Here is a 55,264-nt window from a genome sequence, read left to right on the forward strand (position 1 = left end):
GCTCCCACAGGGAATGGAGCCAGGCTTTGGATCTGGCTCCATTGTGGTCAGCCTTCGAGCTTGCTTTTCAGCAGTTCGTTCACTTGCTGCGGGTTGGCCTTGCCTTTGGAGGCTTTCATGGCCTGGCCGACGAAGAAGCCGAACATCTTGCCGCGCTTGGCTTCGTCTGCCGCGCGGTATTGCTCGACCTGCTCGGCGTTGGCCGCGAGCATTTCGTCCAACACTGCCGAGATCGCGCCAGTGTCGGTAACCTGCTTCAGGCCGCGCTTCTCGATGATCTCGTCTGCGCTGCCTTCGCCGTTGGCCATCGCTTCGAACACCACCTTGGCGATCTTGCCGGAGATGGTGTTGTCCTTGATGCGCTGCAGCATGCCGCCCAGTTGCTCGGCCGAAACCGGCGAATCCTCGATGTCCAGGTTCTGCTTGTTGAGCAGGCTGCCCAACTCGACCATCACCCAGTTCGCCGCCAGTTTGGCGTCGCCGCCGATGGCTGCGACTTTCTCGAAGTAATCCGCCTGCTCACGGCTGGTAGCCAGCACGTTGGCGTCGTAGGCCGACAGACCGAAAGCACTCTGGAAGCGCTCGCGTTTTTGCGGTGGTAGTTCCGGCAGGGTGGCGCGCACGTCATTAAGGAAGGAGTCCTCGATGACCACCGGCAGCAGGTCCGGATCGGGGAAGTAACGGTAGTCGTTGGCTTCCTCTTTGCTGCGCATCGGACGGGTTTCGTCCTTGTTCGGATCGTACAGACGGGTCTGCTGGATCACTTTGCCGCCGTCTTCGATCAGGTCGATCTGACGCTGGATTTCGGAGTTGATCGCCTTCTCGATGAAACGGAACGAGTTGACGTTCTTGATCTCGCAGCGGGTGCCGAATTCAACCTGGCCTTTCGGACGGATCGACACGTTGCAGTCGCAACGCAGCGAGCCTTCGGCCATGTTGCCGTCGCAGATGCCCAGGTAACGTACCAGCGCGTGGATCGCCTTGACGTAAGCCACGGCTTCCTTGGCGCTGCGCATGTCAGGCTCGGAAACGATTTCCAGCAGCGGCGTGCCGGCACGGTTCAGGTCGATGCCGGTGGCACCGCTGAATTCCTCGTGCAGGCTCTTGCCGGCGTCTTCTTCCAGGTGCGCGCGGGTAATGCCGACGCGTTTGACCGTGCCGTCTTCCAGCGCGATGTCCAGGTGGCCCTTGCCGACGATCGGCAATTCCATCTGGCTGATCTGGTAGCCCTTCGGCAGATCCGGGTAGAAGTAGTTTTTACGCGCGAACACGTTGTGCTGACCGATCTCGGCGTCAATCGCCAGACCGAACATCACCGCCATGCGCACCGCTTCCTGGTTCAGCACCGGCAACACGCCGGGCATGCCCAGGTCGATCAGGCTGGCCTGGGTGTTCGGCTCGGAGCCGAACGTGGTGGAACTACCGGAAAAGATTTTCGACCGGGTGGTGAGCTGGGTGTGAATCTCCAGCCCGATCACGACTTCCCATTGCATGTGTGTCTCCTCAGAAGCCGGTTGGGGTGCGGGTGTGCCAGTCAGTGTGTAACTGATACTGGTGGGCAACGTTCAACAGGCGACCTTCCTGGAAATACGGAGCGAGCAGTTGCACGCCAACCGGCAGACCATCGACAAAACCGGCTGGCATCGACAGGCCCGGCAGGCCCGCGAGGTTGGCGGTGATGGTGTAGACGTCTTCCAGGTAGGCAGCGACCGGGTCGCTGTTCTTGGCGCCGAGTTTCCAGGCCGGGTTTGGCGTGGTCGGGCCGAGGATGATGTCGACTTCATTAAAGGCAGCCATGAAGTCGTTCTTCACCAGGCGACGGATCTTCTGCGCTTTCAGGTAGTAGGCGTCGTAGTAACCGGCGGACAGTGCGTAGGCACCGACCATGATCCGGCGCTGCACTTCGGCACCAAAGCCTTCGCCACGGGAGCGCTTGTACAGGTCTTCCAGGTTCTTCGGATCTTCGCAGCGGTGGCCGAAGCGCACGCCGTCAAAACGCGAGAGGTTGGAGGAGGCTTCTGCCGGGGCGATCACGTAGTACGCAGGAATCGCGTGCTGCATGTTCGGCAGGCTGATTTCCTTGATCACGGCACCGAGCTTCTGCAGCTCTTTGATGCTGTTCTGGATCAGGTCGGCGATGCGCGGGTCAAGACCGGCGCCGAAGTATTCCTTCGGCACGCCGATGCGCAGGCCTTGCAGCGAGCCATTCAGACCGGCGGCGTAGTCCGGCACCGGTTCATCGATGCTGGTGGAGTCGTTCGGATCGAAGCCGGCCATGCCTTGCAACAAAATCGCGCAGTCTTCGGCAGTGCGAGCCAGTGGGCCGCCCTGATCGAGGCTGGAGGCGTAAGCGATCATGCCCCAGCGCGACACGCGACCGTAGGTCGGTTTCAGGCCTGTGAGGTTGGTGAACGCGGCCGGCTGACGGATCGAACCACCGGTGTCGGTGGCCGTTGCGGCTGGTAACAGACGAGCGGCAACCGCCGCCGCCGAACCACCGGACGAACCGCCCGGTACGTGTTCCAGGTTCCACGGGTTTTTCACCGCGCCGTACCAGCTCGACTCGTTGGCCGAACCCATGGCGAATTCGTCCATGTTGGTCTTGCCCAGAGTCACGGTGCCGGCGGCGGCCAGCTTCGACACCACGGTGGCGTCGTACGGAGCCTTGAAGTTGTCGAGCATCTTCGAGCCGCAGCTGGTGCGAATGCCTTGGGTGCAGAACAGGTCTTTGTGGGCGATCGGCGCACCCAGCAGCGCGCCGCTCTCACCATTGGCCCGGCGCACGTCGGCGGCTTTCGCCTGCTCGAGGGCCAGCTCTTCGGTGAGGCTGATGAAACTGTTGAGCTGCGGATCGAGCTGGGTAATGCGCGCCAGCAGGACTTTGGTCAGCTCTTCGGAAGAAAACTTTTTATCGGCGAGACCGCGGGCGATCTCGGCCAGAGTCAATTGATGCATTGCAGGCTCTTTCCCTTTAGTCGATGACTTTCGGAACCAGGTACAGGCCGTTTTCGACCGCTGGTGCGATGGACTGATAAGCCTCGCGGTTATTGCTTTCGGTCACGACGTCGGCGCGCAGGCGCTGACTGGCTTCCAGCGGGTGGGCCAGCGGCTCGATACCGTCGGTATTGACCGCCTGCATTTCGTCGACCAGCCCGAGAATGCTGTTGAGGGCCGAAGTGATGTGTGGAAGATCGGCGTCATTCAGGCCAAGGCTGGCCAGATGAGCGATTTTTTCCACGTCGGAGCGTTCTAGCGCCATCGGGTTTCTCCAGTGGAAAACAGGACGGACGGCGTCCGTGTGTTAGATTGTCGGAACACTACCGCACTTCTACGGTCATAAGGCCGCGATTGTGGGGCTTGGTGCACAGAAAAGCGGCCAATTTAACATATTGGCGCCTTGCCCAAAATCCCTGTCGTTGTTAGAGTTTGCCGCACTTTTTTACCCACGCGTTGCCTAGGGTCCCTTTCCCATGTTCAAGAAACTGCGTGGCATGTTTTCCAGCGATCTTTCCATTGACCTGGGCACTGCCAACACCCTTATTTACGTGCGCGAGCGCGGTATCGTCCTGAATGAGCCATCGGTTGTGGCCATTCGGACACACGGTAACCAGAAAAGTGTCGTCGCTGTCGGCACCGAGGCCAAGCGCATGCTTGGCCGTACGCCGGGCAACATTGCTGCCATTCGTCCGATGAAGGACGGCGTGATCGCCGACTTCAGCGTCTGCGAAAAGATGCTGCAATACTTTATTAACAAGGTTCACGAAAACAGCTTTCTGCAGCCCAGCCCTCGTGTGCTGATCTGCGTTCCATGCAAATCCACCCAGGTTGAGCGTCGTGCCATCCGTGAATCGGCCCTTGGTGCCGGTGCCCGTGAAGTGTTCCTGATCGAAGAGCCGATGGCCGCTGCGATCGGTGCCGGCCTGCCGGTTGAAGAAGCACGCGGCTCGATGGTCGTGGATATCGGTGGTGGTACTACCGAAATCGCGCTGATCTCCCTGAACGGTGTGGTCTATGCCGAATCCGTACGCGTTGGCGGCGACCGCTTCGACGAAGCGATCATCACCTACGTGCGCCGCAACTACGGCAGCCTGATCGGCGAATCCACCGCCGAGCGCATCAAGCAGGAAATCGGTACGGCCTACCCGGGCGGCGAAGTTCGCGAAGTCGACGTTCGCGGTCGCAACCTGGCCGAAGGCGTTCCACGCGCATTCACCCTGAACTCCAACGAAGTGCTGGAAGCTCTGCAAGAGTCCCTGGCAACCATCGTTCAGGCCGTGAAAAGCGCCTTGGAGCAATCGCCGCCGGAACTGGCTTCCGACATCGCCGAGCGTGGACTGGTGCTGACCGGTGGTGGCGCGCTGCTGCGTGACCTCGACAAGCTGCTGGCCCAGGAAACCGGTCTGCCGGTGATCGTTGCCGAAGATCCGCTGACCTGCGTCGCTCGCGGCGGTGGCCGTGCATTGGAAATGATGGACAAGCACACCATGGACCTGCTCTCCAGCGAATAATCGCCGGGTGCAATACGTGGGTGAGCGCACAGGCAGCACTTTGCAGTGCTGCCTGTTGGCGTTTATCTTCTGTCAGTCTTCATCCAGGCCGGTTTGATGCCGTATGAATAAACAGAACATTTGCCTGGGAGGAGCGGCTTATTAAACCGCTTTTCGCCAAGGGCCCCTCACTGGGCGTGCGCTTGTTGGTGCTGGCCGTACTGTCGGTCGCGCTGATGGTCGTTGACGCGCGCTTCAGCCTGCTTAAACCCGTACGCAGCCAGGCCTCGCTGGTGCTGATGGACGCCTACTGGATCACTGACCTGCCCGGACGGTTGTGGGAAGGTATCGCCAGCCAGTTCGGCAGTCGCACCGAGCTCGTCGCCGAAAATGAAAAACTCAAGTCGGAGAACCTGCTGTTGCAGGGTCGCATGCAGAAGCTTGCCGCCCTCACCGAGCAGAACGTCCGTCTGCGCGAGTTGCTCAACTCCTCCGCGCTGGTCAACGAGAAGGTCGAAGTGGCCGAGCTGATCGGCATGGACCCCAACCCTTTCACCCATCGCATCATCATCAATAAAGGTGAGCGTGATGGCGTGGTGCTCGGTCAGCCGGTGCTCGATGCTCGCGGCCTGATGGGGCAGGTGGTCGAACTGATGCCGTACACCTCTCGTGTGTTGCTGCTGACCGACTCGACCCACAGCATTCCTGTGCAGGTGAACCGTAACGGTCTGCGGGCGATTGCCAGCGGCACCGGTAACCCCGAGCGTCTGGAACTGCGCCACGTGGCGGACACCGCCGACGTCAAGGAAGGCGATCTGCTGGTCAGCTCCGGACTCGGTCAGCGTTTCCCGGCTGGTTATCCGGTGGCGACGGTCAAGGAAGTGATCCACGATTCCGGCCAGCCATTCGCCATTGTTCGCGCCGTGCCGACCGCCGCACTGAACCGCAGCCGTTACCTGCTGCTGGTATTCAGTGACAACCGCACCGCCGAAGAACGTGCCAATGATGCCGCGCAGGCTCAGGAAAACCTTGATGCCTTTGGTGGTGGTCCGGTGATTCCGTCCACGGTACCGAAAATCGTTACCCCGCCTGCCGCAGCAGCAACTCCAGCCACGGCGACGCCGCCGGCTGCGCCTGCCGCCAGCACCACGCCGGCCAAACCCGCTGCAAGCAAACCGCCTGCAGCCACACCAGCGGCCAGCAAACCGCCGGCGAATCAGCCGGCGGCTCGACCAGCGGCCAAACCGCCAGTCACTGCGCCGGCGACCACCGGGAGGCAAGAATAATGGTCGGGGCTACCGCATCGCGTAATGGCTGGATTGTATGGCTGACGTTTATCGTCGGCATTCTGCTCAGTGTGTCGCCATTGCCCATTTTCATGGAAATCCTGCGCCCGCTGTGGCTGGCCTTGCTCCTGACTTTCTGGGCGTTGTATCTGCCGCACACCGTCGGCATGGTCACGGCCTTCTGCCTGGGGCTGGCCGAAGACGTGCTGCAGGGCGATCTGCTCGGTCAGAATGCCTTGATCCTGACACTGATCACGTTCCTGGTGCTGTCGTTGCAGCAACGGCTGCGAATGTTCCCGATGTGGCAGCAGAGCCTGGTCGTCCTGGTGATCTTCGGCCTCGCCCAGCTCGTACAGCTTTGGCTCAGTGCCTTGACCGGCAACCGTCAGCCGACCCTCGCGTTGGTACTGCCGGCACTGGTCAGTGCCTTGCTCTGGCCATGGGTCAGCTTCGCTTTGCGTGGATTGCGCCGGCGCTACAAAATCAACTGATTCGGTCAGGCATTTGCCCAAACCAGTGCCTTGCCTCGCAAATGAAGTTCTTTTTGGGCGAGTGGCTGTTGTTGCCAGACAAGGCGCCGTGACGAGTCATAGCGTGCTATGGCGAGGAACGGCAACGCAGTATGGCAACACCAGACGCCGACCAAAGGGAACAGCATTTGTGAGGCAGGGCACCAAACAGGGAGATGTCTTGATGGAAAAGCTTTACCTCGCCTCAGGGTCGCCGCGTCGGCGTGAGTTGCTCACGCAGATCGGCATTCCGTTTACCGCCATCAGCGCGGATATCGATGAAACCCCTCTCGCCAATGAATCCCCATCGGCCTACGTCGAGCGCCTGGCGCGCGGCAAGGCCGAGGCCGGGCGGCGCACCGTCGTTTGCGACGTAGCGTTTTGCGTACTGGGCGCCGATACCGCCGTGGTGCTGGACGGCAAAATTCTTGGCAAACCGGTGGACGAAGCCGACGCATGCGCCATGCTGATGATGTTGTCCGGCAAGGAGCATGAAGTGCTGACAGCAATTGCCGTGCTCGACGGCGAGCGCTGCGAGTCGCGGGTGGTGCGCAGTCTGGTGCGGTTCCGGTCGATCAGTCGCGAAGAAGCCGCCGCCTACTGGGCCAGCGGCGAACCCCGGGACAAGGCGGGTGGCTACGGCATTCAGGGGCTCGGCGCGGTGTTCGTCGCAGGCCTCAATGGCAGTTACTCGGCGGTCGTCGGCTTGCCGGTGTGCGAAAGCGCAGAACTGCTCGGCCATTTCGGCATACCCTGTTGGCAAACCCTGAACGCGCAATAAGCGTCGAACGGACAAGATGCGGCCATTATCGTGAACATGCCTGAACGAGACCCTGCCATGAGTGAAGAGATTCTGATCAACATCACGCCGATGGAATCGCGCGTGGCGGTGGTCGAAAACGGTGTGCTGCAAGAAGTGCACGTCGAGCGTACGCAAAAGCGAGGGATCGTCGGCAACATCTATAAAGGCAAGGTGGTGCGAGTCCTGCCGGGTATGCAGGCGGCATTCGTCGACATCGGTCTGGATCGCGCAGCCTTCATTCATGCTTCGGAAATCTCCCTGCGCGAAGGCCCGGCGGTAGAAAGCATCAGCGCTCTGGTGCACGAAGGCCAGAGCCTGGTGGTGCAGGTCACCAAGGATCCGATCGGTTCCAAAGGTGCGCGGCTGACCACGCAACTGTCGATCCCGTCGCGCTATCTGGTGTACATGCCACGCACCGCCCACGTCGGTATTTCCCTGAAGATCGAAGACGAAGCCGAGCGCGAACGCCTCAAGCAGGTGGTCAGCGATTGCGTGGCCAAAGAAGGCATCAAGGAGGCTGGCGGCTTCATTTTGCGTACCGCCGCCGAAGGTGCCGGGGCCGATGAGATCCTGATGGACATCCGCTACCTGCGCCGCCTGTGGGATCAGATCAACGAACAGATCAAAACCATCGGCGCACCGAGCGTGATCTACGAAGACCTCGGCCTGGCGCTGCGCACCCTGCGCGATCTGGTCAGCCCGAAGATCGAGAAGATCCGCATCGACTCCCGGGAAACCTTCCAGAAAACCACGCAGTTCGTCGCCGAACTGATGCCGGAAATCGCCGACCGTCTGGAACACTACCCGGGTGAACGACCGATTTTCGACCTGTACGGCGTCGAAGACGAAATCCAGAAAGCCCTGGAGCGCAAGGTGCCGCTGAAGTCCGGCGGCTATCTGGTGATCGATCCAGCGGAAGCCATGACCACCATCGATGTGAACACCGGTGCGTTCGTCGGTCATCGCAACCTCGAAGAAACCATCTTCAAGACCAACCTCGAAGCCGCGACCGCGATTGCCCGGCAGATGCGCCTGCGCAATCTGGGCGGGATCATCATCATCGACTTCATCGACATGGAAGACGAAGAGCACCAGCGTCAGGTGCTGCGTACCCTGGAGAAACAGCTGGAGCGCGATCACGCCAAGACCAACATCATCGGCATTACCGAGTTGGGCCTGGTGCAGATGACGCGCAAGCGCACCCGCGAAAGCCTCGAGCAGGTGCTGTGCGAACCGTGCAGCAGTTGTCAGGGCCGGGGCAAGCTGAAAACCCCGGAAACCATTTGCTACGAGATTTTCCGCGAGATCCTGCGTGAAGCCCGGGCCTATCAGGCCGAGGGTTATCGGGTGCTGGCGAACCAGAAAGTGGTGGATCGCCTGCTCGATGAAGAGTCCGGTAACGTGGCCGAACTTGAAGGTTTCATCGGGCGCACCATACGCTTCCAGGTAGAAACCATGTATTCCCAGGAACAATATGACGTGGTGCTGCTCTGAACCCCTGCGTCACCCTTTTCCTGAAACGGCTGGCCTCAGCTTTTTGCAGTATTTTTGCCATGGGAGCCAACTGACATGGAACGTCTGACACGCATTTTGGCCGCACTGACCCGCTGGGGTCTGGGCCTGTGCGCGTTGGTTCTGGTATTGATGGCGTTGTACGTCAGTCTCGGCCGGGAACTCACGCCACTGGTGGCCGAATACCGCACCGATATCGAAGACAAGGCCAGTGCCGCCTTGGGCATGCCGCTGCAGATCGGCGAGCTGGAAGGCAACTGGAGTGGATTCGCGCCGATCCTGCTGGCCCATGACGTGATGGTCGGCAGCGGCGCCAATGCCTTGCGCCTGGATCGGGTGCGTGCGGTGCCGGATCTGTGGGCCAGCCTGATGGCCCGCGAAGTGCGCATCGCCCACCTTGAACTCAACGGTCTGAAGATCAGCCTCAAGGAAGGCGAAGACGGAAAGTGGGCGCTGGAAGGCTTGCCGGTGCAGCAGGATCAGCCCATGGATCCCGAGCAACTGTTCAACCGCATGCAAATGATTCAGCAACTGTCGGTGCTCGACAGTCAGGTGACCTTGCAACCGCGGGAACAGGCACCGCTAACCCTCACGTATGTCGGCCTCAATCTCAAGACCGGCACCAGCCGTCAGCGCCTCGATGCACGACTGACACTGCCTGACGGCCAGCCCGTGGCGCTGAGCCTGCGCACGCGGATTCGTCCGAGTCAGTGGCAGGGCAGCGAAGTGGAAGGTTACGTCAGCCTGCCGCAGAGCGACTGGTCGAAATGGCTGCCCGAGCGCGTGACCCAGCAATGGAATTTCTCCGAGATCAAGGCCGGTGGCGAGCTGTGGGTCAACTGGCGCGAGGGGGCGTTGCAGAGTGCTGCGATTCGTCTCAACGCGCCGCAACTGACCGGTGCCTACGCCGAACGCAAGCCGATCCAGATCAACAATCTGGCGCTCAATGGCTACTTCCAGCGCGGTCCCGAGGGGGCCACTGTCACGCTTGATTCGCTGGCGATGAATTTCGGCGAAACCCGTTGGGAATCGCATGTGCAGATCAAACAGACTGCCGCCACCGACAAGAACGAAGAACTCTGGCATCTGCAGGCCGATCGGCTCGACCTGACGCCAATCACCCCTTTGCTCAATGCCCTCGGCCCGTTACCCCAAGGCTTCGCGACCGTGGTCGAGCGCCTGAAAGTGACCGGCGGGCTGCGTAACGTGCTGCTGGATTTCCGGCCGAACGCCACCGATGACAGCAAATTTGGCTTCGCCGCCAACCTTGACCAGGTCGGTTTCGACGCCTATCACGGCGCGCCGGCCGCGCGGAATGTCAGCGGCAGTCTCAGCGGCAACCTCGGCGGCGGCGAGCTGCGTATGGACAGCAAGGATTTCGTCCTGCACCTCGATCCGATTTTCGCCAAGCCGTGGCAATACATTCAGGCCAACGCGCGGTTGACCTGGAAGCTCGATAAAGAAGGTTTCACCCTGATCGCACCGTACCTGAAGGTGCTCGGCGAGGAAGGCAAGATTGCCGGCGACTTTCTGATCCGCCTGCATTTCGATCACAGCCAGGAAGACTACATGGACCTGCGGGTCGGCCTGGTGGACGGCGACGGTCGTTACACCGCCAAGTACCTGCCGGAAGTCCTGAGCCCGGCCCTCGACGAATGGCTGCGCACGGCGATTCTCAAGGGCGCGGTGGATCAAGGCTTCTTCCAGTATCAGGGCTCGCTGAACAAGAACGCCGGGGAAGCAGATCGCAGCATCAGTCTGTTCTTCAAGGTGCACGACGCCGAGCTGGCGTTCCAGCCGGGCTGGCCGCACGTGAGCAAGGTCAGCGGTGACGTGTTCATCGAAGACAGCGGCGTGCGGATTCTCGCCAGCAAGGGTCAGTTGCTCGACACGCAGGTCAGCGATGTCTTCGTCAATATTCCCCATGTGCCGAGCGGCGAGCACAGCCATATGTTCCTCGACGGCAGTTTTGCCGGCGGGCTGGGCGATGGCTTGAAGATTCTTCAGGAGGCGCCGATCGGTACCGCCGACACCTTCGCCGGCTGGGAAGGCGAGGGTGATCTGCAAGGCAAGCTCAAACTCGATGTGCCGTTGGCCAAGGGCGATCAGCCGAAAATCCTCGTCGACTTCAAAACTGCCAATGCGCGATTGAAGCTGGCGGAGCCGAAGCTCGAACTGAGCCAGCTCAAGGGCGATTTCCGCTTCGACAGCGCCAAGGGCCTGAGCGGGCAGAACATCAGTGCCCGGGCCTTCGACAAACCGGTCACTGCGCAGATCTTCGCCGACGGCGGCCCCGGCAAGCTCAAGACAAGAGTGGCAGCGTCGGGGCAGGTCGAAGTCAAGAAGCTCACCGACTGGCTGGGCGTGACCCAGCCGTTGCCGGTGTCCGGAACCATCCCTTATCAGCTGCAAGTGAATCTGGACGGCGCCGACAGCCAGTTGATGGTCAGCTCAAGCCTGAAGGGCGTGGCGGTGGATCTGCCGGCGCCGTTCGGCATGGCGGCCGATGTCGGGCGTGACACGGTGTTCCGCATGACCTTGCAGGGACAGGAGCGGCGTTACTGGGTCAATTACGATCAACTGGCCAACTTCACCTTCGCTGCGCCACCGGGCAATTTTGCCGATGGCCGGGGCGAGTTGTTCCTCGGCGCTGGCGAAGCCGTATTGCCGGGTAACAAAGGCCTGCGGATACGCGGCGTGTTGTCCGAGCTGGACGTCAAACCCTGGCAGGATCTGCTGGACAAGTATGCTGGTCAGGACCCGGGCGGCAACGCCAAGCAGTTGCTCAGCAGCGCGGACTTCAAGATCGGCAAGCTCACGGCCTTCGGCACCACGCTGGATCAGGCGGCAGTGCAGGTCAATCGCAAGCCCGGCGCCTGGGCTCTGGCCCTCGACAGTCAGCAGGCCAAAGGCACGGCCGGCATTCCCGACGCCAAGGGCGCGCCGATTGCGGTGAACCTGCAATACGTGCGGTTGCCGGCACCGGACCCGACGGTGCAGGCCGACGAGAACGCGCCGGATCCGCTGGCCTCGGTCGATCCGAGCAAAATTCCGGCGCTGGATATCACCATCAATCAATTGTTCCAGGGCCAGGATCTGGTCGGCGGCTGGTCGCTCAAGGTTCGGCCGACCGCCAAGGGCATCGCCCTGAACAACCTCGATCTGGGCCTCAAGGGCATCCTCCTGCAGGGCAGCGGCGGCTGGGAAGGCACACCCGGTGCCACGACCAGTTGGTACAAGGGGCGGATCGGCGGCAAGAACCTCGCCGATGTGCTCAAGGGCTGGGGTTTTGCACCGAGCGTCACCAGCGAAGAATTCCACATGGATGTCGACGGCCGCTGGCCGGGCTCGCCGGCGTGGCTGGCGACCAAGCGCTTCTCCGGCACCCTCGATGCGTCCCTCAACAAAGGCCAATTTGTTGAAGTGGAGGGCGGCGCTCAGGCATTGCGCGTGTTTGGTCTGCTCAACTTCAACTCGATTGGCCGGCGTTTGCGCCTCGACTTCTCCGACCTGTTCGGCAAGGGCCTCAGCTATGACCGGGTCAAGGGATTGCTGGAGGCGACCAACGGCGTTTATGTGACGAAAGAACCGATCAAGTTGACCGGTCCTTCGAGCAACCTGGAACTGGACGGCACGCTGGATCTGGTGGGCGACAAGGTGGATGCCAAATTGCTGGTGACTTTGCCGGTGACCAACAACCTGCCAATTGCCGCGCTGATTGTCGGCGCGCCGGCAGTCGGCGGTGCATTGTTCCTGATCGACAAGCTGATCGGCGATCGCGTGGCGCGGTTCGCCAGCGTCAAATACACCGTCAAAGGCCCATGGAAAGAGCCGAAAATCACCTTCGACAAGCCTTTTTGAACAGCCAGCCCCTGAACCGATGGAGTAGCATGGCCGCATACCTCTTGCGGAGTGCGCCATGTCTTTAGCGGTGATTCAAATGGTCAGCCAGAGCGATGTGCTGGCCAATCTGCGCGATGCCCGACGTTTGCTCGAACAAGCAGCCAGCGCCGGTGCGAAGCTGGCCGTGCTGCCGGAAAACTTCGCCGCCATGGGCCGTCGCGACATCGCCGATATCGGCCGCGCCGAAGCGCTCGGCGAAGGCCCGATCCTGCCGTGGTTGAAACAGACCGCCCGCGACCTCAGGTTATGGATTGTGGCCGGCACCTTGCCGTTACCGCCGGTGGGGCAGCCCGAGGCGAAGTCCCATGCCTGCTCGTTGCTGGTGAACGATCAGGGCGAAATCGTTGCACGCTATGACAAGTTGCACCTGTTCGATGTCGACGTAGCAGACAATCGCGGCCGTTACCGCGAATCCGATGACTATGCTTATGGCAGCGGCGTGGTGGTCGCAGACACGCCTGTGGGGCGATTGGGCCTGACAGTGTGTTACGACCTGCGCTTCCCGGAGCTGTACAGCGAATTGCGCGCAGCCGGGGCTGAACTGATTACCGCACCGTCGGCCTTCACCGCAGTGACGGGGGCGGCGCACTGGGATGTACTGATCCGCGCGCGGGCCATTGAAACCCAGTGTTACGTGCTGGCGGCAGCCCAGGGCGGGACGCATCCGGGGCCGCGTGAAACCTTTGGCCACGGGGCGATTGTCGACCCGTGGGGCCGCGTGCTGGCGCAGCAGGAACAAGGCGAAGCCGTGTTGCTGGCCGAACGCGACAGCAATGAACAAGCGTCCATCCGGGCGCGAATGCCGGTGACGGGTCATCGGCGGTTTTTTTCGCAGGGCGCACAGCGACCTGCTTCAGAACACGAATTTAAGGCGTAAAACCTATGAGCGAGTTGTTGTCCTCAGTCAGTGATCACCTGTTGGCGCCCGGCGGCGTGACGATCGAGAGCCTGCAGGGCGTGCTCGGTGATCTGGCGGGTCCAGGCATCGATGCGGCCGACCTGTATTTCCAGGGGCAGATTTCCGAGTCCTGGTCGCTGGAAGACGGCATCGTCAAGGAAGGCAGTTTCAACCTCGACCAGGGTGTCGGCGTGCGGGCGCAGTCCGGTGAGAAAACCGGTTTCGCCTACAGCAACGCGATCACCCTCGAAGCCCTCGGCGCAGCGGCCCGTGCGGCCCGTTCGATTTCCCGCGCCGGGCAGAACGGCACGGTGCAGGCGTTCAGTACCCAGGACGTTGCCCAGTTGTACGCGCCGGATAACCCGCTGGAAGTCCTGAGCCGCGCTGAAAAAGTCGAACTGCTCAAGCGCATCGACGTTGCGACCCGCGCCCTCGATCCGCGTATCCAACAGGTCAGCGTAAGCATGGCCGGGGTCTGGGAACGGATTCTGGTAGCTTCGACCGACGGTGGCCTGGCTGCCGATGTGCGTCCGCTGGTGCGCTTCAACGTCAGCGTAATCGTCGAGCAGAACGGCCGTCGCGAGCGTGGTGGCCATGGCGGCGGCGGGCGTACCGACTACCGTTATTTCCTCGCTGAAGACCGCGCCATGGGTTATGCCCGTGAAGCGCTGCGTCAGGCGCTGGTGAATCTGGAAGCGATTCCGGCACCGGCCGGCACCTTGCCGGTTGTTCTGGGTTCGGGCTGGTCCGGCGTGCTGCTGCACGAAGCGGTCGGCCACGGTCTGGAAGGCGATTTCAATCGCAAGGGCAGTTCCGCCTACAGCGGTCGCATGGGCGAAATGGTTGCATCCAAGCTTTGCACTATCGTCGATGACGGCACCCTGAGCGGTCGTCGCGGTTCCCTGAGCGTCGACGACGAAGGCACCCCGACCGAGTGCACTACGCTGATCGAAAACGGCGTGCTCAAGGGTTACATGCAGGACAAGCTCAATGCGCGGCTGATGGGCGTGGCCCGCACAGGCAACGGTCGTCGCGAATCCTACGCACACTTGCCGATGCCTCGGATGACCAACACTTACATGCTCGGCGGCCAGAGCGATCCGGCGGAAATCATCGCCTCGGTGAAAAAGGGCATCTACTGCGCCAACCTCGGCGGCGGTCAGGTCGACATCACCAGCGGCAAGTTCGTGTTCTCCACCAGCGAGGCTTATCTGATCGAAGACGGCAAGATCACTGCGCCGGTCAAAGGCGCAACGTTGATCGGCAACGGTCCGGAAGCGATGAGCCGGGTGTCGATGGTCGGTAACGACCTGGCGCTGGACAGCGGTGTGGGGACTTGCGGCAAGGACGGGCAGTCGGTGCCGGTGGGTGTCGGTCAGCCGACCCTGAAAATCGATGCGATCACCGTGGGTGGCACGGGCGCGTAAGAAGGGATGGAGCTTCGGGTGGCGCGCGGTGCGGCCACCCGGTGGCGAATATCAACGCAGACCGCGTTGAGTCTCGTCCAGCTCACGGATGTACTTGAAGATCTTGCGGCTTGAGGCAGGAGGTTTGTTTTGCGCAACCTCGTGCTGGGCCTGACGGATCAGGGAACGCAGTTGCTGGCGGTCGGCGTCCGGGTAATCGACGACGAATTTCTCCAGCACGGCATCGTCACCGGCGATCAGGCGGTCACGCCAGCGTTCGAGGTTGTGGAAACGCTCGTTGTACTGACGGGTAGAGGCATCGAGTTGATCGAGCAAGGTGAGAATCGCGTCAGTGTCCTGATCGCGCATCAGTTTGCCGATGAACTGCAAATGCCGTTTACGCGCGATGTTCGCGGTGTGCTTGGGCGCATCGGCCAGGGCCCGGCGCAAAGCGTCGGTCAATGGCAGTTTTGCCTGCAAGTCGGGCTTGAGCGTTGTAAGGCGCTCGCCAAGGTCAACCAGAGCATGTAGCTCGCGTTTGACCTGGGATTTGCTTTTTTCTCCCGTATCGAGGGAGTCGTCGTAAGAATCAACCATGGTGGCAGTCCGCAAAGAAACGCCGCCATGATAACCAGTCGGGGGCCGCTTGTCCGGCCCGGTCGCTCGAAGGCCCCAGCCGAAAGCAGAATTTGAGTGGAGATGAGCATGAGTGCAGTTGAAAGCGTCGGCCCACAGGCATTGCCGGCACTGCAGGAACAGGTCGAGCAGATCATCGCCGAAGCCAAGCGTCAGGGTGCCAGTGCCTGCGAAGTAGCGGTGTCGCTGGAGCAGGGCCTGTCGACGTCGGTGCGTCAACGTGAAGTCGAAACGGTCGAGTTCAACCGCGATCAAGGTTTTGGCATCACGTTGTACGTCGGCCAGCGCAAGGGTTCGGCCAGTACGTCCGCCACCGGGCCGGATGCGATTCGCGAAACCGTCGCTGCGGCGCTGGCGATTGCCAAGCACACCTCCGAAGACGAAGCCTCGGGGTTGGCCGATGCCGCGCTGATGGCCCGGGATATTCAGGATTTCGACCTGTTCCACCAATGGGACATCACTCCGGAACAGGCCATCGAGAAGGCACTCCTCTGCGAAGCCGCCGCGTTCGACGCCGATGCGCGCATCAAGAATGCCGATGGCACCACGTTGAGCACCCATCAGGGCTGCCGCGTGTACGGCAACAGCCACGGTTTCATCGGTGGTTACGCTTCGACCCGACACAGCCTGAGCTGCGTGATGATTGCAGAAGCCGATGGCCAGATGCAGCGCGATTACTGGTATGACGTGAACCGTCAGGGCAGCTTGCTGGCGGATCCGGTGAGCATTGGTCAGCGTGCGGCACAGCGGGCGGCGAGCCGTCTGGGTGCGCGTCCGGTGCCGACCTGCGAAGTGCCGGTTTTGTTTTCGGCGGAACTGGCGGGTGGGTTGTTCGGTAGTTTCCTGTCGGCGATTTCCGGCGGCAGTCTCTATCGCAAATCGTCGTTCCTCGAAGGCACCCTGGGGCAGAAGCTGTTCCCGGAATGGCTGACCATCGACGAGCGTCCGCACCTGATGCGTGCCATGGGCAGTGCTTCCTACGATGGTGACGGCTTGGCGACCTATGCCAAACCGTTCGTCGAGAAAGGCGAGTTGGTCTCTTACATCCTTGGCACTTATTCCGGTCGCAAACTCGGCATGCCGAGCACCGCTAACGCGGGCGGCGTGCATAACCTGTTCGTCACCCATGGCGATGAAGACCAGGCTGCCTTGCTGCGGCGTATGGGGCGTGGCCTGTTGGTCACCGAGTTGATGGGCCATGGCCTGAACATGGTGACCGGTGATTACTCGCGCGGTGCGGCGGGTTTCTGGGTCGAGAACGGTGAAATCCAGTTCGCGGTGCAGGAAGTGACCATCGCCGGCAACATGCGTGACATGTTCAAGCAGATCGTCGCGGTGGGTAACGATCTGGAGCTTCGCAGCAACATTCGCACCGGTTCGGTGTTGATCGAGAAGATGACTGTCGCGGGCAGCTAAGCCGCAGGCAGTTACAAAAAAGGCGCGCCACCCGATTGGGTGGCGCGCCTTTTTTTGTGTTCGCAAATTTTTCGGGTTGGTGAAGGCAGCAAAAAAGCCGCTCTTGTTTTGGTTCTCATTATCATCTAATAATAAATCTCATTATCGGATGAGCCCAGGATCATGAGTTCTGCCTTGCACGAGCAGCCGTATCTCGAAAGCTGGCGCTGGATGAGTCGCCAGATCCGTTGCGCGATGGATCCCGACGAACCGCGCCTGATCGAACACTACCTGGCCGAAGGTCGATACCTGGCCTGCTGCACGGCGACCTCGCCCTGGACGGTCGCCGAAACCTCTTTCCGTCTGCTGCTCGACACGGCCACCGACATCGCGTTGCCGTGGCACTGGCGCAGCCTCTGCCTCGATCAAGCCTGGCGCCCGCTGCGTGAAATGGAGCGCCTGTCACTGTGCAAATGCCGGCTCAAACGCTGGCAAAGCTACACCTGGCAGCTTGCCACCTGCGAGTTGCAACCCTCGATTCCTCTCATTGAATTAGTCCAAGGATTTACCGATGACCAAGACACGTATTGAGCGCGACAGCATGGGCGAACTGCAGGTGCCGGTGGACGCTCTCTACGGCGCGCAGACCCAGCGCGCAGTGGATAACTTCCCGATCAGCGGCAAACCGATGCCGACCCAGTTCATCCGCGCCCTGATTCTGGCGAAAGCGGCCGCCGCCCGCGCCAACGTCGAACTCAACCAGCTCAGCGCCGCGCAAGGCAAAGCCATCAGCGATGCCGCCCAAGGTCTGCTGGAAGGCGACTTCATGCAGCATTTTCCGGTGGATATATTCCAGACAGGCTCCGGCACCAGCTCCAACATGAACGCCAACGAAGTGATCGCCACCCTGGCCAGCCGTCTGCTCGAAGAGCCGGTGAACGCCAACGATCACGTCAACTGCGGGCAGAGCAGCAACGACATCATTCCGACCACCATCCACGTCAGCGCCGCGCTGGCCTTGCATGAACAACTGCTGCCAGCGCTGCTGCATCTGGTGCAAGTGATCGAACGCAAGTCCGAGCAAGTCCATCACCACGTCAAGACCGGCCGCACCCACTTGATGGACGCCATGCCGGTGCGCATGAGCCAGGTGCTCAACGGTTGGGCGCAGCAGCTCAAGGCCAATATCGGTCACCTGCAGGATTTGCTGCCAAGCCTGCAATCCCTGGCCCAGGGCGGTACGGCGGTCGGCACCGGGATCAACGCGCATCCGGAATTCGCTGCGCGTTTCAGCCGCCAGCTCAGCCAGTTGACCAACGTCCAGTTCACACCGGGCAAGGATCTGTTCGCTCTGATCGGCTCGCAAGACACTGCTGTAGCCGTGTCGGGGCAGCTCAAGGCCACTGCCGTTTCGCTGATGAAAATCGCCAACGACCTGCGCTGGATGAACTCCGGCCCGCTTGCCGGTCTCGGTGAAATCGAACTGGAAGGCCTGCAACCGGGCTCGTCGATCATGCCGGGCAAGGTCAATCCGGTGATTCCGGAAGCCACCGCCATGGTCGCCGCGCAAGTGATCGGCAACGATTCGGTGATCACCATCGCCGGTCAGTCGGGCAATTTCGAACTGAACGTGATGCTGCCGATCATCGCCCAGAACCTGTTGAGCAGCATCGAGTTGCTGGCCAACTCCAGCCGTCTTCTGGGTGACAAGGCGATTGCCAGCTTCAAGGTCAACGAGTCGCGCCTCAAGGAAGCGCTGTCGCGCAACCCGATTCTGGTCACTGCGCTCAACCCGATCATCGGTTACCAGAAAGCCGCCGAAATCGCCAAGCAGGCCTACAAACAGGGTCGCCCGGTGATCGACGTTGCGCTGGAACACACCGACCTGTCGCGCAGCCAGCTGGAAGAGTTGCTCAATCCCGAGAAGCTCACCGCCGGCGGCGTGTAAGCACCGCAACCGCTTTGGAGGTTCACCATGGAGCACTGGAAACGCACGATCGAACGGGCCAATCGCTGCTTCATGCTGGGCGAGCTGATCGATGCCCGCGAGGCCTACCTGCAAGCATTGGCCCTGGCACAGGTGTTGTTCGAGCGCTGGGCCGATGCCGACGAAGCGGTGGCGGCCTGCGTCATCTCCCACCACAACCTGGCGGATCTGCATCTGCGCCTGAATCAGCCGGAGGAGAGCGCCGAATACCTCTGCGCGATCCACCAGCGCCTGTTGCAGACCATGCAGGACGAGCGCCTGCGCCCGGCGCTGCGTGAAGCAGCCCTTCGCCAGAGCAGCAAAACCTACGTCGAGCTGCTCAATTTCATCAGCGAACACGGCGAATACCCGCGCACCCAGCGTTTGCTGCACCCGGATACCGGCAATGCGCGCCGCGCGCCTGCCCCACATCACCATGGAGTCCATTGAAATGGCTTTTACCCTGCCAGCCTTGCCTTACGCCTATGACGCACTGGAGCCGCACATTGATGCGCAAACCATGGAGATCCACTACACCAAGCATCACCAGACCTACATCAATAACCTGAACGCTGCGGTCGAGGGCACCGAGTTCGCGGAATGGCCGGTGGAGAAACTGGTTGCCAGTGTCCAGCAACTGCCGGAAAAACTCCGCGCGGCGGTGATCAATCAGGGCGGCGGTCACGCCAACCATTCGCTGTTCTGGGAAGTGATGGTGCCCGGCGGTGGCGGTAAGCCGGACGGCGCGCTGGCCAAGGCGATCGATGAGCAACTGGGTGGCCTCGACAGCTTCAAAGAGGCCTTCACCAAAGCCGCACTGACCCGCTTCGGCAGTGGCTGGGCCTGGCTCAGCGTCACCCCGGAAAAGAAACTGGTGGTGGAAAGCAGCGGTAACCAGGATAGCCCACTGATGAACGGCAACACGCCGATTCTCGGCCTCGACGTGTGGGAGCACGCCTACTATCTGCGCTATCAGAACCGTCGGCCGGAATACATCAGCGCGTTCTACAACGTGATCAACTGGCCAGAAGTCGCTGCGCGCTATCAGGCCGCGCTGGTTTAAGTCTCCTATAAAAACAATCCAAGGCTGACTATGGGCACTGAAACACTGGCGATCGGAAGTGGGCGTATGTTTCGTTACGCAATTGGATCGCTGCTGCTGTTGGCGGGCATGACCTTGCTGGTCGCCCACGGACTGGAATGGCTGAATCTGGAACCGAGGCTGTCGCGAGCGTTACAGGGCGGCGCGATCTGCGCCCTCGGCACCGCCCTCGGCGCGGTTCCGGTGCTGGTGATCCGCAACATGCCCCAGGCGCTGGGCGATACGCTGCTGGGTTTTGGCGCCGGCGTGATGCTGGCGGCAACCGCGTTTTCGCTGATCGTGCCGGGAATCGCCGCCGCCGAAAGTCTGGGTCTGAGCCCGTGGGGCGCCAGCGGCCTGATCTGTTTCGGCATCATGCTCGGGGCGTTCGGCCTGTATCTGGTTGATCGCCGGGTGTCGGGTGCCTCGCCGGAAATGCTCATCGGCACTGTCGAGCATCCGGTGATTCCGCCACGGATCTGGTTGTTCGTGTTCGCCATCATTGCCCATAACATCCCGGAAGGCATGGCGGTCGGCGTCTCGGCGGGTGGTGGGATGCCGGACGCAGACAGTCTGGCGATGGGCATTGCCTTGCAGGATGTGCCGGAAGGGCTGGTGATTGCACTGGTACTGGCCGGTGCCGGGATGTCGCGGGTCAAGGCGTTTTTGATTGGTGCCGCGTCAGGTCTGGTCGAGCCGGTGTTCGCGCTGCTATGCGCTTGGCTGGTCAGTCTTGCCGAGTTGTTGCTGCCTTTGGGATTGGCGTTGGCGGCAGGCGCTATGCTGCTGGTGGTGACTCACGAGGTCATTCCGGAGTCGCGACGCAATGGTCACGAGAAGCTGGCAAGCCTGGGATTGCTGATCGGCTTCTGTCTGATGATGGTGATGGATACCGCGTTGGGATGAACCGGGAGGAGGGAGCATGCTCCCTCGCTTCAAGCGTTTTCAACCACCTTCGTCGAAGTAGTTGTTGATCAGGGTCACCAGCGCGTCCATGGCTTCCTGTTCCTGGTGGCCATCGGTACTCAGGTGGATCTTGGTGCCCTTGCCGGCTGCGAGCATCATCATCGCCATGATGCTTTTACCGTCAACCGTGGTTTCCGGGGTGCGGCCCACTCTGATCGTGCAATCGGGAAACTGGCCCGCCACTCCGACGAATTTTGCCGATGCGCGGGCATGCAGGCCCAGCTTGTTGATGATTTCGATTTCACGAGCAGGCATCGCGGTGTGAATCCTTTAGCTGAGGTCGCGGTGGCGAACCTGGACGTTCTTCAGGGTCTTCTGCAGCGCCTGGCCAAGACGTTCGGTCAGGTAAACGGAACGGTGATGCCCGCCGGTGCAGCCGATGGCAATGGTGACGTAAGCGCGGTTGCTCGCCGCAAAGCGTGGCAACCATTTGTACAGATACGCGTAAATGTCCTGGTACATCTCCTCGACCTCCGGCTGCGCCGCCAGATATTCGGCGACCGGCTGATCGAGACCGGATTGCGCGCGCAGCTCCGGTTTCCAGTACGGGTTCGGCAGGCAGCGTACATCGAACACCAGATCCGCATCCACCGGCATGCCGCGTTTGAAACCGAACGACTCCACCAGAAACGCCGTGCCCGGCTCCGGCTGGTTCAACAGGCGCAGTTTGATGGTGTCGCGCAGCTGATAGAGATTGAGGTTGGTGGTGTTGATTTTCAGGTCGGCAAGATCGGCAATGGGGCCGAGCAGGGCGCTTTCATCCTGAATGGCCTCTGCCAGCGAACGATTGGCGTTGCTCAGTGGGTGGCGGCGACGAGTTTCAGAGAAACGCTTGAGCAGCGTTTCTTCGTCGGCATCCAGGTACAGGACATCGCATTGAATATGCTTGGCACGTGCGTCCTCAAGCAATTCCGGAAATCGGGTCAGATGGCTCGGCAGATTGCGTGCATCGATCGAGACCGCCACCAGTGGCTGCGCCAGCTCGGTGTGAATCAGGGCGCGTTCGGCCAGCTCCGGCAGTAGACCGGCCGGCAGGTTATCGATGCAGTAGTAACCGTTGTCCTCAAGGACATCCAGGGCGGTACTTTTACCCGAGCCGGAACGGCCACTGACAATGATCAAGCGCATGGTTACGGCCTGTTCTGTTCTTCCAGTACAACCTGGTACAACGCTTCGTTGCTTGGCGCGCTACGCAGTCTGTCGCGCACGTCCTTGCGGTCGAGCATGCTGGCGATCTGGCGTAACAGTTCCAGGTGCGCATCGGTGGCGGCTTCCGGCACCAGCAGGACGAACAGCAGGTCCACAGGCGCACCGTCGATAGCGTCGAAATCGATAGGAGCATCAAGGTGCATCAGCGCACTGATCGGCGCTTCACAGCCCTTGAGGCGGCAGTGAGGAATGGCGATGCCGTTGCCAAAACCGGTGGAACCCAGTTTTTCACGGGCAATCAATGCCTCGAAGACATCTTGCATCTCCAGATCCGGGACTTCCCGGGCGATCAGGTTGGCAATTTGTTCGAGGGCTTTCTTTTTACTGCCGCCCGGCACGTTCACCAGGGAACGGCCGGGGGTCAGGATACTTTCAAGTCGGATCATGGGGGTGGGGGTTATCGACCGGTAGCGCCCTGAAGCAGGCTCTGGGTCTTTTCCTTATGCTTTTTGAGTTGTTTATCAAGCTTGTCGGTCAGCGCGTCGATCGCAGCGTACATATCGGTATGTTCCGCGTTTGCGACGACCTCGTTGCCGGGAATATGCAGCGTGGCTTCGATTTTCTGCTTCAGCTTTTCGACGCACATCGTGACTTGCACGTTGGTGATCTTGTCGAAATGTCCCTCAAGCCTCTTGAGCTTTTGCTCAACGTACTCACGGAGAGGTTGGGTAACTTCCAGTTGGTGTCCACTGATGTTGACTTGCATACAGCTTCTCCTTCGTTGCCAGTGCATAAAGCGGCAGGCCGAAGAGCCTGCCACTGGAACGCTGTAACGTGGCTTACATCAACCGCTTGCGTTCGCTCGAAGGCGCGATCCCGAGGGATTCGCGGTACTTGGCGACGGTGCGGCGAGCCACCTGAATGCCTTGTGCCTCCAGTAAACCAGCGATCTTGCTGTCACTCAACGGCTTTTTCTGATTTTCCGCGGCAACCAGTTTCTTGATGATCGCGCGGATCGCCGTGGACGAGCATTCACCGCCTTCGGAGGTGCTCACATGGCTGGAGAAAAAGTATTTCAGTTCATATATGCCCCGTGGGGTATGCATGAATTTTTGCGTGGTCACGCGGGAAATCGTCGACTCGTGCATGCCCACGGCTTCAGCGATGTCATGCAGCACCAGCGGCTTCATGGCTTCGTCGCCGTACTCCAGAAAGCCGCGCTGGTGCTCGACGATCTGGGTGGCCACTTTCATCAGGGTTTCGTTGCGGCTCTGCAGGCTCTTGATGAACCAGCGGGCTTCCTGCAACTGATTGCGCATGAAGGTGTTATCGGCACTGGTGTCGGCGCGGCGCACGAAACCGGCGTACTGGGCGTTGACTCGCAGACGCGGCACCGACTCCTGATTCAGCTCGACCAGCCAGCGCTCGTTGTCCTTGCGCACGATGACGTCAGGCACCACGTACTCGGCTTCGGTGGATTCAATTTGCGAACCGGGGCGCGGGTTGAGGCTCTGCACCAGTTCGATGACCTGGCGCAGCTCGTCTTCCTTGAGCTTCATGCGGCGCATCAGCTGGCTGTAATCGCGGCTGCCGAGCAGGTCGATGTAATCGGTGACCAGGCGCTTGGCCTCGGCCAGCCAAGGGGTCTTGGCCGACAGCTGGCGCAATTGCAGCAGCAGGCATTCGCCCAGGTTGCGTGCGCCGATGCCGGCCGGTTCGAATTGCTGAATGCGGTGAAGGACGGCTTCGATCTCGTCCAGCTCGATGTCGAGCTCCGGATCAAAGGCGTCGAGGATTTCTTCGAGGGTTTCGTCGAGGTAGCCCTGATTGTTGATGCAATCGATCAGGGTGACGGCGATCAGGCGATCGGTGTCGGACATCGGTGCCAGGTTCAACTGCCACAGCAGGTGGCTTTGCAGGCTCTCGCCGGCGGAGGTGCGGGTGGTGAAGTCCCACTCGTCATCGTCGCTGCTGGGCAGGCTGCTGGCGCTGGTCTGGTAGACGTCTTCCCAGGCGGTGTCGACGGGCAGTTCGTTGGGGATTCGCTCGTTCCATTCGCCGTCTTCGAGGTTATCGACTGTCGGCGCGGTCTCCTGATAGGAGGGTTCCTGGATCTCGGTGTTGGGCTTCTGTTCGGCGTTGTCGGCCATGGGATCGGAGTTGTCGAAGTCGTCGCCGTCTTCCTGGCGTTCGAGCATCGGATTGGATTCCAGAGCCTCCTGGATTTCCTGTTGCAGATCCAGGGTCGACAATTGGAGCAGGCGGATGGCCTGTTGCAGCTGCGGTGTCATCGTCAGCTGCTGGCCCATTCTCAAGACTAGCGATGGTTTCATGGCAGGGGCTTAACACCTTATTCGCCGGCGCTATGCGCCATCCACTACAGGGCGCCGGAGCGCCAAACTTAAGCAAATTATATGCCTGAAACTGTCGTGTTTGCCTAGAGCGCTGTAACAATAAAAGCGTATAAAAAGGCGCTTCAACGTTACAGCACCCGGACGGCTGGTCGAATGCCGTCGTGCTTACAGGCGGAACTCGTGACCCAGATAGACTTCCTTCACCAGATCGTTGGCGAGGATGGTCGCGGAGTCGCCTTCGGCGATCAACTGGCCGTCGTTGACGATGTAGGCGGTTTCGCAGATATCCAGCGTCTCACGGACGTTGTGGTCGGTGATAAGAACGCCGATGCCCTTGGCCTTGAGGTGATGGATGATCTGCTTGATGTCGCCCACGGAGATCGGGTCGACACCGGCGAACGGTTCGTCGAGCAGGATGAACTTCGGTGCCGTGGCCAGTGCGCGGGCGATTTCCACGCGGCGGCGCTCACCACCGGACAGGCTCATGCCGAGGTTGTCGCGGATGTGGCTGATGTGGAATTCCTGCAGCAGGCTTTCCAGCTCCTTGCGACGGCCGGCCTTGTCGAGCTCCTGACGAGTCTCGAGGATGGCCATGATGTTGTCGGCCACCGACAGTTTGCGGAAGATCGACGCTTCTTGCGGCAGATAGCCGATACCGGCCTTGGCGCGACCGTGCATCGGCTGGTGGCTGACGTCCAGGTCGTCGATCAGTACGCGACCCTGATCGGCCTGGACCAGGCCAACGATCATGTAGAAGCAGGTGGTCTTGCCGGCGCCGTTCGGGCCGAGCAGGCCAACGATCTGACCGCTGTCGATCGACAGGCTGACGTCGCGCACGACCTGGCGGCTTTTATAGGCCTTGGCCAGGTGCTGAGCTTTCAGAGTTGCCATTACTGGGTTTTCTCGTCGGTTTTCTTCTTCGGCTGGATCACCATGTCGATGCGCGGACGCGCTTCGGTGACCTTGCTGCCAGTGGCTCGACCGGCGCTGGCCAGTTTCTTCACCGTGTCATAGACGATTTTCTCGCCCTGAGTGGTGTTGTTGTCCTTGTCGACGACTTTTGCCTTGTCGATCAATACAACGCGGTTTTGCGCCGCGTGATACTGAATGGTCACACCCCAGCCCTGAACGGGTTTGGTGTCGCCAGCAGTCTGCAACTGTTCGAAGTAGGCGAGGTTGCCCACCGAAGTCACGACGTCGATATCGCCGTTAGGCGCACGGGTCATGGTCACGGTGTTGCCTTTGACGATCATCGAACCCTGGGTGATGATCACGTCGCCTTTGTAGGTGGCAACGCCGTTCTTGTCGTCCAGCTGGGCATCGTCGGCCTGAATGCGGATTGGCTGCTCTTGATCGTTCGGCAGAGCCCAGGCGCTCACGCTTCCCAGTGCTGCGCCCAGACTGAGCAAAATAGGGAGGGTTTTAACGAGCCTCATACTGTCCTCTTACGTTCGATAGCAGGTGTATCCTGCTTTCCTTCAAATACGCTTTCATTCCTACGCCAGTCGATACACCGCCAGCGCCGTCGATTCTAACGGGTTGCTGGGTCTGCGCATATTGCTGCTGCGGGAACACCGTCATGCGAGTGGAGGTGATCAGGGTGTCGCGGTTCTTTTCGTCGGTGCGCTTGACGCGTACCGAGTCGATCAGCTCGACCTCGGTGCCACCGGAGTTCACTTCACCGCGCTCGCTGGTCACGTGCCATGGGAAATCGGTGCCACGGAACATGTTCAGATCGGGTTTGGTGACCAGTGTAATGTCGGTCGCCTTGACGTGCTCAGCCTTGTCGGACGTCATTTCGTATTGCACTTTGCCGTCTTCGAGGTACTGGATCGTGTGGGTATTGGTCGCATACCAGTCGATCGGGCTTTCCTCTGCCGAAACCGGCGGCTTGTCGAGGAAGCGTTCCGGGCTGATGTTCCAGTAGCCGACCGCACCGAAAATCGCTGCGATGCAACCGAACAGCAGGATGTTGCGAAACTTTTTGCTAAACATGGTTGGACTCACAGGTACGCGTTGTTGGCGGCGTCGAGGCTGCCTTGGGCGCGCAGGATCAGTTCGCAGAATTCGCGGGCGGCACCTTCGCCGCCACGGGCCAGGGTCACGCCGTGAGCGTGCTCGCGTACAAAAGCGGCGGCGTTGGCTACGGCCATGCCCAGCCCCACGCGACGGATCACCGGCAGATCCGGCAGGTCGTCGCCGAGATAGGCCACTTGTTCATAGCTTAGGCCCAGTTGCTCCAGAAGACCGTCGAGAACGACGAGTTTGTCTTCGCGACCCTGAAACAGGTGCGGGATGCCCAGGTTTTTTGCCCGACGCTCGACCACCGGGGTCTTGCGACCGCTGATGATGGCGGTCTGGACGCCGGCGTTCATCAGCATCTTGATGCCCTGACCGTCGAGTGTATTGAAAGTCTTGAACTCGCTGCCGTCTTCAAGTAAGTACAGGCGCCCGTCGGTGAGGACGCCGTCGACGTCGAAAACCGCCAGTTTGATGGCTTTGCCGCGTTGCAGCAGATCGTTGCTCATTTACATCACTCCTGCGCGCAGCAGGTCGGAGAGGTTGAAGGCGCCGACCGGGCGATCTTCTTCATCCACGACAACCAGTGCGTTGATTCGGTGGTCTTCCATGATTTTCAGGGCTTCGGCAGCGAGCATTTCGGCGCGGGCGGTCTTGCCGTGCACGGTCATCACCTGGTCGATGGTGGCGCTGTGGATATCGATGCTGCGATCCAGGGTGCGGCGCAGGTCGCCGTCAGTGAAGATTCCGGCCAGTTTGCCGTCCGCTTCAAGAATGACGGTCATGCCCAGACCCTTGCGGGTCATCTCCATCAACGCGTCCTTGAGCAGGGTGCCGCGCTGTACTTGCGGCAGTTCCTGGCCGGCGTGCATGACATTTTCCACTTTCAGCAGCAGGCGTCGGCCCAGTGCGCCGCCCGGGTGGGAAAAGGCGAAGTCTTCGGCGGTGAAACCGCGCGCTTCCAGCAGCGCCACGGCCAAGGCATCGCCCATGACCAGCGCGGCGGTGGTCGAAGAGGTCGGTGCCAGGTTCAGCGGGCAGGCTTCGTGCTCGACGTGAACGTTCAGGTTGACCTCGGCGGCCTTGGCCAGCGGCGATTGCGGGTTGCCGGTGACGCTGATCAGCTGGATGCCCAGGCGCTTGATCAGTGGCAGCAGGGTGACGATTTCGTTGGTGGAACCGGAGTTCGACAGGGCCAGAATCACGTCGTCACGGGTAATCATGCCCATGTCGCCGTGGCTGGCCTCGGCCGGATGCACGAAAAACGCCGGGGTGCCGGTGCTGGCCAGGGTCGCGGCAATCTTGTTGCCGATGTGCCCGGACTTGCCCATGCCGACTACGACAACACGGCCCTTGCTGGCCAGAATCATCTCGCAAGCGCGTACGAAATCGGCGTCGATATGGGGCAACAAGCCTTGTACGGCTTCCACTTCGAGGCGGATGGTGCGTTGTGCCGATTGAATCAGGTCGCTGGTTTGGCTCATGTCAGAAATCGTATAGCCCGATGAAAAGGCGGCGATTATAGCGGTTATGTTGAAAAGCCTCACGCAAGTTCGTCGTGCTTTGTCATTCCTCGTTACCAAAACTCTGTAAATAAGGCTTCAAGCCCTTCAGCTCGCCGAATGCGGACCGGTGCAGGCCTTGGGCGCTTGCCCTTTGCAGTGATATAGTTCGCCGCCAGTTCGGCCTGCCCGGGATGTAGGGGCTTTCTTCCAGGAAGCCAGGCGTCCGAGTGAGAGGCTGCATCGCAAGGAGTTTAGATGAGTGCCGATAACGCCTACGCGGTCGAGCTGAAGGGAGTCTCCTTCAAGCGCGGTGCGCGGAGCATTTTCAATAACGTCGATATCCGCATCCCGCGCGGCAAGGTCACCGGCATCATGGGGCCTTCCGGGTGTGGCAAGACCACGCTGTTGCGCCTGATGGGCGCCCAGTTGCGGCCATCCAAGGGCGAGGTCTGGGTCAACGGCCAGAACCTGCCGAAGCTGTCGCGCAGCGATCTGTTCGATGCGCGCAAGCACATGGGCGTACTGTTTCAGAGCGGTGCGCTGTTCACCGATCTCGATGTGTTCGAGAACGTCGCCTTTCCGCTGCGCGTTCATACCGACCTGCCGGACGAGATGATCCGCGACATCGTGCTGCTCAAATTGCAGGCGGTGGGGCTGCGCGGTGCGATCGAACTGATGCCTGACGAGCTGTCCGGCGGCATGAAACGCCGTGTCGCACTGGCCCGGGCCATTGCCCTCGATCCGCAGATCCTCATGTACGACGAACCGTTCGTCGGCCAGGATCCGATCGCCATGGGCGTTCTGGTTCGCCTGATCCGTCTGCTCAACGATGCCCTGGGGATTACCAGCATCGTGGTCTCCCACGACCTCGCCGAAACCGCGAGCATCGCCGACTACATCTATGTGGTCGGTGATGGCCAGGTATTGGGGCAGGGCACGCCGGACGAACTGATGAGCTCGGACGATCCGCGTATCCGCCAGTTCATGACCGGTGAACCCGACGGCCCGGTGCCGTATCACTTTCCAGCGCCGGATTACCGCGCCGATCTTCTGGGGAAGCGCCGCTGATGCGCAGAATTACATTAATGGAGCGTGTGCGTCGTTTCGGTCTCGCCGGAATCGACAGCGTCGCAGTGTTCGGGCGTTCGACCCTGTTCCTGTTTCATGCCTTGCTCGGGCGTGGTGGCATCGGCGGCGGTTTCGGCCTGCTGGTCAAGCAGCTGCATTCCGTCGGCGTGATGTCGCTGGTGATCATCGTGGTGTCCGGGATCTTCATCGGCATGGTGCTGGCGCTGCAGGGCTTCAACATCCTTTCGAGCTATGGCTCGGAGCAGGCTGTCGGCCAGATGGTGGCACTGACCCTGTTGCGTGAGCTGGGGCCGGTGGTGACTGCGCTGCTGTTCGCCGGGCGTGCAGGTTCGGCGCTGACGGCGGAAATCGGCAACATGAAATCCACCGAACAGTTGTCCAGCCTGGAAATGATCGGGGTCGACCCGCTCAAGTACATCATTGCCCCGCGTCTGTGGGCCGGCTTCATTTCCCTGCCAGTGCTGGCGATGATCTTCAGCGTGGTCGGCATCTGGGGCGGTTCGTGGGTCGCCGTCGACTGGCTGGGCGTCTACGAAGGTTCCTACTGGTCGAACATGCAGAACAGCGTGAGCTTCGGTGACGATGTGCTCAACGGCATCATCAAAAGTGCAGTATTCGCTTTTGTCGTCACCTGGATCGCCGTATTTCAAGGCTATGACTGCGAACCCACTTCCGAGGGGATCAGCCGTGCCACCACCAAGACCGTGGTTTACGCCTCGCTGGCAGTACTCGGCCTGGACTTTATTCTGACCGCTTTGATGTTTGGAGATTTCTGATGCAAAACCGCACCCTGGAAATCGGTGTCGGCCTGTTCCTGCTGGCAGGGATCCTGGCCTTGTTGCTGCTCGCCCTGCGGGTCAGTGGCCTGTCTCCGACTTCGACCACCGATACCTACAAGCTTTACGCCTATTTCGACAATATCGCCGGTTTGACGGTCAGAGCCAAAGTGACCATGGCGGGTGTGACCATCGGCAAGGTCACCGCGATTGATCTGGACCGCGACAGCTTCACCGGTCGGGTGACCCTGCAAGTGGATAAAAGCGTCGACAACCTGCCGACCGACTCCACAGCATCTATCCTGACAGCGGGTCTGCTGGGTGAGAAATACATCGGTATCAGCGTGGGCGGGGAAGACACCCGCCTGAAGGATGGTGGAACCATCCACGACACACAGTCGTCTCTGGTACTGGAAGACCTGATCGGTAAATTCCTGCTCAATACCGTTAGCAAAGACGCCAAATGAGGAGCTTTTGAATGATCTCTACCTTGCGACGTGGCCTGTTGGTGTTGCTTGCGGCACTGCCGCTGGTGGCTAACGCCGTGGCGGCACAATCGGCGCACGATCTGGTTCAGGACACCACAAACCGGATGCTCGCCGATCTGTCGGCCAACAAAGAGAAGTACAAGCAGGATCCGCAGGACTTCTACACGGCGCTGAACACCATCGTCGGGCCGGTTGTGGATGCCGAGGGCATTTCCAAGAGCATCATGACGGTCAAGTATTCGCGCAAGGCAACCCCGGCGCAGATGAAGACCTTCGAGGAAAACTTCAAGCGCGGCCTGTTCCAGTTCTACGGCAATGCGCTGCTCGAGTACAACAACCAGGGCATCACCGTTGATGCTCCCAAGGATGAGTCGGGCGACCGCACCAGCGTCGGCATGACCGTCAAGGGCAACAACGGCGCGATCTATCCGGTGTCGTACACCCTGGAGAAGATCAACGGCGAGTGGAAACTGCGTAACGTGATCATCAACGGCATCAACATCGGCAAACTGTTCCGTGACCAGTTCGCCGACGCCATGCAGCGCAATGGCAACGACCTGGACAAGACCATCAACGGCTGGGCCGGTGAAGTGGCCAAGGCCAAGCAGTCGGCCGAGCAGAACGAGAAGCCAGCCCAATGACCGAGTCGGCCATTCGTCTGGACGAAGCCAGTGAGCTGCAGCTCAGTGGCGTGCTGGATTACCGCACCGGCCCTGATCTGCGTGAGCAGGGCCGGGCGCTGATCAAGTCGTGCAATGCCCCGGCATTGGTGATCGATTGCTCGGCGGTGGAGAAGTCCAGCAGCGTCGGTCTGTCTCTGCTGCTGTGCTTCATTCGCGATGCAAAGGCTGCCGGCAAGGCGGTCAGTATTCGCGGGATGCCCGAAGACATGCGCGAAATTGCTCAGGTCAGCGAACTGACCGAGCTGTTGGCGCAACCCTGAACCCGCATCTATAGAGAAGCCCCCCGTCAGAGTCCTGCGCAGCGGGGTTCGCAGGCGCGGGGCTTTTTTGTATGATGTCCGACCCGTGCGCACAGGGCGCCGATTGAGGTTGAGCATGCAGGCCGTAGAAGTGAAGAGCTTCCTTGAAAGAAAGCTGCCAGGAACGCAGGTGGAAGTTGAAGGCGAAGGCTGCAACTTTCAGCTGAACGTGATTAGTGATGAACTGGCGGCGTTGAGCCCGGTCAAGCGTCAGCAAAGCATCTATGCCCATTTGAACCCTTGGATCGCCGATGGCAGCATCCACGCGGTCACTATGAAATTTTTCAGCAGCGCGGCCTGGGCCGAGCGCACCTGAGCCCTAGGGCGTCGAGATTCTTATGGATAAATTGATTATTACCGGTGGCGCTCGTCTTGATGGCGAGATCCGCATCTCCGGGGCGAAGAACTCCGCCCTGCCGATCCTGGCCGCCACCCTGCTGTGCGATGGCCCGGTTACCGTTGGCAACCTGCCGCACCTGCACGACATCACCACCATGATCGAGCTGTTCGGTCGCATGGGCATCGAGCCTGTGATCGACGAGAAGCTCAGCGTCGAAATCGACCCGCGCACCATCAAGACCCTGATCGCTCCGTACGAACTGGTGAAAACCATGCGTGCGTCGATCCTGGTGCTGGGCCCGATGGTCGCGCGTTTCGGTGAAGCCGAAGTCGCACTGCCTGGCGGTTGCGCCATCGGTTCGCGTCCGGTCGACCTGCACATCCGTGGCCTGGAAGCCATGGGCGCGGTCATCGACGTCGAAGGCGGCTACATCAAGGCCAAGGCGCCTGAAGGCGGCCTGCGCGGCGCGCACTTCTTCTTCGATACCGTCAGCGTGACCGGTACCGAGAACATCATGATGGCTGCCGCTCTGGCCAAGGGCCGCAGCGTGTTGCAGAACGCCGCCCGTGAACCTGAAGTGGTCGACCTGGCGAACTTCCTCAACGCCATGGGCGCCAAGGTGTCCGGTGCTGGCACCGACACCATCACCATCGATGGCGTCGAGCGTCTGGGTTCGGCTTTCTACAAAGTCATGCCTGACCGCATCGAAACCGGTACCTACCTGGTGGCCGCTGCGGTCACCGGTGGCCGCGTGAAGGTCAAGGACACCGATCCGACCATTCTCGAAGCCGTTCTGGAAAAACTCCGTGAAGCCGGCGCAGAAATCACCTGTGGTGAAGACTGGATCGAGCTGAACATGCACGGCAAGCGCCCGAAAGCGGTCAACGTGCGCACTGCGCCGTACCCGGCGTTCCCGACCGACATGCAGGCGCAGTTCATTTCGCTCAACGCCATTGCCGAAGGCACTGGCGCGGTCATCGAGACGATCTTCGAAAACCGCTTCATGCACGTGTACGAACTGCACCGCATGGGCGCGCACATCCAGGTCGAAGGCAACACCGCTATCGTGACCGGCATCGAAACACTCAAGGGCGCGCCAGTGATGGCAACCGACCTGCGTGCTTCGGCGAGCCTGGTGATTTCGGCGCTGGTGGCACAGGGCGATACCCTGATCGACCGCATCTACCACATCGACCGTGGTTACGAGTGCATCGAGGAAAAACTGCAGATGCTGGGCGCCAAGATCCGTCGCGTTCCGGGCTGATCGCTGCATCTGGACACAGGGAAGTGTCCGTTGAATTCGTTTTGATCGGGGGTGGCAACGCCCTCGATGTATGTCCGGCGCCGATTGCGACCGGACATGAGTACCTTGATAAGGACTGACGTTTCCCATGTTGACCATCGCACTGTCCAAGGGCCGCATCCTTGACGACACCCTGCCGCTTCTCGCCGAAGCGGGCATCGTGCCGACCGAGAATCCGGACAAGAGCCGCAAGCTGATCATCCCCACGACCCAGGAAGACGTTCGCCTGCTGATCGTGCGGGCCACCGACGTGCCGACCTATGTCGAGCATGGCGCGGCCGACCTCGGCGTTGCCGGTAAAGACGTGCTGATGGAATACACAGGGCAAGGCCTGTACGAGCCGCTGGATCTGCAGATTGCCCAGTGCAAGCTGATGACCGCCGGCAAGGTCGGCGCGGTCGAGCCCAAGGGCCGCCTGCGCGTCGCCACCAAATTCGTCAACGTCGCCAAGCGTTACTACGCCGAGCAGGGTCGTCAGGTCGACATCATCAAGCTGTACGGCTCGATGGAGCTGGCACCGCTGATCGGCCTGGCCGACAAGATCATCGACGTGGTCGACACCGGCAACACCCTGCGCGCCAACGGCCTGGAGCCTCAGGAACTGATCGCCACGATCAGCTCGCGTCTGGTGGTCAACAAGGCTTCGATGAAAATGCAACACGCCCGAATCCAGGCGTTGATCGACACCCTGCGCAAGGCAGTGGAGTCTCGACACCGCGGCTGATGTACCTGCGCGACGTTAAGTCGCGCCCGTCTATCCGCCTCATAGCCAGAATCTCAGGTGCCCAAGCGGAAACGACTGGTCGGGGAAGGTGCGCTGACGTTTAATAACGACCGCGCCTTACTCCAAAAGGCAACCTAACAGCAGCAGAAAAATTTCTCAGAAGTATAAATCGCGTAGTGGCCAGCCTTTTGAAGCAAGGCCCTACGGGTTGGCACTGTGCCCGCACCATGCTGCGTTGCGGGACTCGGTAAGGAAACAACCCTTACCTTCGTCCCGCGCCTTGCCTGGTACGACCACAGCACCAACGCGATCATTATTAAACGTCAGCGCACCTTCGGGCGCCTGAGTTTTTGCCATTCCTATGAGGCTCTCGCTATGACCGCACCGACTGCAATTCGCCGACTCAACGCTGCTGACCCGGATTTCGCGCATCATCTGGATCATCTGCTGAGCTGGGAAAGTGTGTCTGACGACTCGGTCAATCAGCGGGTGCTGGACATCATCAAGGCTGTGCGCGAGCGCGGTGACGCGGCACTGGTCGAGTTCACCCAGAAGTTCGACGGCCTCGAAGTCGCTTCGATGGCGGACCTGATCCTGCCGCGCGAGCGTCTGGAGCTGGCCCTGACCCGCATCAGTGTCCCACAACGCGAAGCGCTGGAAAAAGCCGCCGCCCGCGTGCGCAGCTATCACGAGAAACAGAAGCAGGACTCCTGGAGCTACACCGAAGCCGACGGCACGGTGCTGGGCCAGAAAGTCACGCCACTGGATCGCGCCGGTCTGTACGTGCCGGGCGGCAAGGCGTCGTACCCGTCATCGGTGTTGATGAACGCGATTCCGGCCAAGGTCGCCGGCGTGACCGAAGTGGTCATGGTGGTGCCGACCCCGCGCGGTGAAGTCAACGAGCTGGTGCTGGCGGCGGCGTGCATCGCCGGCGTCGACCGCGTTTTCACCATCGGTGGTGCGCAAGCCGTTGCCGCATTGGCCTATGGCACCGAAAGCGTGCCGCAGGTGGACAAGGTCGTCGGCCCGGGCAACATCTATGTCGCCACTGCCAAACGTCACGTATTCGGTCAGGTCGGCATCGACATGATCGCCGGCCCGTCGGAAATCCTCGTGGTGTGCGACGGCCAGACCGATCCGGACTGGATCGCCATGGACCTGTTCTCCCAGGCCGAACACGACGAAGACGCCCAGGCGATTCTGGTCAGCCCGGACGCCGAGTTCCTCGACAAGGTCGCCGCCAGCATCGACAAACTGCTGCCGACCATGGATCGCGCGACCATCATCGAAACCTCGATTAATGGCCGTGGTGCACTGATCCACGTGCGCGACATGGCCCAGGCCATCGAAGTCGCCAACCGCATCGCCCCGGAGCACCTTGAGCTGTCGGTCGCCGACCCGCAGGCCTGGCTGCCGCAGATCCGCCACGCCGGCGCGATCTTCATGGGTCGCCACACCTCCGAAGCGCTGGGTGACTACTGCGCCGGTCCGAACCACGTGTTGCCGACCTCCGGCACCGCGCGTTTCTCCTCGCCGCTGGGCGTGTATGACTTCCAGAAACGTTCGTCGATCATCTTCTGCTCCGAAGCCGGTGCGTCCGAGCTGGGCAAGACGGCATCGATCCTGGCCCGTGGCGAATCGCTGAGCGCCCACGCTCGCAGCGCCGAATACCGCATCAAAGACGAAGTGAAGGGGAACTGAACATGAGTAAATTCTGGAGCCCGTTCGTCAAGGATCTGGTGCCGTATGTGCCGGGCGAGCAGCCGAAGCTGACCCGTCTGGTCAAACTCAATACCAACGAAAACCCGTACGGCCCGTCGCCGAAAGCTTTGGCGGCGATGCAGACCGAACTCAATGACAACCTGCGCCTGTACCCGGATCCGAACAGTGACCTGCTGAAGAATGCCGTCGCCAACTACTACGGCGTACAAAGCAATGAGGTGTTCCTCGGCAACGGTTCGGACGAAGTGCTGGCGCACATCTTCCACGGCCTGCTACAACACGATCAGCCGATCCTGTTCCCGGACATCAGCTACAGCTTTTATCCGGTCTACTGTGGCCTCTACGGCATCGATTTCGATGCGGTGCCGCTGGATGCGCAGTTCCAGATCAACCCGGCGGACTACGCCAAGCCGAACGGCGGGATCATCTTCCCCAACCCGAACGCACCGACCGGTTGCCTGCTGGCACTGGAAGCGGTCGAGCAGATCCTCAAGGCCAGCCCGGATTCGGTGGTGGTGGTCGACGAGGCCTACATCGACTTCGGCGGCGAGACCGCGATCAGCCTGGTGGACCGTTATCCGAACCTGCTGGTCACCCAGACTCTGTCCAAGTCCCGTTCGCTGGCGGGCCTGCGGGTCGGTCTGGCGGTCGGCCACCCGGACCTGGTCGAGGCGCTGGAGCGGATCAAGAACAGCTTCAACTCCTACCCGATCGATCGCATGGCGAATGTCGGCGCGGCGGCGGCGTTCGAAGATCGCGAGTACTTCGACAAGACCTGCGCACTGGTGATCGAGAGTCGCGAATGGGTGGTTGCGCAGTTGCAGGCCAAGGGCTTTGAAGTGCTGCCGTCGGCCGCGAACTTCATTTTCGCCCGGCATCCGCAACACGATGCGGCAGGGCTGGCAGCCAAACTGCGTGAACAGGGCGTGATCGTGCGCCACTTCAAGCAGGAGCGGATTGCCCAGTTCCTGCGGATCTCGATCGGCACGCCGGAGCAGAATCAGGCGTTGATCGACGGTCTGGGCGAACTCTGAAACGACACTGATCCCTGTGGGTTTCGTCCCGCAGGGATCAGCGTTGGTTTATTCGTGATGCGGTTCGCCCAGGAACGTCAACGAACTGAACAACCCTCTGCTGCTCACTTCTGAACTGTCCTTCACCGGCACTTCCACCTGCGCCGCAATCACATTCAATCCCTCATTACGCACCAGCACCTGCGCGCGGCCTTCCTTGTCGGTTTCAGTGCTCAAGGTATTCGGCGCGCTGCGGTAGTCACCGATCAACTTCACGCCCGCTGCCGGTTTGCCATCCAGCAACACCCGCACCGGCAATGATTTCCCCGGCCCGACGGTCAGCGGATCGACCTCCGGCAGAATCAGCAATTTGATCTGATCCAGTTTGGGCAGCTTCGCTCCCGGCTGATAAATCGCCAGGCTGTACTTGAGGGTCTCGGTCGACTCGATGGCGCCCGGGACTTTGCTGCGCCCCTCGTTGATCCATTTCTTGTCGGCGGTTTGCGACCACATGCCGTTGTTCAGGGCCACGGCCAACACCGCCGGCGGTTTCAACGGTTGCAGGCGGGCGTGATCTGCCAGGCGCTGCACACTGACGGGAATCATCTTGCCGCTCGCGTCAAAGGCCCACGCCCCGCTGACTTTCTGCGGTTTGAACGCATTGTCCTCGGCACCGTGGCCGTAGACGACTTCGATATTGCCGCGTCGTTGTTCGGTCCACAAACCGTGGGCCGAGGCGTGAGTGGCGAACAGCGCGGCGATGAGCAGCAGGGATTTGCCGTATTGCATGGTGACGTCCTTTTACAGGTTGAGTGTCAGGCTGACCGTGAAATTGCGCGGCTCGCCGGGGTTGACCCAGTAGTTGCTGTACGAGCGCTCGTAATATTTTTCGTCGAACAGGTTGTTCAGGTTCAGGCCGAGAGTGACGGTGTCGCTGGCCTTGTAATGGGCCAGCAGGTCGACGGTGTGATAGGCCGGCAGCTCGAAATCGCTGCCGGACTCACCTGAGCGGTCACCGACGTAGGTGAGCGCCGCGCCGATATCCGAGCCGCGCAACCGGCCGTCCTGAAACTCGTAGACACCCAGCAGGCTGCCGCTGCGTTTGGCCACCCCGAGGATGCGGCTACCGGCAGGAATCGCGGCATCACCCTTGGTGACTTCGGCGTCGATCCAGGCGAATGCGCCGATCACCCTGACGGCGTCGGTGACTTGCCCGGTGACTTGCAGATCGAAACCCCGGCTGCGGGCCTTGCCCATGGCGCGGCTGGTGTCGGTGCCCGGGTCGAGGGCGAGGACGTTTTCCTTGTCGATATGGAAGAAGGCGAGGGTGCTGCTTAACCGTTCGTCGAACAGCTCGTTCTTGATGCCGATTTCGTAACCCATGCCTTCTTCCGGATCGAAGGATTTGCCAGCCGCATCGAGGCCGTTGTTCGGTTTGAATGAGGTCGAGGCGTTGGCGAACAGGCCGGTGTCCGGTGTCAGTTGATAGAGCAGGCCGGCACGTTGGGTGAGCGCATCGTGGGTTTGGCGGCTGGTGGTGTTGCGGCTGTGGTCATCGATGTTTTGGTCGAAATGCTCGAAGCGCGCACCGATCATCCCGCGCAGTTTTTCGCTGAAGACGATTTGATCCTGCAGGTTCAGCGCATGGCTTTCGACGTGTTCGAAGAAGTCTGTGCCGGAGCGTGCACCGTTGGGCTTGGGCTGGCCGTACACCGGGTTATAGATATCGATGGCGTAAGGTCCGCCGGCGATGGTGGTGACGCGCTCGTTCTTGCGGAAGTTCTCGTACTCGCTGCCGATAAGCAGTTCGTGCTGCCAGGTACCGAGGTCGAACAGGCCGCGCAGTTCCAGCTGGGTGATGCTGTCGTGCCAGTTGGTATCGCGCTCGCGATAGCGGCGGTTGATTGTGTGGCCATCGGCATTCAAAGGACGGTTTTCGGAGGCGAATCCCCACAGTTTGCCTTCCTTGTAATGGCTGGCCAGGCGCAGTTTCCAGGCATCGTTGAGGTGGTGCTCAAGCGTGGCTTGCAGTCTGTTGTTGTGGTTGTCGATGTTGCCGTCGTTCGGCTCACCCAGGAATGTCGAGCGCGAGACGCCGCTCCATTTATTGTTTGGCGCAACGATGCCGCGGTCGAAGGTCGAGCTATGACGCACGAATTCGCTCTCCACCAGCAGGCTGGTGTCCGGGTTCAACTGCCAACTGAAAGAGGGGGCGACGAAGACGCGTTTGCTGTCGACGTGATCGCGAAAGCTGTTGTTGTCCTCGACCGCGAGGTTGATTCGCGACAGCACATCACCCTGATCATCCAGCGGCGTGTTGACGTCCAGCGCGGTGCGATAACGATCCCAACTGCCGGCACTGGTCTGCAGGGTAGTGAACGCTTCGGGCTGCGGTTTCTTGGTGACGATGTTGACCGTGCCACCCGGATCGCCTCGGCCGTACAGGCTGGCGGCCGGTCCTTTGAGCACTTCGATGCGCTCGATGTTGGCGGCGTCGGGTGTGCTCGGGTAACCACGGTTGGCGCTGAAGCCGTCCTGGTAAAACTCGGAGGTGGTGAAGCCGCGCACGCTGTATTCGTAAAGCGTCAGGCCGCCGAAGTTGTTTTGCTTCGACACGCCACCGGCGAAATCCAGCGCACGTTCGACGCTGGTGCTGCCCAGATCCTTCAGTACGCTGGCGGGCACCACGCTGATGGCCTGCGGAATATCGCGGATTGCGGTGTCGGTTTTGGTGGCGCTGGACGAGCGCGTGGCGCGGTAGCCATTGACCGGACCGGTAGGGGATTCGTAATCGGAGGTGACGCTGATGGCGTCGAGTTCGAGCGTTTGCGGTTCATCGGCAAATGCGGGATCGCCAAGCAGGCCAAGGGTCAGGCCGAGGAGGGAGGCCTTTTTTCGAGACGACATGTTATGTTGTTCCAATGTGCTAATTGAAACAATATAACATGCCCGTTGAGAATGTCTGTTATTCGCGCCATTGGCGCGAACAAAGTCTTACTCTTCTTTTTCTTTCACCGGCGCCGGCGGCGGACGCAGACCGATTTCAGCGGTCAGCTTCAACTCCTTGCCATTGCGCATCACCTGAATCGTGACCTTGTCGGTCGGCTTGATCCGCGCCACCTGGTTCATCGATTTGCGGCCATCACCGGCCGGTTCGCCGTCAATGCTCAGGATCACGTCACCCAGTTGCAGGCCGGCCTTCTGGGCCGGGCCGTCGCGGAAAATCCCCGCCACCACGATTCCCGGACGTCCGGACAGGCCAAACGATTCGGCCAGTTCCTGAGTCAGCGGTTGCACTTCAATGCCCAGCCAGCCGCGAATGACCTGACCGTGCTCGATGATCGACTTCATCACTTCCATCGCCAGTTTCACCGGAATCGCGAAGCCGATGCCTTGCGAGCCGCCGGACTTGGAGAAAATCGCGGTGTTGATGCCGGTGAGGTTGCCGTTGGCGTCGACCAGCGCACCGCCGGAGTTGCCCGGGTTGATCGCCGCGTCGGTCTGGATGAAGTCTTCGTAGTTGTTCAGCCCCAGTTGGTTGCGGCCGGTGGCGCTGATGATGCCCATGGTCACGGTCTGGCCGACGCCGAACGGGTTGCCGATGGCCAGTGCGACGTCGCCGATGCGGATGTTGTCGGAACGGCCGACGGTGATCGAAGGCAGGGTTTTCAGGTCGATCTTCAGGACTGCGAGGTCGGTTTCCGGGTCGCTGCCGATCACTCGGGCCAGGGTTTCGCGACCGTCCTTGAGCGCCACGACGATCTGGTCGGCGCCGCTGGTGACGTGGTTGTTGGTCAGGATGTAGCCTTCCGGGCTCATGATCACGCCGGAGCCGAGGCTCGATTCCATGCGCTTCTGCTTCGGCGAGTTGTCACCGAAGAAGCGGCGGAACTGCGGGTCTTCGAACAGCGGATGGCTTGGTTTATTGATGACTTTGGTGGTGTAGAGGTTCACCACCGACGGCGCGGCGATGCTCACCGCGTCGGCATAGGACACCGGCCCCTGCTGCACGCTGGTGGTCTGCGGGGCCTGTTGCAGGTTGACGTCGAGGCTCGGAAGCCCGACCCACTGCGGGTAACGCTGAATAATCAACAGAGCGATAAGCACGCCGGCCAACAGCGGCCAGCCGAAAAAACGCAGCGCCTTGAGCATTAAGCACGTCCTGGAAAAGTTGCAGGCGGGGTCAGACCGCCCATAATGTCGCGCATTATACGAGGCCGCGCGTGCCTCTGAACGGGATATTTAGGAGTCTTTCATGGCCGTCGCCCTGAGCACCCTGGTCGAAGAAGCCGACCGTTACCTCGGCAGTGCGAAAATTGCCGATTATTGCCCCAACGGCCTGCAGGTCGAAGGCCGTCCGCAGGTGATGCGCATCGTCAGCGGCGTCACCGCCAGCCAGGCGCTGCTCGATGCCGCTGTCGAGGCCGAAGCCGATCTGGTGCTGGTGCATCACGGTTATTTCTGGAAGGGCGAGAACCCGTGCATCACCGGCATGAAGCAGCGCCGTCTGAAGACGCTGCTCAAGCACGATATCAGTCTGCTCGGTTATCACCTGCCGCTGGATCTGCACCCGGACGTCGGCAACAACGTGCAACTGGCCCGTCAGCTGGAAATCACCGTCGAAGGGCCGCTGGATCCGGACAATCTTAAGATTGTCGGTCTGGTCGGTTCGCTGAGCGAGCCGATGACCCCGCGTGACTTCGCCCGCAAAGTGCAGGAAGTCATGGGCCGCGAGCCACTGCTGGTCGAAGGCAGCGCGATGATCCGCCGGGTCGGCTGGTGCACCGGTGGCGGTCAGGGTTACATCGACAACGCCATCGCCGCCGGCGTCGATCTGTTCCTCAGCGGCGAAGCCTCCGAGCAGACGTTCCACAGCGCCCGTGAAAACGACATCAGCTTCATCGCCGCCGGCCACCACGCCACCGAACGCTATGGCGTACAGGCGCTGGGCGACTATCTGGCGAAGCGTTTTGCCCTTGAGCACATCTTCATCGACTGCCCGAATCCGATCTGACTTTTGCCTGAAAGCACCCGAACGGGCGGGCATATTCATATACCCTTTCGATCTAGTTGGCGTCCTGATTAGAAGAGGTCGCTGTGCTAGGATTCCTCGCTCGAACACGGCCCGCTGGCCGTTCATAAGAAAGCTTTCGTGAGTAGCCATGGTCGACAAACTGACGCATCTGAAACAGCTGGAGGCGGAAAGCATCCACATCATCCGCGAGGTGGCCGCCGAGTTCGACAACCCGGTGATGCTGTACTCCATCGGTAAAGACTCCGCCGTGATGCTGCATCTGGCACGCAAGGCGTTCTTCCCGGGCAAACTGCCGTTTCCGGTGATGCACGTCGACACCCGCTGGAAATTCCAGGAGATGTACAAGTTCCGCGACAAGATGGTCGAAGAACTGGGCCTGGACCTGATCACCCACGTCAACCCGGATGGCGTTGCGCAGGGCATCAACCCGTTCACCCACGGCAGCGCCAAGCACACCGACATCATGAAAACCGAGGGCCTGAAGCAGGCGCTCGACAAGCATGGTTTCGACGCCGCTTTCGGCGGTGCCCGTCGCGATGAAGAGAAGTCCCGCGCCAAGGAGCGCGTCTACTCGTTCCGTGACAGCAAACACCGCTGGGACCCGAAGAACCAGCGTCCGGAGCTGTGGAACGTCTACAACGGCAAGGTCAACAAGGGCGAATCCATTCGTGTGTTCCCGTTGTCGAACTGGACCGAGCTGGACATCTGGCAGTACATCTACCTCGAAGGCATCCCGATCGTACCGCTGTACTTCGCGGCTGAACGCGAAGTGATCGAGAAGAACGGCACGCTGATCATGATCGATGACGAGCGCATCCTCGAGCACCTGTCCGACGAGGACAAGGCGCGCATCGTCAAAAAGAAAGTGCGTTTCCGTACCCTTGGCTGCTACCCGTTGACGGGCGCGGTGGAGTCCGAGGCCGAAAGCCTGACGGACATCATTCAGGAAATGCTCCTGACGCGAACTTCCGAGCGCCAGGGCCGGGTCATCGACCACGATGGCGCAGGCTCGATGGAAGACAAGAAACGTCAGGGTTATTTCTAAGGGGTTGTCATGTCGCACGCATCTGATTTGATCAGCGAGGACATCCTCGCCTACCTGGGCCAGCACGAACGTAAAGAGCTGCTGCGCTTTTTGACCTGCGGTAACGTCGATGACGGCAAGAGCACCCTGATCGGGCGCCTGCTGCACGACTCGAAGATGATCTACGAAGATCACCTCGAAGCCATCACCCGCGATTCGAAGAAAGTCGGCACCACCGGTGACGACATCGACCTGGCATTGCTGGTCGACGGCCTGCAGGCCGAGCGCGAGCAGGGCATCACCATCGATGTCGCCTACCGCTATTTCTCCACCGCCAAGCGCAAATTCATCATCGCCGACACCCCCGGCCATGAGCAGTACACCCGCAACATGGCCACCGGTGCGTCCACCTGTGACCTGGCGATCATCCTGGTCGACGCCCGTTACGGCGTGCAGACCCAGACCCGCCGCCACAGCTTTATCGCATCCCTGCTGGGCATCAAGCACATCGTTGTCGCCATCAACAAGATGGACCTCAAAGGCTTCGATCAGGGCGTGTTCGAGTCGATCAAGGCCGACTACCTGAAGTTCGCCGAAGGCTTGAAGATGAAGCCGACGAGCATGCACTTCGTGCCGATGTCCGCTCTGAAGGGCGACAACGTGGTGAACAAGTCCGAGCGCTCGCCGTGGTACACCGGCCAGTCGCTGATGGAAATTCTCGAGACCGTGGAAGTGGCGGGCGATCGCAACTTCACCGATCTGCGTTTCCCGGTGCAGTACGTCAACCGTCCGAACCTGAATTTCCGCGGTTTCGCCGGCACCCTGGCCAGCGGCATCGTCAAGAAGGGCGACGAAGTCGTGGTCCTGCCGTCGGGCAAGAGCAGCCGCGTGAAATCCATCGTCACTTTCGAAGGTGAGCTGGAACACGCAGGCCCGGGTCAGGCGGTAACGCTGACCATGGAAGACGAAATCGACATCTCCCGTGGCGACCTGCTGGTCCATGCCGACAACGTTCCGCCAGTGACCGACAGCTTCGAAGCGATGCTGGTGTGGATGGCTGAAGAGCCGATGCTGCCGGGCAAGAAATACGACATCAAGCGCGCCACCAGTTACGTGCCGGGCTCGATTGCCAGCATCGTCAACAAGGTCGACGTCAACACCCTCGAAGAAGGCCCGGCGAGCGCGTTGCAGCTCAACGAAATCGGCAAGGTGAAGATCGCGCTCGACGCGCCGATCGCCCTCGACGGTTACGACAGCAACCGCACCACTGGCGCGTTCATCGTCATTGACCGTTTGACCAACGGCACCGTCGGCGCCGGCATGATCGTCGCTCAGCCGGTGACCCACGGTACGGCTACGCATCACGGCAAACTGGCCCATGTAGCGACCGAAGAGCGCGCTCAGCGTTTCGGTCAGCAACCGGCTACCGTGCTGTTCAGCGGTCTGTCGGGCGCAGGCAAGAGCACCTTAGCGTATGCAGTCGAGCGCAAGCTGTTCGATCTGGGTCGTGCGGTGTTTGTGCTGGATGGTCAGAATCTGCGTCATGACCTCAACAAGGGTCTGCCGCAGGACCGCGCGGGTCGCACCGAGAACTGGCGTCGTGCCGCGCATGTGGCGCGTCAGTTCAACGAGGCGGGTCTGCTGACGCTTGCGGCGTTTGTGGCGCCGAGTGCTGAAGGTCGTGAGCAGGCGAAGGATTTGATTGGCAAGGAGCGTTTGCTGACGGTTTATGTTCAGGCTTCGCCGACTGTTTGCGCCGAGCGTGATCCGCAAGGGTTGTATGCTGCGGGTGGCGATAACATTCCGGGTGAGTCGTTCCCGTATGACGTGCCGCTGGATGCTGATCTTGTGATCGACACTCAATCATTGTCGCTGGATGAAAGTGTGAAGCAGGTGTTGGATCTGTTGCGTAAGCGTGGCGCGATTTAAGCGTTAGCTGCGAATGAAAAAGCCCGCCGATGAGTGATTATCGGCGGGTTTTTTTTTGAGTTGTTTGGGGTGAATATCCGTTTCTGCGGGTGTTGCCGCTGGCGGTTCCGCTCTTACAACGGGTCACTTTTTCAAACGCCAAAAAGTAACCAAAAGGCTGGGCCCCGGCGTTCGGCCCCTCGCTTGGGCTCGGGGTTCCTTCGCTCCGGGATTCATCCGGGGGCATCGCCTACGGTTTGCTTCGCTGCACCTCCTCTCGATGCATGCGGCTTCGCCGCACGGTCGCTGCGCTCCCACCCCCGGATGAATCCCTCCACTCAGCCGGCCGAAGGGGCCGGCACGTCAAGAGCGGTACTCGAGCTAACGCTCATTGTGTTGAGTGGTGAAGAGCAGGTGCGGGAAGGGGGGCTTTGCTCTTCCGGGGGAGCACCTGACAGCCAACCACCGTCAGGCGCTCCCACACGGAAGATCAGCGTCGGTTGGGATATTCGCGGTGCATCTGCTCGAGCAGCGCATCCTTGTCTTGCCACAGCTGGTTGATCCAGCCCTGGAATTGCAGGCGGTATTCGCCGTCCTGGTCGTAGTTTTTGCCGATGAACTGCGGTGGGATTTTCAGTTTTTCGAAGTGCACCACTACGTCTCGGACGTTGCCGCACAGCAGGTCCCAGAAGCCAGGGCGGCCGCCCGGGTAGTGGATGGTGACGTTGACGATCGATTCCAGTTGTTCGCCCATCGCATCCAGTACGAACGCGATGCCGCCGGCCTTGGGCTTGAGCAGGTATTTGAACGGTGATTGCTGCTGCGCGTGTTTGCCTTCGGTGAAGCGTGTGCCTTCGACGAAGTTGAAGATGCCTACCGGGTTGTCGCGGAATTTCGCGCAGGTCTTGCGGGTGGTTTCGAGGTCTTTGCCTTTCTTTTCCGGGTGTTTTTCCAGATAGGCTTTTGAATAGCGTTTCATGAACGGGAAGCCCAGGGTCCACCACGCCAGGCCGATGATTGGCACCCAGATCAGTTCCTGTTTGAGGAAGAACTTCAGCGGCTGAATGCGTCGGTTGAGTACGTATTGCAGTACCAGGATGTCGACCCAGCTTTGGTGGTTGCTGGTGATCAGGTACGAGTGTTGATAGTCCAGGCCTTGCAGGCCGCTGAGGTGCCAGCGGGTGCGGCGGACCAGGTTCATCCAGCCTTTGTTGTTGCTGATCCAGGCTTCGTGGGTGTGGCTCATCAGCCAGCGCGAGGCGCGGCGTGCGAGGTCGAACGGCAGCACTTTGATCAGTGCCACGAGAAACAGGAACGAGCACAGCAGGATCGTGTTCAGCGCCAGCAGCAGCGCGGCGATTACGCCGCGCAGGGTGGCAGGGAGAAAAGCCAGCATCGGGTCAGATATCCAGAGGTCGGTTGGCAGCCTGAATCGCGGTCAGGGCGATGGTGTAGACGATGTCGTCGACCTGCGCGCCGCGCGGCAGATCGTTCACCGGTTTGCGCAGGCCTTGCAGCATCGGGCCGAGGCTGACGCAATCGGCGCTGCGCTGCACGGCTTTGTGCGTGGTGTTGCCGGTGTTGAGGTCGGGGAATACGAACACCGTGGCGCGACCGGCCACCTGGCTGTTCGGCGCCAGTTGCCGGGCGACGGTTTCGTTGGCGGCGGCGTCGTATTGCAGCGGGCCGTCGATCAGCAGTGAGTGCTGTTGTTCGTGGGCGAGCAGGGTGGCTTCGCGGACTTTTTCGACTTCCTCGCCGGTGGCCGATTCGCCGCTGGAGTAGCTGATCATCGCCACGCGTGGGGTGATGCCGAATGCGGCGGCCGAGTCGGCGCTTTGCAGGGCGATCTCCGCCAGTTCGCTGGCGCTCGGGTGTGGGTTCATCACGCAGTCGCCGTAGACCAGCACTTCCTCGGGAAACAGCATGAAGAACACCGATGACACCAGCGTGCAGCCTGGCGCCGTCTTGATCAGCTGAAGCGCAGGGCGGATGGTGTTGGCGGTGGTGTTGATGATGCCGGAGACCAGGCCGTCGACTTCATCCAGCGCCAGCATCATGGTGCCGATCACCACAGTGTCTTCCAGTTGCTGCTCGGCCATCGGCGCGTTGAGGCTTTTGCTCTTGCGCAGGGCGACCATCGGCTCGACGTAGCGCTCGCGGATCAGATCCGGGTCGAGAATTTCCAGCCCCGGTGGCAAGACGATGCCCTGGGCTCGGGCGACGGCTTCGACGTCTGCCGGTTTGGCCAGCAGCACGCAACGGGCAATCCCGCGTTCCTGACAGATCGCCGCCGCTTGCACGGTGAACGGCTCGCTGCCTTCGGGCAGGACGATGCGTTTGTTGGCAGCCTGGGCGCGTTGAATCAATTGATAACGGAACACCGCCGGCGACAGGCGCATTTCCCGTGGCGTACCGCAGCGCTGATGCAGCCAGTTGGCATCCAGATGACTGGCGACGAAATCGGTGATGATCTCCGCGCGCTCGCGGTCGTCGACGGGAATTTCCTTGTTCAGGCCGTTGAGCAGGTTGGCGGTGTCGTAGGAGCCGGTGCTCACCGACAGCACCGGCAAGCCAGCCTGCAACGCGCCACGGCACAGATCCATGATGCGCGGATCGGGCAGGGTGTCGCTGGTCAGTAGCAGGCCGGCCAGCGGTACGCCGTTGATGGCGGCTAGGCTGACGGCGAGGATGATGTCGTCGCGATCGCCGGGGGTCACCACCAGCACGCCGGGCTTGAGCAGGTCCACGGTGTTGCGCATGGTGCGCGCGCAAATGATGGTCTTGGTCATGCGCCGGGTTTCGTAGTCGCCGGCGTTGAGCACCTGGGCGCCCATCAGGTCGGCGACGTCGCGGGTGCGCGGAGCGTTGAGTTCGGGCTGGAACGGAATGCAGCCGAGCAGACGGAAATCACCGGTGCGCAGCAAGGGCGAATGTTCTTTCAGGCGCGCGGCGAAGGCGTCCATGCTTTCGTCGGTCTTGACCTTGTTGAGGATCACGCCGAGGACTTTCGGGTCTTTCGGTCCGCCGAACAGTTGCGCCTGCAACTCGACGCGGCCGGACAGTTCAGTCAGCACTTCGTTTTCCGGGGCCGAGACCAGAATCACCTCGGCATCCAGGCTCTTGGCCAGGTGCAGATTGACCCGCGCGGCGTAGCTGGCGCTGCGGGTCGGCACCATGCCTTCGACGACCAGCACGTCTTTGCCGATGGCGGCCTGCTGGTAGAGGGTGATGATTTCTTCGAGCAACTCGTCGAGCTGACCATCGCCGAGCATCCGCTCGACGTGGGCCAGGCCCAAGGGTTGCGGCGGTTTCAGGCCGTGGGTGCGGGCCACCAGTTCGGTTGAACGCTCAGGGCCGGTGTCGCCCGGATGCGGCTGGGCAATCGGTTTGAAGAAGCCGACTTTCAGCCCGGCCCGCTCCAGCGTACGCACCAGCCCGAGGCTGATGGAGGTCAGACCCACACCAAAGTCGGTGGGCGCGATAAAAAAAGTTTGCATGCGGATTCTCTAAGGGTGCATGGCAATGGCGATCGTCTCTGTGTGCCGATCTGCCGAATTTCAGTCGTCAAGGTTATCGCTAACCGAGCCTTGAGCGCACCAACCGCAAGCAAAGGGTTGGCCTATTTTTTCAATACGTTGCGCAGCGTCCAGGACCCAGGCCCGGGACTGCCAGGGCGGGAGGTGGCGCAGGTGCTGGGTGTGGCCGCAGGACAGCTCGGCGACCCAGTGGCCGTCCTCGTCCTGATGGAATCCGGTGACGGTCACGGGAGCCAATCGATCCCGTCTGTCCGGGTTCTGTTCGCTTTCGGGCAAATCCTTGTTTAGACTTGTCCGTTCTTCATTCTTATGCAAAAGGTCTCGCCCCATGCTGATCGCCGCCAATAAGGCTGTCTCCATCGACTATACCCTGACCAACGACGCTGGTGAGGTCATCGACAGCTCCGCCGGCGGCGCTCCGCTGGTCTACCTGCATGGCGCAGGCAACATCATCCCGGGCCTGGAAAAAGCCCTGGAAGGTAAAGAAGTCGGCAACGAGCTGGACGTTTCCGTCGAGCCGGAAGATGCCTACGGCGAATACGCCGCTGAACTGGTCAGCACCCTGAGCCGCAGCATGTTCGAAGGCGTTGACGAGCTGGAAGTCGGCATGCAGTTCCACGCTTCGGCGCCGGATGGCCAGATGCAGATCGTCACCATCCGTGACCTGGACGGCGACGACGTCACTGTCGACGGCAACCACCCGCTGGCCGGTCAGCGCCTGAACTTCAAAGTGAAGGTCGTTGCCATCCGTGACGCCAGCCAGGAAGAAATCGCTCATGGTCACGTCCATGGCGAAGGTGGCCATCACCACTGATTTTCTGCGCTAAGCTTCGAGTACTGGAGAGGCGCCCGAGGGCGCCTTTTTAGTCCGCGGCTGTCCTTGGTGGCCTCGCCAAGTGGCTGTTTCGAGTAGAAAACGGGAATCTGGAGTTCGTCATGAGTGCTTTTCACGACCTTAAGTTGACAGCCCTGGATGGTCAGGAGCTACCGCTGGCACCCTTCAAGGGCCAAGTCGTGCTGGTGGTCAACGTCGCCTCCAAATGCGGCTTGACCCCACAGTACGCGGCGCTGGAAAACCTTTATCAGCAATACAAAGGCAAAGGCTTCAGTGTGCTGGGCCTGCCGTGCAACCAGTTTGCCGGTCAGGAACCGGGCAGTGAGCAGGAGATCCAGGAATTCTGCAGCCTCAACTATGGCGTGAGTTTTCCGTTGTCGAAAAAGCTCGAAGTCAACGGTCACGACCGTCATCAGCTCTACCGTCTGCTGGCGGGAGAGGGTGCGGAGTTTCCCGGTGACATCACCTGGAATTTCGAGAAATTCCTGCTCGGCAAGGACGGTCGGGTACTGGCCCGATTCTCGCCGCGCACGGCGCCGGATGATCCTTCGGTGATTACGGCGATTGAAAAAGCCCTGAGCTGAAACACAAAAATCGCAGCCCTCGAGCTGCGATTTTTTTCGCCTGCCTTTTGACCCTTAATCATTCAGATCAATAGTGCTATCGCACGGTTGGAACTCCGCATATTATCGCCGTCATATGAATCGCATGCCCGTCGATCAATTTTTCGTGGAGCCTCCCATGCCCGTGCAAGCCCTGTTCAAACCGTTCCAGCTCGGTGCCCTCGAACTGCCGACCCGCGTGGTCATGGCGCCGATGACCCGTTCGTTTTCCCCGGGCGGCGTACCCAATTCCAAAGTGATCGAGTACTACCGTCGTCGTGCAGCGGCCGGTGTCGGCCTGATCATCACCGAGGGCACCACCGTCGGCCACCAGGCTTCCAACGGTTATCCGAACGTGCCGCACTTCTACGGTGAAGCTGCGCTGGCTGGCTGGAAGAAAGTCGTGGACGCGGTGCACGCCGAAGGCGGCAAGATCGTTCCGCAACTGTGGCACGTCGGCAATGTGCGCCGTTTGGGTACCGAACCGGACGCGAGCGTGCCGGGTTACGGTCCGTCGGAAAAACTCAAGGACGGTCAGGTCGTCGTACACGGCATGACCAAACAGGACATCCAGGACGTGATCGCTGCGTTTGCCCAAGCCGCCAAAGATGCCCAGAGCATCGGCATGGACGGCGTGGAAATCCACGGCGCCCACGGTTACCTGATCGACCAGTTCTTCTGGGAAGGCAGCAACCAGCGCACCGACGAATACGGTGGCAGCCTGGCCAACCGTTCGCGTTTCGCTATCGAGCTGATTCAGGCCGTCCGCGCAGCTGTTGGCGAAGGCTTCCCGATCATCTTCCGTTTCTCGCAGTGGAAACAGCAGGACTACACCGCGCGTCTGGTGCAAACCGCCGAAGCGCTGGGCGAATTTCTCAAGCCGTTGTCCGACGCTGGCGTGGACATTTTCCACTGCTCGACGCGCCGTTTCTGGGAGCCGGAATTCGACGGTTCCGACCTGAACCTGGCCGGCTGGACACGCAAACTGACCGGCAAACCGACCATCACCGTCGGCAGCGTCGGCCTCGATGGCGAGTTCCTGCAATTCATGGTCAACACCGACAAGGTCGCGCAACCGGCCAGTCTGGAAAAACTGCTGGAGCGTCTGAACAACGACGAGTTCGATCTGGTGGCGGTGGGTCGTGCGCTGCTGGTCGATCCGGACTGGGCGCAGAAAGTGCGCGAAGGCCGCGAGCAGGACATTCTGCCCTTCAGCCGTGAGGCGTTGATGACGCTGGTTTGATCGCCGTGGGTGGCTTGTCGCGCAGGTCGCGGCAAGCTCCCAACAAATGGTTTTCAAACTGTTCGACGATAGCCGCCCAACCCTGGCGGCTGGCGTGTTGGCGTGCGTTCAGGCGAACGCAGCGCAACCTTTCGTCTTCTTCCAGCAGCCATGCCGCTGCCTCGCAGAACGCCTCTTCATCCCCGGGCATCGCCAGCACGCCGTTGTAGCCATGGCGAATATGCTGGGCCGCTGCGGCCTGATCGTAAGCCACCACCCCAAGGCCTGAGGCCAGCGCTTCGAGCACGACGTTGCCGAAGGTTTCAGTCAGACTCGGAAACAGAAACACATCCCCCGACGCATAGTGCGCCGCCAGTGCTTCGCCCCGTTGCGAGCCGCAGAAAATCGCCTCGGGCAGTTCCTTTTCCAGTGCCATTCGTTGCGGCCCGTCGCCGACCACGATCAACTTCAGGTTGCGCTGTGGATAAGTGCCGGCGAGCTTTTCGAAACTGCGCTTGAGCAGGCCGAGGTTTTTCTCTGGCGCCAGGCGTCCTACGTGAATGACCGCAATGTCCCGCTCGCCAAGACCCCATTGTTCACGCAAGGCATTCAGGCGTTTGGCCGGGTGAAACAACTGACTGTCGACACCCCGCGACAGCAGCGCCAGGCGTTCGAAGTGCCGACGCTCCAGCTCCAGGCGCTGGCTGACACTCGGCACCAGGGTCAGGGCCGAACGATTGTGAAACCAGCGCAGATAATGGGTGAGCAAACGGGTCAGCAAACCCAGTCCGTACTGGTGGGTGTATTGCTGAAAGTTGGTGTGAAAGCCGCTGACCACGGCAATCCCCAGACGACGCGCCGCGCGCAATGCCGACAACCCTAGCGGACCTTCGGTGGCGATGTAGAGCACGTCCGGGCGCTGACGCGTCCAGCGCCTCAGCAACTTGTGCATCGACGACTGACCCCATTGCAGCCCCGGATAACCCGGCAACGGCCAGCCCCGGCACAGCAGCAACGAGTCGTCTTCAGTGCGCTGCGGATCGTCAGCCTGACGCGGTCGCACCAGTTCAACCCGATGCCCGCGTGCGCGCAAGCCGTCGCACAAGCGGCCAAGGGTATTGGCCACGCCGTTGATTTCCGGTGGGAAGGTTTCGCTGATGAGGGTGATATGTAGAGCTGTCGTCATGACCTCAGTGTCGGCTGAGGCCATGTCGTGGTTGTGACGTTCGGATGATGGATTTGTGACGCGGCCTCAGTGTTGGGTCACCAGATTCTCGGCCCCGCGCTCACGCACCCAGAACAGCGTCGCGCCAGCCACGGCGGCCGGCATCATCAGGATGTTGACCACCGGAATCAGCAACACCAGATAAACGATCCCGCCAAAGCTCATGCTCTGCCAGCGCTTCTGGCGCAGCCAGGCGAGCATCTCGTTCCAGCCCAGCTTGTGGTTGTCCGCCGGGTAGTCGATGTACTGGATCGCCATCATCCACACCCCGAACAGCAGCCACAGCGGCGCGGCGACGATGTTCACCACCGGGATGAACGAGAGAATGAACAGGCCGATCGCCCGGGGCAGGAAATAACCGAGCTTGCGCATTTCCCGGGCCAGGGTGCGCGGGATCATGGCGATCAGTTCGCCCCAGCTGAAGGCCGGAAAGTCGTCGGTGCCGCGCACCACCACTTCAACCTTTTCCGCGAGGAAACCGTTGAACGGCGCGGCGATCACGTTGGCCAGCATGGTGAAGGTGAAGAACACCATCAACGCCACCAGCACCACGAACAGCGGCCACAGGACGTAGCTGAGAAAACTCAGCCATTCGGGCAGCGACGGCATCAGCGTGTCGACCCACAGGCTGAACTGGTGGCCGGCCAGATAGATCAATCCGACGAACAGCACCAGGTTGATGGCCAGCGGCAGCAGCACGAACAGGCGCAGGCCAGGGCTCAAGACCAATTTGAGGCCTTCGCGCAGGTATTGCGGGCCGGACAGAACAGGGGCGGGCATAAGGTGCTCCGAGCAAGGGAAAACGCGCCGACCTTACCGACTTTGCAGAACCTGTGAAAGCGCGGCAGCGGGATCGACATTCACTGTAACAAAGACGTCCATCTCGTCAGTGTGTCGGCATAGAGACCACCTATGAGCTGGATTGTTAAACCGTATTTCCTTAATCTTGCCCCCCTCGATACGCTGCACCCAACTTTTTACAGGACTGTCGAGCTCACGCCTTCCCCAAGGTTATCCACAGTCCTTTTTTATTCCCGCCGGCAGTCCGGCGTCCGGCCAGGTGTCTTGGCCGGTCAACAGGAGCAGGTTCATGTCTGAAGTCCGTCATTCGCGAGTGATCATCCTCGGTTCCGGCCCTGCCGGTTACAGCGCTGCCGTCTACGCTGCCCGTGCCAACCTCAAGCCGCTGCTGATCACCGGCATGCAGGCCGGCGGTCAACTGACCACCACCACCGAAGTCGACAACTGGCCGGGCGACGTCCACGGTCTGACCGGCCCGGTGCTGATGGAGCGCATGCGCGAGCACGCCGAGCGTTTTGAAACCGAGATCGTGTTCGATCACATCAACGCTGTGGACTTCGCTTCCAAGCCATACAGCCTGACCGGCGACAGCGGCACCTACACCTGCGACGCGCTGATCATCGCCACCGGCGCCAGCGCTCGTTACCTGGGCCTGCCGTCGGAAGAAGCGTTCATGGGCAAAGGCGTTTCGGCCTGCGCGACCTGTGACGGTTTCTTCTATCGCAACAAGCCGGTGGCTGTGGTCGGTGGCGGCAACACCGCTGTCGAAGAAGCGCTGTACCTGGCCAACATCGCCAGCAAGGTCACCCTGATCCACCGTCGCGAAACCTTCCGCGCCGAGAAGATCCTGATCGACAAGCTCAACGCCCGTGTGGCCGAAGGTAAGATCGAGCTGAAACTGAACGCGACCCTGGACGAAGTGCTGGGCGACAACATGGGCGTGACCGGCGCGCGCCTGAAGAACAACGACGGCAGCTTCGACGAAATCAAGGTCGACGGCGTGTTCATCGCGATCGGCCACACCCCGAACACCTCGTTGTTCGAAGGTCAGCTGGAATTGAAGGACGGCTACCTCGTGGTTCAGGGCGGCCGTGAAGGCAACGCCACCGCGACCAGCGTCGAAGGCATCTTCGCTGCCGGCGACGTGGCCGACCACGTTTACCGTCAAGCCATCACCTCGGCCGGCGCCGGTTGTATGGCGGCACTGGACACCGAGCGTTACCTGGACGATCTGCAGAACGTTTCGTTCTAAGATTGCAGGTACAAAAAAACCGGCCAATTGGCCGGTTTTTTCATGCCCGTTATTCACAGCCACCACGACGGTGATCGTTCCCACGCTCTGCGTGGGAATGCCTCATCTGGACGCTCTGCGTCCTTGGGACGCGGAGCGTCCCCGGCTGCATTCCCACGCGGAGCGTGGGAACGATCTGACGTGAAGAATCAGCGGCGGGTCAGCGGTTGCGCTTCGAATTTCACGCCTGCCAGACCGTGTTGGATCAGCGCACGGATATTGCCGTGATCGCTGCCTTCAGGGGTTGCCACGACCGAGCGGTAGTGTTCGCCGAACGCCAGCAGCGCTTCTTCATCGCTCAAGCCTTCCAGCAGCGCCAGACCCAGGGTCTTGCACGAACCTTCGTTCTGCCCGGCCGCGTTTTCCACGCCGCCGTTGTTGAACGCCTGAGGCTGGTAGTCGTAACCGGCGGCGATGAAGGACAGGGTGTCGGCAAAAACGTGTTCGCCGCTCTTGAGGCTGGCGCGCAGGGTGTTCAGATCACTCATTGGGTTTTCCTTTGGCGAACGCCGCTTGTTGTTCGGCGCTGGCTTCTTGCTGATATTGGGCTTTCCAGTCGGCGTACGGCATGCCGTAAACCACTTCACGGGCATCGTCGAGGCTGACCTCGATCCGGCGCTCGTCGGCCTCGGCCTTGTACCACTTGGACAGGCAGTTGCGGCAGAACCCGGCGAGGTTCATCAGGTCGATGTTCTGCACGTCCTTGCGGCTGTCCAGGTGGGCGACCAGCCGGCGGAAGGCGGCGGCTTCGAGTTCGAGGCGTTGTTGCTCGGTCATGATGGGCTCTGTGCAGTCAAATCGTGGCGCGGATGATAAAAGTCTGACGCCCGGAGCGCCAGACACGTTCAGCGGCTGGCGGCGAGGGTGATCGACACCGACTCGGCAAAACGCAAGGCATGGGGCTTGTCGACTTCGACTTCGGCGTACAGCACCGATTCGTTGGCCATCACCAGATCCAGCAGCTCTTGGGTCAGGCGTTCGAGCAGCGCGAAGCGGTTGCCTTCCACGTGGGCGATGATCGCCTTGGTGATGGTGCGGTAGTTCAGCGCGTGGTCGATGTCGTTGTCACGCACCGCTTCCTGCGCGGCGTACAGGATGGTCAGGTTGATCAGCACATCCTGCTTGTTGAGGATTTCGTCCTCGTTGATCCCGATAAAGGTGCGCAGGCGCAGATCCTTGACCCGGATGCGCGCCATTCCCGGTTGAAGTTGTGGCATTTACTTGCTCCGTCCAATCAATTGCAGGAACTCCTGGCGGGTGTTGCTCGACTCGCGGAAGGCGCCGAGCATGACCGAAGTGTTCATGGTCGAATTCTGTTTCTCGACACCGCGCATCATCATGCACATGTGCCGGGCTTCGATGACCACCGCGACACCAGCGGCATCGGTGACTTGCTGGACCGCCTCGGCGATCTGGCGGGTGAGGTTTTCCTGGATCTGCAGGCGGCAGGCGAACATGTCCACCAGCCTTG

Annotated in this window: 57 protein-coding genes (1 of these 57 cut by a window edge); 31 read left to right on the forward strand and 26 right to left on the reverse strand. The window is 60.8% G+C overall.

Features of this window, described 5'->3' with window-relative positions; translation table 11 throughout:
* Positions 1-47: 47 nt before the first annotated feature.
* Genes gatB through gatC form a run of 3 tightly spaced genes read right to left on the reverse strand, consistent with a single transcriptional unit; the run spans position 48 to position 3,259 of the window.
* A complete protein-coding gene (gene gatB, locus K5E37_RS06250) occupies positions 48-1,493 on the reverse strand; it encodes an Asp-tRNA(Asn)/Glu-tRNA(Gln) amidotransferase subunit GatB (protein WP_102686864.1) in 1,446 nt (481 codons plus the stop codon).
* Between the two features lie 10 nt (positions 1,494-1,503).
* On the reverse strand, positions 1,504-2,955 hold the full coding sequence (gatA, locus tag K5E37_RS06255; protein ID WP_221533394.1) for an Asp-tRNA(Asn)/Glu-tRNA(Gln) amidotransferase subunit GatA: 1,452 nt from the start codon (positions 2,953-2,955) through the stop codon (positions 1,504-1,506).
* Positions 2,956-2,971: 16 nt separating this feature from the next.
* On the reverse strand, positions 2,972-3,259 hold the full coding sequence (gatC, locus tag K5E37_RS06260; RefSeq protein WP_007953612.1) for an Asp-tRNA(Asn)/Glu-tRNA(Gln) amidotransferase subunit GatC: 288 nt from the start codon (positions 3,257-3,259) through the stop codon (positions 2,972-2,974).
* A gap of 211 nt (positions 3,260-3,470) precedes the next feature.
* Here gatC and mreB point away from each other — a divergent pair, with 211 nt between their 5' ends.
* The 8 genes from mreB to tldD all read left to right on the forward strand — a co-directional run bounded on the left by mreB (position 3,471) and on the right by tldD (position 14,824).
* On the forward strand, positions 3,471-4,508 hold the full coding sequence (gene mreB / locus K5E37_RS06265; RefSeq protein WP_002555108.1) for a rod shape-determining protein MreB: 1,038 nt from the start codon (positions 3,471-3,473) through the stop codon (positions 4,506-4,508).
* 140 nt (positions 4,509-4,648) lie between these two features.
* Positions 4,649-5,773, forward strand: coding sequence for a rod shape-determining protein MreC (gene mreC / locus K5E37_RS06270; protein ID WP_127796927.1), 1,125 nt, complete (start codon positions 4,649-4,651; stop codon positions 5,771-5,773).
* Complete coding sequence (mreD, locus tag K5E37_RS06275; protein ID WP_007953608.1) at positions 5,773-6,264, forward strand: rod shape-determining protein MreD; 492 nt, start codon at positions 5,773-5,775, stop codon at positions 6,262-6,264. The genes mreC and mreD overlap by 1 nt, the downstream gene beginning before the upstream one ends.
* 202 nt (positions 6,265-6,466) lie before the next feature.
* Entirely contained in the window at positions 6,467-7,063 is a 597-nt protein-coding gene (locus tag K5E37_RS06280) for a nucleoside triphosphate pyrophosphatase (protein ID WP_085608074.1), read from the forward strand.
* A gap of 57 nt (positions 7,064-7,120) precedes the next feature.
* Positions 7,121-8,578: a ribonuclease G gene (gene rng, locus K5E37_RS06285; protein ID WP_007953605.1), complete on the forward strand. Its 1,458-nt coding sequence runs from the start codon at positions 7,121-7,123 to the stop codon at positions 8,576-8,578.
* A 75-nt stretch (positions 8,579-8,653) separates the two neighbouring features.
* Positions 8,654-12,457, forward strand: a complete 3,804-nt coding sequence (locus K5E37_RS06290) for a YhdP family protein (RefSeq protein WP_221533395.1) — start codon at positions 8,654-8,656, stop codon at positions 12,455-12,457.
* A 58-nt stretch (positions 12,458-12,515) separates the two neighbouring features.
* The gene (locus tag K5E37_RS06295; RefSeq protein WP_007953603.1) at positions 12,516-13,376 is read left to right on the forward strand and encodes a carbon-nitrogen hydrolase family protein; all 861 of its coding nucleotides are present in this window, start codon (positions 12,516-12,518) and stop codon (positions 13,374-13,376) included.
* Positions 13,377-13,381: 5 nt separating this feature from the next.
* Positions 13,382-14,824: a metalloprotease TldD gene (gene tldD, locus K5E37_RS06300; protein ID WP_007953601.1), complete on the forward strand. Its 1,443-nt coding sequence runs from the start codon at positions 13,382-13,384 to the stop codon at positions 14,822-14,824.
* A 51-nt stretch (positions 14,825-14,875) separates the two neighbouring features.
* Here tldD and yjgA read toward each other — a convergent pair whose 3' ends face one another.
* Positions 14,876-15,400, reverse strand: coding sequence for a ribosome biogenesis factor YjgA (gene yjgA, locus K5E37_RS06305; protein WP_007953598.1), 525 nt, complete (start codon positions 15,398-15,400; stop codon positions 14,876-14,878).
* A gap of 108 nt (positions 15,401-15,508) precedes the next feature.
* Here yjgA and pmbA point away from each other — a divergent pair, with 108 nt between their 5' ends.
* The 6 genes from pmbA (at position 15,509) to K5E37_RS06335 (ending at position 20,787) form a co-directional block, all read left to right on the forward strand.
* Entirely contained in the window at positions 15,509-16,855 is a 1,347-nt protein-coding gene (pmbA, locus tag K5E37_RS06310) for a metalloprotease PmbA (RefSeq protein ID WP_039769277.1), read from the forward strand.
* 162 nt (positions 16,856-17,017) lie between these two features.
* Positions 17,018-17,425 (forward strand): FagA protein, encoded by a 408-nt coding sequence (locus K5E37_RS06315; RefSeq protein WP_085608076.1) that lies wholly within the window; start codon positions 17,018-17,020, stop codon positions 17,423-17,425.
* A complete protein-coding gene (locus K5E37_RS06320; RefSeq protein ID WP_007953592.1) occupies positions 17,406-18,782 on the forward strand; it encodes a lyase family protein in 1,377 nt (458 codons plus the stop codon). The genes K5E37_RS06315 and K5E37_RS06320 overlap by 20 nt, the downstream gene beginning before the upstream one ends.
* 27 nt (positions 18,783-18,809) lie before the next feature.
* Positions 18,810-19,250, forward strand: a complete 441-nt coding sequence (locus K5E37_RS06325) for a hypothetical protein (protein ID WP_007953590.1) — start codon at positions 18,810-18,812, stop codon at positions 19,248-19,250.
* A gap of 1 nt (position 19,251) precedes the next feature.
* Positions 19,252-19,863 carry a superoxide dismutase gene (locus K5E37_RS06330; RefSeq protein WP_045121714.1) on the forward strand — a complete coding sequence of 204 codons (612 nt, stop codon included), beginning with the start codon at positions 19,252-19,254 and terminating at the stop codon, positions 19,861-19,863.
* A gap of 30 nt (positions 19,864-19,893) precedes the next feature.
* On the forward strand, positions 19,894-20,787 hold the full coding sequence (locus tag K5E37_RS06335; protein ID WP_085608078.1) for a ZIP family metal transporter: 894 nt from the start codon (positions 19,894-19,896) through the stop codon (positions 20,785-20,787).
* Between the two features lie 39 nt (positions 20,788-20,826).
* Here the strand turns inward: K5E37_RS06335 and K5E37_RS06340 are convergent, their stop codons facing one another.
* The 10 genes from K5E37_RS06340 to K5E37_RS06385 form a co-directional block, all read right to left on the reverse strand.
* Positions 20,827-21,102, reverse strand: a complete 276-nt coding sequence (locus tag K5E37_RS06340; protein WP_007953585.1) for an HPr family phosphocarrier protein — start codon at positions 21,100-21,102, stop codon at positions 20,827-20,829.
* A 15-nt stretch (positions 21,103-21,117) separates the two neighbouring features.
* Positions 21,118-21,975 carry an RNase adapter RapZ gene (gene rapZ, locus K5E37_RS06345; RefSeq protein ID WP_221533396.1) on the reverse strand — a complete coding sequence of 286 codons (858 nt, stop codon included), beginning with the start codon at positions 21,973-21,975 and terminating at the stop codon, positions 21,118-21,120.
* A 2-nt stretch (positions 21,976-21,977) separates the two neighbouring features.
* A complete protein-coding gene (ptsN, locus tag K5E37_RS06350; RefSeq protein WP_007953580.1) occupies positions 21,978-22,442 on the reverse strand; it encodes a PTS IIA-like nitrogen regulatory protein PtsN in 465 nt (154 codons plus the stop codon).
* Between the two features lie 11 nt (positions 22,443-22,453).
* Positions 22,454-22,762, reverse strand: coding sequence for a ribosome hibernation-promoting factor, HPF/YfiA family (hpf, locus tag K5E37_RS06355; RefSeq protein WP_007953578.1), 309 nt, complete (start codon positions 22,760-22,762; stop codon positions 22,454-22,456).
* Positions 22,763-22,835: 73 nt separating this feature from the next.
* The gene (locus K5E37_RS06360) at positions 22,836-24,329 is read right to left on the reverse strand and encodes an RNA polymerase factor sigma-54 (RefSeq protein ID WP_011332472.1); all 1,494 of its coding nucleotides are present in this window, start codon (positions 24,327-24,329) and stop codon (positions 22,836-22,838) included.
* Positions 24,330-24,515: 186 nt separating this feature from the next.
* A complete protein-coding gene (gene lptB, locus K5E37_RS06365; RefSeq protein WP_007953572.1) occupies positions 24,516-25,241 on the reverse strand; it encodes an LPS export ABC transporter ATP-binding protein in 726 nt (241 codons plus the stop codon).
* The gene (gene lptA, locus K5E37_RS06370) at positions 25,241-25,786 is read right to left on the reverse strand and encodes a lipopolysaccharide transport periplasmic protein LptA (protein WP_007953570.1); all 546 of its coding nucleotides are present in this window, start codon (positions 25,784-25,786) and stop codon (positions 25,241-25,243) included. The genes lptB and lptA overlap by 1 nt, the downstream gene beginning before the upstream one ends.
* Positions 25,773-26,345 (reverse strand): LPS export ABC transporter periplasmic protein LptC, encoded by a 573-nt coding sequence (gene lptC, locus K5E37_RS06375; protein WP_007953568.1) that lies wholly within the window; start codon positions 26,343-26,345, stop codon positions 25,773-25,775. The genes lptA and lptC overlap by 14 nt, the downstream gene beginning before the upstream one ends.
* A gap of 8 nt (positions 26,346-26,353) precedes the next feature.
* Positions 26,354-26,878 (reverse strand): HAD family hydrolase, encoded by a 525-nt coding sequence (locus tag K5E37_RS06380; RefSeq protein ID WP_221533397.1) that lies wholly within the window; start codon positions 26,876-26,878, stop codon positions 26,354-26,356.
* A complete protein-coding gene (locus tag K5E37_RS06385; protein ID WP_007953565.1) occupies positions 26,879-27,853 on the reverse strand; it encodes a KpsF/GutQ family sugar-phosphate isomerase in 975 nt (324 codons plus the stop codon).
* Positions 27,854-28,129: 276 nt separating this feature from the next.
* On the opposite strand from K5E37_RS06385, the gene K5E37_RS06390 reads away from it, so the two are divergent.
* The 10 genes from K5E37_RS06390 to hisC all read left to right on the forward strand — a co-directional run bounded on the left by K5E37_RS06390 (position 28,130) and on the right by hisC (position 36,332).
* The gene (locus tag K5E37_RS06390) at positions 28,130-28,942 is read left to right on the forward strand and encodes an ATP-binding cassette domain-containing protein (protein WP_007953564.1); all 813 of its coding nucleotides are present in this window, start codon (positions 28,130-28,132) and stop codon (positions 28,940-28,942) included.
* Positions 28,942-29,739: a lipid asymmetry maintenance ABC transporter permease subunit MlaE gene (gene mlaE, locus K5E37_RS06395; RefSeq protein ID WP_007953561.1), complete on the forward strand. Its 798-nt coding sequence runs from the start codon at positions 28,942-28,944 to the stop codon at positions 29,737-29,739. Before K5E37_RS06390 ends, mlaE begins: the two co-directional genes overlap by 1 nt.
* On the forward strand, positions 29,739-30,206 hold the full coding sequence (mlaD, locus tag K5E37_RS06400; RefSeq protein WP_007953559.1) for an outer membrane lipid asymmetry maintenance protein MlaD: 468 nt from the start codon (positions 29,739-29,741) through the stop codon (positions 30,204-30,206). Before mlaE ends, mlaD begins: the two co-directional genes overlap by 1 nt.
* Positions 30,207-30,217: 11 nt before the next feature.
* On the forward strand, positions 30,218-30,868 hold the full coding sequence (locus tag K5E37_RS06405) for a phospholipid-binding protein MlaC (RefSeq protein WP_085608079.1): 651 nt from the start codon (positions 30,218-30,220) through the stop codon (positions 30,866-30,868).
* A complete protein-coding gene (locus K5E37_RS06410) occupies positions 30,865-31,170 on the forward strand; it encodes a lipid asymmetry maintenance protein MlaB (protein ID WP_007953557.1) in 306 nt (101 codons plus the stop codon). The genes K5E37_RS06405 and K5E37_RS06410 overlap by 4 nt, the downstream gene beginning before the upstream one ends.
* A gap of 115 nt (positions 31,171-31,285) precedes the next feature.
* Positions 31,286-31,525: a BolA family protein gene (locus K5E37_RS06415; RefSeq protein WP_221533398.1), complete on the forward strand. Its 240-nt coding sequence runs from the start codon at positions 31,286-31,288 to the stop codon at positions 31,523-31,525.
* Positions 31,526-31,547: 22 nt separating this feature from the next.
* Positions 31,548-32,813, forward strand: a complete 1,266-nt coding sequence (murA, locus tag K5E37_RS06420) for a UDP-N-acetylglucosamine 1-carboxyvinyltransferase (RefSeq protein ID WP_007953555.1) — start codon at positions 31,548-31,550, stop codon at positions 32,811-32,813.
* A 127-nt stretch (positions 32,814-32,940) separates the two neighbouring features.
* Positions 32,941-33,576 (forward strand): ATP phosphoribosyltransferase, encoded by a 636-nt coding sequence (gene hisG, locus K5E37_RS06425; protein ID WP_007953554.1) that lies wholly within the window; start codon positions 32,941-32,943, stop codon positions 33,574-33,576.
* 375 nt (positions 33,577-33,951) lie between these two features.
* Positions 33,952-35,277: a histidinol dehydrogenase gene (gene hisD / locus K5E37_RS06430; RefSeq protein ID WP_221533399.1), complete on the forward strand. Its 1,326-nt coding sequence runs from the start codon at positions 33,952-33,954 to the stop codon at positions 35,275-35,277.
* Between the two features lie 2 nt (positions 35,278-35,279).
* Positions 35,280-36,332, forward strand: a complete 1,053-nt coding sequence (gene hisC / locus K5E37_RS06435) for a histidinol-phosphate transaminase (protein ID WP_221533400.1) — start codon at positions 35,280-35,282, stop codon at positions 36,330-36,332.
* Positions 36,333-36,380: 48 nt separating this feature from the next.
* Here hisC and K5E37_RS06440 read toward each other — a convergent pair whose 3' ends face one another.
* From K5E37_RS06440 to algW, 3 genes are all read right to left on the reverse strand, one after another.
* A complete protein-coding gene (locus K5E37_RS06440) occupies positions 36,381-37,100 on the reverse strand; it encodes a DUF4198 domain-containing protein (RefSeq protein ID WP_085608082.1) in 720 nt (239 codons plus the stop codon).
* A 12-nt stretch (positions 37,101-37,112) separates the two neighbouring features.
* Positions 37,113-39,218 (reverse strand): TonB-dependent siderophore receptor, encoded by a 2,106-nt coding sequence (locus K5E37_RS06445; protein ID WP_221533401.1) that lies wholly within the window; start codon positions 39,216-39,218, stop codon positions 37,113-37,115.
* Between the two features lie 87 nt (positions 39,219-39,305).
* A complete protein-coding gene (gene algW / locus K5E37_RS06450) occupies positions 39,306-40,463 on the reverse strand; it encodes a Do family serine endopeptidase AlgW (protein ID WP_085608084.1) in 1,158 nt (385 codons plus the stop codon).
* Positions 40,464-40,566: 103 nt separating this feature from the next.
* On the opposite strand from algW, the gene K5E37_RS06455 reads away from it, so the two are divergent.
* From K5E37_RS06455 to cysN, 3 genes are all read left to right on the forward strand, one after another.
* Positions 40,567-41,325: a Nif3-like dinuclear metal center hexameric protein gene (locus K5E37_RS06455; protein WP_085608085.1), complete on the forward strand. Its 759-nt coding sequence runs from the start codon at positions 40,567-40,569 to the stop codon at positions 41,323-41,325.
* 148 nt (positions 41,326-41,473) lie between these two features.
* Positions 41,474-42,391, forward strand: coding sequence for a sulfate adenylyltransferase subunit CysD (cysD, locus tag K5E37_RS06460; protein WP_007953546.1), 918 nt, complete (start codon positions 41,474-41,476; stop codon positions 42,389-42,391).
* A gap of 9 nt (positions 42,392-42,400) precedes the next feature.
* Positions 42,401-44,299: a sulfate adenylyltransferase subunit CysN gene (gene cysN / locus K5E37_RS06465; protein ID WP_085666894.1), complete on the forward strand. Its 1,899-nt coding sequence runs from the start codon at positions 42,401-42,403 to the stop codon at positions 44,297-44,299.
* Positions 44,300-44,768: 469 nt separating this feature from the next.
* On the opposite strand, the gene K5E37_RS06470 is transcribed toward cysN, so the two are convergent.
* Genes K5E37_RS06470 through K5E37_RS06480 form a run of 3 tightly spaced genes read right to left on the reverse strand, consistent with a single transcriptional unit; the run spans position 44,769 to position 48,147 of the window.
* On the reverse strand, positions 44,769-45,674 hold the full coding sequence (locus K5E37_RS06470; protein WP_221533402.1) for an acyltransferase: 906 nt from the start codon (positions 45,672-45,674) through the stop codon (positions 44,769-44,771).
* 4 nt (positions 45,675-45,678) lie between these two features.
* Positions 45,679-47,778 (reverse strand): phosphate acetyltransferase, encoded by a 2,100-nt coding sequence (gene pta / locus K5E37_RS06475; protein ID WP_007959085.1) that lies wholly within the window; start codon positions 47,776-47,778, stop codon positions 45,679-45,681.
* Between the two features lie 60 nt (positions 47,779-47,838).
* The gene (locus K5E37_RS06480; protein ID WP_085608179.1) at positions 47,839-48,147 is read right to left on the reverse strand and encodes a DUF3565 domain-containing protein; all 309 of its coding nucleotides are present in this window, start codon (positions 48,145-48,147) and stop codon (positions 47,839-47,841) included.
* On the opposite strand from K5E37_RS06480, the gene K5E37_RS06485 reads away from it, so the two are divergent.
* The 3 genes from K5E37_RS06485 (at position 48,146) to K5E37_RS06495 (ending at position 50,497) form a co-directional block, all read left to right on the forward strand.
* Complete coding sequence (locus tag K5E37_RS06485; RefSeq protein ID WP_007959084.1) at positions 48,146-48,631, forward strand: peptidylprolyl isomerase; 486 nt, start codon at positions 48,146-48,148, stop codon at positions 48,629-48,631. The genes K5E37_RS06480 and K5E37_RS06485 overlap by 2 nt on opposite strands.
* A 122-nt stretch (positions 48,632-48,753) precedes the next feature.
* Positions 48,754-49,236: a glutathione peroxidase gene (locus K5E37_RS06490; protein ID WP_007959082.1), complete on the forward strand. Its 483-nt coding sequence runs from the start codon at positions 48,754-48,756 to the stop codon at positions 49,234-49,236.
* A 157-nt stretch (positions 49,237-49,393) separates the two neighbouring features.
* Positions 49,394-50,497 carry an NADH:flavin oxidoreductase gene (locus K5E37_RS06495; RefSeq protein WP_064600676.1) on the forward strand — a complete coding sequence of 368 codons (1,104 nt, stop codon included), beginning with the start codon at positions 49,394-49,396 and terminating at the stop codon, positions 50,495-50,497.
* Here the strand turns inward: K5E37_RS06495 and K5E37_RS06500 are convergent.
* The gene (locus tag K5E37_RS06500) at positions 50,466-51,686 is read right to left on the reverse strand and encodes a glycosyltransferase family 1 protein (protein ID WP_085685755.1); all 1,221 of its coding nucleotides are present in this window, start codon (positions 51,684-51,686) and stop codon (positions 50,466-50,468) included. The two genes, K5E37_RS06495 and K5E37_RS06500, sit on opposite strands and share 32 nt — an antisense overlap.
* A 42-nt stretch (positions 51,687-51,728) precedes the next feature.
* Positions 51,729-52,481: a sulfate transporter CysZ gene (gene cysZ, locus K5E37_RS06505; protein WP_221533403.1), complete on the reverse strand. Its 753-nt coding sequence runs from the start codon at positions 52,479-52,481 to the stop codon at positions 51,729-51,731.
* Positions 52,482-52,791: 310 nt separating this feature from the next.
* Between cysZ and trxB the strand changes: the two genes are divergently transcribed.
* Positions 52,792-53,754: a thioredoxin-disulfide reductase gene (trxB, locus tag K5E37_RS06510; RefSeq protein ID WP_007957204.1), complete on the forward strand. Its 963-nt coding sequence runs from the start codon at positions 52,792-52,794 to the stop codon at positions 53,752-53,754.
* A gap of 188 nt (positions 53,755-53,942) precedes the next feature.
* Here the strand turns inward: trxB and K5E37_RS06515 are convergent, their stop codons facing one another.
* From K5E37_RS06515 to folE, 4 genes are all read right to left on the reverse strand, one after another.
* Complete coding sequence (locus tag K5E37_RS06515) at positions 53,943-54,281, reverse strand: HopJ type III effector protein (protein WP_011332495.1); 339 nt, start codon at positions 54,279-54,281, stop codon at positions 53,943-53,945.
* The gene (locus K5E37_RS06520; protein ID WP_007957206.1) at positions 54,274-54,570 is read right to left on the reverse strand and encodes a DUF1244 domain-containing protein; all 297 of its coding nucleotides are present in this window, start codon (positions 54,568-54,570) and stop codon (positions 54,274-54,276) included. The genes K5E37_RS06515 and K5E37_RS06520 overlap by 8 nt, the downstream gene beginning before the upstream one ends.
* A 68-nt stretch (positions 54,571-54,638) precedes the next feature.
* Positions 54,639-55,010 (reverse strand): dihydroneopterin triphosphate 2'-epimerase, encoded by a 372-nt coding sequence (gene folX / locus K5E37_RS06525; RefSeq protein WP_007957207.1) that lies wholly within the window; start codon positions 55,008-55,010, stop codon positions 54,639-54,641.
* Positions 55,011-55,264: the final stretch of a GTP cyclohydrolase I FolE gene (gene folE, locus K5E37_RS06530; protein WP_221533404.1), read on the reverse strand. It continues 307 nt past the right edge of the window; 254 of the gene's 561 nt are visible here — the last part of the coding sequence; its start codon lies off the right edge, out of view — the gene reads right to left on this strand; its stop codon occupies positions 55,011-55,013.

The organism is Pseudomonas sp. RIT778 (assembly GCF_019718735.1).
Lineage (GTDB): Bacteria > Pseudomonadota > Gammaproteobacteria > Pseudomonadales > Pseudomonadaceae > Aquipseudomonas > Aquipseudomonas aphyarum.

Excerpts from the sequence above, each read along its gene's own strand:
- gatB (WP_102686864.1), bottom strand. The coding sequence starts at position 1,493 with ATGCAATGGGAAGTCGTGATCGGGCTGGAGATTCACACCCAGCTCACC.
- gatA (WP_221533394.1), bottom strand. The coding sequence starts at position 2,955 with ATGCATCAATTGACTCTGGCCGAGATCGCCCGCGGTCTCGCCGATAAA.
- gatC (WP_007953612.1), bottom strand. The coding sequence starts at position 3,259 with ATGGCGCTAGAACGCTCCGACGTGGAAAAAATCGCTCATCTGGCCAGC.
- mreB (WP_002555108.1), top strand. The coding sequence starts at position 3,471 with ATGTTCAAGAAACTGCGTGGCATGTTTTCCAGCGATCTTTCCATTGAC.
- mreD (WP_007953608.1), top strand. The coding sequence starts at position 5,773 with ATGGTCGGGGCTACCGCATCGCGTAATGGCTGGATTGTATGGCTGACG.
- K5E37_RS06280 (WP_085608074.1), top strand. The coding sequence starts at position 6,467 with ATGGAAAAGCTTTACCTCGCCTCAGGGTCGCCGCGTCGGCGTGAGTTG.
- rng (WP_007953605.1), top strand. The coding sequence starts at position 7,121 with ATGAGTGAAGAGATTCTGATCAACATCACGCCGATGGAATCGCGCGTG.
- K5E37_RS06290 (WP_221533395.1), top strand. The coding sequence starts at position 8,654 with ATGGAACGTCTGACACGCATTTTGGCCGCACTGACCCGCTGGGGTCTG.
- K5E37_RS06295 (WP_007953603.1), top strand. The coding sequence starts at position 12,516 with ATGTCTTTAGCGGTGATTCAAATGGTCAGCCAGAGCGATGTGCTGGCC.
- tldD (WP_007953601.1), top strand. The coding sequence starts at position 13,382 with ATGAGCGAGTTGTTGTCCTCAGTCAGTGATCACCTGTTGGCGCCCGGC.
- yjgA (WP_007953598.1), bottom strand. The coding sequence starts at position 15,400 with ATGGTTGATTCTTACGACGACTCCCTCGATACGGGAGAAAAAAGCAAA.
- pmbA (WP_039769277.1), top strand. The coding sequence starts at position 15,509 with ATGAGTGCAGTTGAAAGCGTCGGCCCACAGGCATTGCCGGCACTGCAG.
- K5E37_RS06315 (WP_085608076.1), top strand. The coding sequence starts at position 17,018 with ATGAGTTCTGCCTTGCACGAGCAGCCGTATCTCGAAAGCTGGCGCTGG.
- K5E37_RS06320 (WP_007953592.1), top strand. The coding sequence starts at position 17,406 with ATGACCAAGACACGTATTGAGCGCGACAGCATGGGCGAACTGCAGGTG.
- K5E37_RS06325 (WP_007953590.1), top strand. The coding sequence starts at position 18,810 with ATGGAGCACTGGAAACGCACGATCGAACGGGCCAATCGCTGCTTCATG.
- K5E37_RS06330 (WP_045121714.1), top strand. The coding sequence starts at position 19,252 with ATGGCTTTTACCCTGCCAGCCTTGCCTTACGCCTATGACGCACTGGAG.
- K5E37_RS06335 (WP_085608078.1), top strand. The coding sequence starts at position 19,894 with ATGGGCACTGAAACACTGGCGATCGGAAGTGGGCGTATGTTTCGTTAC.
- K5E37_RS06340 (WP_007953585.1), bottom strand. The coding sequence starts at position 21,102 with ATGCCTGCTCGTGAAATCGAAATCATCAACAAGCTGGGCCTGCATGCC.
- rapZ (WP_221533396.1), bottom strand. The coding sequence starts at position 21,975 with ATGCGCTTGATCATTGTCAGTGGCCGTTCCGGCTCGGGTAAAAGTACC.
- ptsN (WP_007953580.1), bottom strand. The coding sequence starts at position 22,442 with ATGATCCGACTTGAAAGTATCCTGACCCCCGGCCGTTCCCTGGTGAAC.
- hpf (WP_007953578.1), bottom strand. The coding sequence starts at position 22,762 with ATGCAAGTCAACATCAGTGGACACCAACTGGAAGTTACCCAACCTCTC.
- K5E37_RS06360 (WP_011332472.1), bottom strand. The coding sequence starts at position 24,329 with ATGAAACCATCGCTAGTCTTGAGAATGGGCCAGCAGCTGACGATGACA.
- lptB (WP_007953572.1), bottom strand. The coding sequence starts at position 25,241 with ATGGCAACTCTGAAAGCTCAGCACCTGGCCAAGGCCTATAAAAGCCGC.
- lptA (WP_007953570.1), bottom strand. The coding sequence starts at position 25,786 with ATGAGGCTCGTTAAAACCCTCCCTATTTTGCTCAGTCTGGGCGCAGCA.
- lptC (WP_007953568.1), bottom strand. The coding sequence starts at position 26,345 with ATGTTTAGCAAAAAGTTTCGCAACATCCTGCTGTTCGGTTGCATCGCA.
- K5E37_RS06380 (WP_221533397.1), bottom strand. The coding sequence starts at position 26,878 with ATGAGCAACGATCTGCTGCAACGCGGCAAAGCCATCAAACTGGCGGTT.
- K5E37_RS06385 (WP_007953565.1), bottom strand. The coding sequence starts at position 27,853 with ATGAGCCAAACCAGCGACCTGATTCAATCGGCACAACGCACCATCCGC.
- K5E37_RS06390 (WP_007953564.1), top strand. The coding sequence starts at position 28,130 with ATGAGTGCCGATAACGCCTACGCGGTCGAGCTGAAGGGAGTCTCCTTC.
- mlaE (WP_007953561.1), top strand. The coding sequence starts at position 28,942 with ATGCGCAGAATTACATTAATGGAGCGTGTGCGTCGTTTCGGTCTCGCC.
- mlaD (WP_007953559.1), top strand. The coding sequence starts at position 29,739 with ATGCAAAACCGCACCCTGGAAATCGGTGTCGGCCTGTTCCTGCTGGCA.
- K5E37_RS06405 (WP_085608079.1), top strand. The coding sequence starts at position 30,218 with ATGATCTCTACCTTGCGACGTGGCCTGTTGGTGTTGCTTGCGGCACTG.
- K5E37_RS06410 (WP_007953557.1), top strand. The coding sequence starts at position 30,865 with ATGACCGAGTCGGCCATTCGTCTGGACGAAGCCAGTGAGCTGCAGCTC.
- K5E37_RS06415 (WP_221533398.1), top strand. The coding sequence starts at position 31,286 with ATGCAGGCCGTAGAAGTGAAGAGCTTCCTTGAAAGAAAGCTGCCAGGA.
- murA (WP_007953555.1), top strand. The coding sequence starts at position 31,548 with ATGGATAAATTGATTATTACCGGTGGCGCTCGTCTTGATGGCGAGATC.
- hisG (WP_007953554.1), top strand. The coding sequence starts at position 32,941 with ATGTTGACCATCGCACTGTCCAAGGGCCGCATCCTTGACGACACCCTG.
- hisD (WP_221533399.1), top strand. The coding sequence starts at position 33,952 with ATGACCGCACCGACTGCAATTCGCCGACTCAACGCTGCTGACCCGGAT.
- hisC (WP_221533400.1), top strand. The coding sequence starts at position 35,280 with ATGAGTAAATTCTGGAGCCCGTTCGTCAAGGATCTGGTGCCGTATGTG.
- K5E37_RS06440 (WP_085608082.1), bottom strand. The coding sequence starts at position 37,100 with ATGCAATACGGCAAATCCCTGCTGCTCATCGCCGCGCTGTTCGCCACT.
- K5E37_RS06445 (WP_221533401.1), bottom strand. The coding sequence starts at position 39,218 with ATGTCGTCTCGAAAAAAGGCCTCCCTCCTCGGCCTGACCCTTGGCCTG.
- algW (WP_085608084.1), bottom strand. The coding sequence starts at position 40,463 with ATGCTCAAGGCGCTGCGTTTTTTCGGCTGGCCGCTGTTGGCCGGCGTG.
- K5E37_RS06455 (WP_085608085.1), top strand. The coding sequence starts at position 40,567 with ATGGCCGTCGCCCTGAGCACCCTGGTCGAAGAAGCCGACCGTTACCTC.
- cysD (WP_007953546.1), top strand. The coding sequence starts at position 41,474 with ATGGTCGACAAACTGACGCATCTGAAACAGCTGGAGGCGGAAAGCATC.
- cysN (WP_085666894.1), top strand. The coding sequence starts at position 42,401 with ATGTCGCACGCATCTGATTTGATCAGCGAGGACATCCTCGCCTACCTG.
- K5E37_RS06470 (WP_221533402.1), bottom strand. The coding sequence starts at position 45,674 with ATGCTGGCTTTTCTCCCTGCCACCCTGCGCGGCGTAATCGCCGCGCTG.
- pta (WP_007959085.1), bottom strand. The coding sequence starts at position 47,778 with ATGCAAACTTTTTTTATCGCGCCCACCGACTTTGGTGTGGGTCTGACC.
- K5E37_RS06485 (WP_007959084.1), top strand. The coding sequence starts at position 48,146 with ATGCTGATCGCCGCCAATAAGGCTGTCTCCATCGACTATACCCTGACC.
- K5E37_RS06480 (WP_085608179.1), bottom strand. The coding sequence starts at position 48,147 with ATGGGGCGAGACCTTTTGCATAAGAATGAAGAACGGACAAGTCTAAAC.
- K5E37_RS06490 (WP_007959082.1), top strand. The coding sequence starts at position 48,754 with ATGAGTGCTTTTCACGACCTTAAGTTGACAGCCCTGGATGGTCAGGAG.
- K5E37_RS06495 (WP_064600676.1), top strand. The coding sequence starts at position 49,394 with ATGCCCGTGCAAGCCCTGTTCAAACCGTTCCAGCTCGGTGCCCTCGAA.
- K5E37_RS06500 (WP_085685755.1), bottom strand. The coding sequence starts at position 51,686 with ATGGCCTCAGCCGACACTGAGGTCATGACGACAGCTCTACATATCACC.
- cysZ (WP_221533403.1), bottom strand. The coding sequence starts at position 52,481 with ATGCCCGCCCCTGTTCTGTCCGGCCCGCAATACCTGCGCGAAGGCCTC.
- trxB (WP_007957204.1), top strand. The coding sequence starts at position 52,792 with ATGTCTGAAGTCCGTCATTCGCGAGTGATCATCCTCGGTTCCGGCCCT.
- K5E37_RS06515 (WP_011332495.1), bottom strand. The coding sequence starts at position 54,281 with ATGAGTGATCTGAACACCCTGCGCGCCAGCCTCAAGAGCGGCGAACAC.
- K5E37_RS06520 (WP_007957206.1), bottom strand. The coding sequence starts at position 54,570 with ATGACCGAGCAACAACGCCTCGAACTCGAAGCCGCCGCCTTCCGCCGG.
- folX (WP_007957207.1), bottom strand. The coding sequence starts at position 55,010 with ATGCCACAACTTCAACCGGGAATGGCGCGCATCCGGGTCAAGGATCTG.